This window comes from Flavobacterium caseinilyticum (assembly GCF_004349085.1).
Taxonomy (GTDB): domain Bacteria; phylum Bacteroidota; class Bacteroidia; order Flavobacteriales; family Flavobacteriaceae; genus Flavobacterium; species Flavobacterium caseinilyticum.
In genome coordinates, this window is record NZ_SMFM01000003.1 from 1 (window position 1) to 57,671 (window position 57,671).

The following is a 57,671-nucleotide window of genomic DNA, read 5'->3' on the forward strand; positions in this document are numbered from 1 at the left end:
CTGTGAAAGGTAGATTGCATACGCGTTACGCACCCGTGCGCCGGTCTCTAATTCCGAAGAACTATACCCCTCGACTTGCATGTGTTAAGCCTGCCGCTAGCGTTCATCCTGAGCCAGGATCAAACTCTTCATCGTATATTGTTTGCTCGATTGCTCAAGCTATTGTTATTCGACTAAATTCTAGTGGTTTTTTCAAATCTCTCGATTCTATTACTCTTATTCTTTTGTTCTAAGATCTCTCTTAAAACGGCTGTCAATTCAATATGTCTAGGAACGTGTTCTTATCTTTTTTTCCCTTCGTTTGAGTCACATTGTGTCTCTCTGGAAGCGGGTGCAAAAGTACAACTTTCTTTTTAACTGGCAAGAAATTTTTGAAGTTTTTTTTGAAATAATTTCTATCTCGTTTTCTCCTCGTTTTCTTATCAATCTATCAAGGAACTTTGCTTGTTTTGCGGGGTGCAAATGTAACATCCGTTTTCTAATCTCACAAGCTTTTTTTAATCTTTTTTAGAAAATAAATTTTCTGTTTGATTCGTTTTGCTTGCCAGTATTTGAAAGAACGTCTGCGTTGTTGCGGGTGCAAAACTACACCGTTTATTGGGTTATTCAAGCTTTTTTAATACTTTTTTTTGATGTTTTATTAAAGTAAACTTTAACTCGCTGAAACCGTGAATTTTGAAAGTATTTTTTTTTTGCTTCCCTCCCGGCACTTCGAGGATCTCCTAAGGAAAAGATGACTTTATGGATAAAGTCCGGGCTTTTCAGGCTTACACGCGAGCTTGTCAAATCTCTTTATATTTTTTAGAGCTACAGAAATTCAGGCATGTTGCTCTTTTATCTGCTCTTCGCTTCGCTTTTCTGCTTCTGATGCTGATTTCATTACCTTATTTAAGTTCTAGGTTGAACTATTCAATGGTTTTGTCTTATACATTATGTAATACCAAATGGTCCTGTTCCTATTTACTCCTATATATACGGTGTGATACTAAATGTTTAAACAGCTAAAATTCTTAATTTACTCGGGTTCGCGTTAGGGATAGCAGCGGAAAGCCCACAGTCCTGCCTTTTGCGGGGCGAGGACTTGTAGCGAATAGCCCGACCGTTTATAATAAAGAGAGGCTATTACCTTTTGGGATAATAGCCTCTTTTTATTATAAACGGTAACGCCCAGATGAAAATCTAATCGAAACGTATGGCTTTGACTGGGGAAATTTTAGTTATTATATAGGAAGGAATTAATAATACTAGGAAACAAACGGTCACAGTGAGCAGGTTTAATAGAAGTATGTATCCCCAGTTTAGATACACCGGCGCTTGATTGACGTAATAGTTCTCTGGTGGAAGTTTAATTATACCAAATTGTTGTTGAATTAATAATAATGAGATACCGATCAGGTTTCCCCAGAAAAGCCCTCTTACTATAAGATAAAAGGCGTTGTAAAGAAATATTTTTCGGACTAACCAATTATTCGCTCCTAATGCTTTTAGGATTCCTATCATTTGTGTTCGCTCAAGAATCAAGACTAGTAAAGCTACGACCATGTTGATTGTGGCAACAAGAATCATAACAACTAATATAACGATGATGTTGAAATCGAATAATTGAAGCCATTCGAATATGTAGCTGTACTTCTCGATTATAGTTTTACTATCCAATGTTGATGCCGTTTGTGCATAGACTTGTTCTCCGGTAGATTCGATTGTATTAAAGTCATCAACAAAAACCTCAAAAGCGCCTATTTGATCCGGAGCCCATTTATTGATACGTTGCATGTGACGAATGTCACCTATTATATATGTAGCGTCGAATTCTTGAAAACCAGAATTGAAAATCCCAACAACATCAAAATTCCGCAGGTTATACCCTTTCTCTTTCATGAAGAAAGTATTGAATGCATCACCTACTTTCAAATTCAACCTGTTTGCAATAAACTGAGAAATCACAACTTCTTCGTTCAAATCACCTTTATTATTTGGAATTCTACCTTCAACAATGTATTCCTTTATATTGTTCCACTTATAATCAGTACCCACACCTTTGAAGATAATTCCTTCGAAAGCGGTTTCGGTTCTAATGATTCCAGCTTTACTGGCGATGGCCTGAATATGCTCCACTCCAGAAACTGATGTAAACTTTGGATAAAAATCCTGTTTTTTAGAAATTGGCACCAAGGTGACTTCGGATTGATTGTTGTCGTAATTCGAAATAATGATATGTCCATTGAACGCCGAAACTTTCTCGCGGATTTTTTGCTGCAGTCCAATTCCCGTTGCTACTGAAACAATCATCATAATCATACCAATAGCAATTGCCGAAATAGCGATTTTTATAATTGGCGCAGAAATGCTACTTTTATAATCTTTAGCAGTAATGAGACGTTTGGCGATGAAATATTCTAGATTCAATTTGATTGTGTTTCTAATTTGGATTTGCTACGCCAGTTTGCGTTGCTAAAGCCAAAAATACGGCTAAAACACGAATTACACTAATTGACATTAATTTTATTTGAACCTCTATATGACTCCATTTCTTAAAATATCACTTCAGTTTATATTTTTCACCATTATTTCAACATCCTGTTCTGCGAGGAAAACAGCTGTTCAAAAAAATGTAAAATCAGTTTTAGAAAAAACTGATGACAGTCTAAAAATAGAAATAAAAACTGGAGCTGATAATTATAGCGCCTACTTACCATTATTAAAGGATAAGAAAATTGGAATTGCAACCAATCAAACCGGTATTCTCTCTAATAAAATTCATCTAGTCGATTTTCTTTTAGAAAAAAACATAACCATCCAGAAAATCTTTGCGCCTGAACACGGTTTTCGTGGCACGGCTGATGCGGGAGAACATGTAGTTGACGGAAAAGATTCTAAAACCGGGCTTTCTATTATTTCTCTTTATGGCGACAATAAAAAACCAAAATCAGAGCAACTCGCAGGGATCGACATCATGGTTTTTGATTTGCAAGACGTAGGCGCACGATTTTACACGTATATCTCTTCGTTACATTATATAACGGAAGCTTGTGCCGAAAATAACATTCCACTTTTAATTCTTGACCGACCAAATCCTAACGGAAGTATTATCGACGGTCCAATTCTTGAAAAGGAACACAGCAGTTTTGTGGGAATGCATCCAATTCCTTTGCTTCATGGAATGACAATTGGCGAATATGCAAAAATGATTAATGGTGAGAAATGGCTAAAAAATAAAGTTTCATGTCAATTGACCGTAATTCCCTGTATAAATTACAATCGAAAAATGGATTACAGTTTACCCGTAAAGCCTTCGCCAAATCTTCCGAACGAACAATCAGTGAATCTTTATGCGAGTTTATGCCTGTTTGAAGGTACGAATGTAAGTGTGGGGCGAGGAACGGAAAAACAGTTTCAAATTTATGGCTCTCCTTATTTACCGAAAAGTAGCTTTAGTTTTACTCCAAAACCAAATTTTGGCGCACAAAACCCTGTTTACAATGGTATCGAATGTTACGGAGAAGATTTATCAACGGCTACAAAAGTAAATCGACTGGAATTAAAATGGTTGATTAAAGCCTACCATGCAACAAAGGACCAATCAAAATTCTTCAATACTTTTTTTACAAAGCTTGCAGGAACAAAAAAATTACAACTACAAATAGAAACTGGAATTTCGGAAACAGAAATAAGAGAAAGCTGGAATAAAGGCTTGGTTGAATTTAAAGAAATGAGATCGAAATATTTGATATATTAATGCTTATCCCAGCCGTCTCATGAGGAGAGGGAGACGAGATGAAATATTTTAAAGAGGCAATTTCTTTTTCATTTCCTCTACAATGTTAAAAGCAGCGGGACAGATTGCAACGTTTTTCAATGTTAATTCCGTTATTTGTTGAAACTTTTTTCTGTCCGTATGCGGAAATTCTCTGCACGCTTTTGGGCGAACATCATAAATCATACATGCATTTTCATTATCCAGAAAAGTACACGGCACACTTTGCAACACATAATCCCTGTCTTCGTCAATGTGAAGATATTGCTCAATAAACTGTTGTGGTTTTTGACGCAAATATTTTGAAACACGTTCAATATCGGCATCAGTGAATAATGGTCCGGTAGTTTTACAGCAATTCGCACACTTTAAACAATCCATTTTCTTAAATTCGGCGTCGTGTAAATCCTGCATCACGTAATCTAAATTCTTTGGCGTCTTCTTTTTCAGCTTATCGAAATACTTTTTATTTTCGATATGCCTATCTTTGGCTTCTTTAGGAAGATTGTTTAAAATATTGTTCATTAGTCGGTTTGTTTTTTCGGTTATTCGATAAAACATCTGGCGAAATTACTTAAAACAAATTAACAAATTACCAAATTAACACATCAACTATAATGAAAGACCTTTTTGGCAGAGCCATACTTGATTTTCAGACCAATAATTCACCCGAAGATTTAATCACTGAAACTACGATTTCAGAAGAAGATGAAATGAGTGTTGCCTACTTGTTTCGCTCATATGCCGAAATGCCGCAACTGGAGCAAAAAGCGTTACAACTCGCCAAAGGAAAAATTCTGGATGTAGGATGTGGCGCAGGAAGCCACAGCTTGTCTTTACAAAACCAACGCGATTTAGATGTCACTTCTATCGACATTTCTCCAAATGCTATTCAAGCGTGTACGCTTCGCGGGCTTTTAAAAGCAAAGGTCCAGGATGTGATGACTTTAGAAAATGAAAAATACGATACCATTTTATTATTAATGAATGGTGCAGGAATGTGCGGCAAACTAAAAAATATACCAAAATTTCTTTTAAAACTAAAATCATTATTAAATCCTGGCGGACAAATTCTACTGGACAGTTCTGATATCATTTATATGTTTGATGATGATGAAGACGGCGGAAAGTGGATTCCTTCGCAAAATGAATATTATGGCGAAACCGTTTTTAAGATCTCTTACAAAGGCGAAAAGGAAAAACCATTTGAGTGGATGTTCATTGATTATAACACTTTGCAAAATGCAGCTTTAGATAATGGATTTAAATGTGAACTGCTTCTAGAAGGAGAACACTTTGATTATTTGGCAAAGCTGTCTATTTAACACCCAGAAGGAAGTGCTGCTTCTTATAATAAAAGATAAACCTCAAATAGCAATTGCTTTTTGAGGTTTTTAAGTTTTAAGGGATATTTAAATATTTATGGGTTTGTAAAGAGACACGCCATTTTGGATTGTTCATTACATAATCTACAATTAGCGGTGTCATTTCTTCTTTTTTACTCCATTCTGGTTGAAGGAATAAAATTGCATTTGGATTTACCTTTTCAGCTTGTTCTTCGGCAAAAATGAAATCATGCTTATTATAAATGATTACTTTCAACTCATGTGCATTGTCATAAACGGTTTCCGTTGGAAGCTTATTTTTCTTTGGAGACAAACAAATCCAATCCCAAGTTCCCGTAAGCGGATATGCTCCAGAAGTTTCAATATGTACTTTTCTATTATTTTCTTTAAGCTTTTGTGTGAGCAAACTCATGTCCCACATCAATGGCTCACCGCCAGTAATCACAACTGTTTCTGAATACTTAGTCGCATTGGTAACAATCTGTTCAATTCCTGTAGGCGGATGTAATTCAGCATTCCAACTCTCTTTAACATCGCACCAGTGACAACCTACATCACATCCGCCAATTCTAATAAAATATGCTGCCGTTCCAGTATGAAATCCTTCTCCTTGAATAGTGTAAAACTCTTCCATCAGTGGAAGCATCGCGCCTTTATTAACTTCTAACTGTACTTCTTTTGATAACATTCTTTAATTTTAAAGTGCAAAGATAGTTAATTTGAAAAGGAGATAAATTGAAAACAGTTACTAATGTGCTAAACTTTTACAGAATTGAATTGCTGACAAGTACATTCTTTTATAAGCTCAAAAAATAAATTGCAGATAATTAAATATAAATATTCAAATGTAAAAACAAAAAAAAACCGATAGCCATAAGGATATCGGTTTTTATTAGTGAAAAAATGTATTATTTTAGAATTTTAATAGACTCAGCAGCGTAACTATTAGCTGGATCTAATGCTAGTGTTTTTTTGAAATACTCAATAGCTTTAAGCTTGTCAGTATTAGCAAAACTTGCCGCCATATTATTGTAAGATTCAATAATTTTAGCTTTTACTGCAGGTTTTGCAGCTTCCTCAGCTCCTAATTCCATAGTTTTTGCAACATACGCTTCATAGTTCTGAACCATCGCATCATCTTTTTCAAGTAATCTATTAGTTCTTGCTTTGTATAAATATGCCTCTAAATAAGTAGGCGAAGCCACTAATACTTTATCAAATGCAGCATCTGCTTTTTGTAAAGCTATAGCGTCAACCTTTGCTCCTTTTTCTTTATTAACATTTGCATAATAATTTGCTAAACCGTAATATACATTATCATCAAGAAAACTTGTAGATTCTGGTGTATTTGCACCAAATTCAAACATAACAGCAGATTCGGTGTATAATTTCTGAGTAAATAATTGTTTCCCAACTTCGCTCAACTCTTGTACTGCCAAAGGCTCCATGTCAATTGCCTTTTTGATATCAACCAAACCTGAACTGAAAGCAACTGGATCAATTGATAAACCATCAGCACTTGTTCCTTTTTTGATTTTTGTCAATCCTAAATATAAATAATCTAATGCAATCGGTTTATTCGCTGGAGCATTAATAAAACTTTCCAATGATTTAATCGCAACATCCACATTTCCATTTTTGTAAGCAGCGTAACCTAAATAACGGTATATTCGAGGATTAACTTTATCCAATTCTATCATTTTGTTCGCTTCAGCTTCGAGAGCCACATAATCTTCCATTAAAATAAGAAAATCAGCACGACGCATTCTAGAATTAATAGAATAGTCCGTTAATGACATGTATTTATCATAATATCCCATTGCAATTTTATAATTTGCTGCAGCTTGCGACGGTTTATTACGTGCTATCTTATAATAGGTTTCAGCTAATTCTCTATATACTGGACCATAATTAGGATTTATAGCAATTACTTCGTTGTAAGCTTTTGAAGCTTCATCATACGATTTAGCACCTTTCAACAAAACACCTAGTTGCATTTTAGCCCTCAATAAAGAACTATCTAATTGAAAAGCACTTCTATACGCTACATACGCTTCATTTTGTTTTCCATCACCATAATAAGCGTCTCCCAATGCAAGTTGTAATTGCGCATCCTGAGAATTATTAATTGCTGCTCGAGTTAGTATTGCGATAGCGCTTTTATAATCCGGCTTATTTGCATTCATATATGCTCTAGCGATGTAAACAAATTCTTGCACATCTTTCTTCTTCATGTCTTTTGATGCCAATGCAAACTTAGCTTGTGCGCCAGTAACATCATTTTTATCTAAGTCCATTTGACCTAAACCAATGTAATTCAGTTTTGCTCCATCAGAAGCGCTTAATCCTTCTTGAAAATAAATCTTTGCAGAATCTTCCACACTTTGATTAAGATATACATTTCCCAGAGTAAAATAAGCAGTACCATTTGAAGGTTTTGCTTTTATAATTGATTTTAAAATGGTTTTAGCACTTTCAAACTGTTCTGCATCGATTGCTTTTCTAGCTTGATTAATATCCTGTGCTTGGGCTGTAAAAGCAGAAGCCATTATGGCAACGCTAAAAGTTGTAAGTTTATTCATTTTCATCGTAGTTAATTTATTTTTCATTATTTTTTATCCCGGTAATAATAAATTTCCTTCCAGGAATGCGTATTGGTAGAAGCCCCGATTTTAATATTATTCTTTGTCCAATATCTCCAGCAACAAATGAAGCAAACCCCATTCCTAATCCTGAAAATCCTTGACAATTTACTATATACAAATCGCGTGCCAAAGGGTATTTCTTTTCAGCAATATCATTTTGAGAAGGGAGATAATAAGAGTCGCCTGTTAGCCCTTTGACATGCAAAACATTTAGATCTTTTACATATTTTTGCATATCCGGTGAAGCTTGAGATAGCCAATTAACTCCTACAACGCCGATCAATCCATCATTTTGAGAAACATGTTTTATAACTTCCTCATTTGTTTTAAACGAAAAAATACCTTTATTTCGAACTGCTGTAATGCCAGCCAAATCATTCAAATAACGTAATGTACTGGAATTTAAATTGTCAAAAACAAGACCTTTAATTGATGGGACATCCTTGCCTTGCATGAAATCAACAACATCTTTCAAAGCTACCAACGTATCATTGTTTCTTTTATTAGATACAAAAGCTATAGCGTCAGTTGCGAAAGGAGTTATCTTAGGTGTTATCTTTCTTTGCTTAAAAACATTGAGTTCTTCTTCGGTTAAATTTCTAGATAATATGGCTACTCCTCCTTTAGCATTAAAAAGTGAATTAATCGTCTCCGACTCTGATTTTGATATTAGCGTAATTTTTGCATCATATTTACTTTCAAAAACTGCCACCTGGTCATCAATGATTGGTTTTAAAGTTTCATCTACGTAAATAGAAATAGCTCCTTTTAAAATAGTTTCTTCTTCCTTATCATCTTTCTTTTCATTACAAGAAAAAACTAGTAATACTGAAATTAATAGTAACAAAGCTGGTAGTTTAGACGTAATTTTCATAATTTAATAGTAATTATCATTTATAATTCTAAAGAATCGAAAGGATGCATATACAATCAAAATGACCCCAAAAGCAACTCTATAGATCTGTCCCATTTCCAAAGGGAAATTCTTCATAAATATTATAAAAAGACCTAAAACAAAATATAATAAAAAAAAGAAAATTCCTAAAACAAGAAGAAATCGCTCTCTAAGCGATTTCTTCTTAATATTGTTAAGTACGTTCTTCAACATTAGTCAGCTGATTGAATAGTAATTGGTAAAGAATAAAGAACCCTTACTGGTTTACCGTTTTGTATTCCTGGTGACCATCTTGGTGACTTTTTCAAAACACGTATAGCTTCTTTTCCTGTACCATAACCAATATCTCTAATCACTTTAATATCGGTCAAAGAACCATCTTTTTCAACAACAAAAGTAACGTAAACTTTACCTTTTAATCCTTCTTCTTCAGGAGTTTGGTAGTTGCTACCAACAAACTTGTAAAATTTATCGATTCCCCCTGGAAAATCAGGTTTTACCTCAATACCCGCAGTGTTATATATCTGGTTATCAACCTCTTCAACAACTGCTGCCTTTCCAGTACCAACTGGCTCAACTGTTAAAACAGCATCTGGATCTCCTTTTATGGTTTCGGCACCTACCTTCTTGTCTTTAATTTCAACAATTTTTGGTGGCTCTTCGGTCACTTCCTCAGCTTTGGCAACAACCGGCTTCACAAACTTAACTTGATCCACTTTTGGCGGCGGAGGTGGTGGTGGCGGCACATTCAATTTTGGCTTTTCTTCCTTTGGAGGTAATTTTATGGCAGTGATCTTGATATCCCTATCAACCTCTTGCTCCTCACCTTCAGGCAATAAGTTTATGATAAGCGGAGCGGCCACAGCAAGACTAAAAAATACACCACCAATTATAAGTGCTTTAATAGTAGTTTTTCTGTTTGACTGTCTTAATTCATAAGCTCCATAAACCTTATTACGCCCCTCGAATACGATATCAAGCCATTGGTTTTTTAATATGTCTAATTTCATTTTTCTTAATTATTAGGTTATTAGGAAACAAGATTATTACTGCTTTCCTTCTAACAATTTTTGTTCTTCAGGAGAATATTCAGGAACGATGGCGTAATTACCAAAATCTCCTACCCCAACAATTGCCATTTCATCAAGTATGTCAACTAAATTCTTGTAATTAGATTTTTTACTAGGCTTGATGATTACAATTAAACCATTCTTAGGCTTTCCTAATGCTGCAGAATAAGCTAAAACTGATTTTTGTCTAGACAAAAGTTCTTTACGTATACCATCTTTCCCGAAAGCAATATCTTTCGGACCTGCAATTGGCGCATTTAACAATCCGACATAATAAACCAACTTATCATCTTTACCTAACATAATTGTCATAGTACGATTCTCGTCAACTTTCATGTCAACATTGTCCTTGTTTGGGTCTTTATCTGGCAACGCCAAACTCATCGATTGAGGTTTAGACAAAGTGGTAGTCAACATAAAAAATGTAATCAATAAAAAAGCTAAATCAACCATAGCAGTCAAATCTACCTTAGCATTTGATTTTTTACTTCTTACTTTCCCACCTTTTTTGCCTCCACCGTCACCGGTATTTAATTCAGCCATTTTAGTGTATTTTTTTTATTAAAAATCTTTTCCTCTCAAACCAGTAACCAAACTAAAGCTATTGATTTTTTGCTCTTGTAAAACATCCATCACTTTTTTAATAGCTGGATACTCTTCTTTTGCATCTCCTTTAATAGCGACTTGCAATTCCTTGTCATTGATTTCTATATTCGCTATACGCGCATTATAGATCCACTCTTTTAATTGATTGTCAAGCGAATCAATTGGAATACCAGGCTGACCTGCTTTACTCCTATCAGCTGCTTTCATATCAATGATTTGTTTCAAATTAAGAAGTGGCACACCAAAATCATCCATCATTGAAAAAGTTGCCTTATCACTATCTGAAAAATTCACATTGTATTTCTCACCCATTAACTCTAACGTTCTCATACGAACTTCTCTGCCTTTCAAATCAAAAAACACTTTTCCTTTACCCACAGTTAAAGTAGCTAAATCCGTTTCAGGTAATTTAGTCTGAACTGTTGATGTAGGTGTATCTACAGGAAGTGCTTCCGGTATCTTGGCTGTTGAAGTCATTACAAAGAAAGTAAGCAAAAGGAATGCGACATCACACATAGCGGTCATATCTGTAGAGCCCGGATTTTTATTTATTTTTATTTTAGCCATTCTTTTTGTTTTTTATTTGATAATAACATCAACAAGATTACTGCTTCAAACTCCCTCTAAATCTTCTGTAAGAGTTCACAATTGAAACCGCAGCCTCATCGATTGAGTATGTCAAATCATCTATTTTAGAAGTAAAGAAATTATAAGAGATAATTGCTACTGCTGAAGTTCCAATACCAGTTGCAGTATTAATCAATGCTTCAGAAATACCAGCTGCAAGTGCCGCTTGATCAGGAGTACCAGCCGCTGCTAATGCACCAAACGCTTTAATCATACCCGCTACTGTTCCTAATAATCCAACAAGAGTTCCTAAAGATACTAATGAAGAGATGATAGTCATGTTTTTTTGCAACATTGGCATTTCTAGTGAAGTTGCCTCTTCAATTTCTTTGTGAATAGTCTCTGCTGCTTCCTCACTATTAAATCCTTCTTTTTTCACTGCTTGGTATTTTACCAATGCAGATTTAATTGCATTTGCAACAGATCCTTGTTGTTTGTCACATGAAACGATAGCTTCATCAATTTCTCCTGCTTTGATGCTCGCTTGTATCTTAGCCATAAACACATCTAACTTAGTCTTTCCAGCTGCTTTAGAGATTACAAAATATCTTTCAATTGAAAAAACAAGAACCATTAACAACATTCCTAGTAATACGGGAACAACTGCTCCACCATGATAAACTTGACCTAATGTGTTTATCGGAGTCCCTGTTTCAATGTTACCTCCCTCAAAGTTTGCAGGATTCCCCATCACGAATTTCCAAATCACCACACCAACACCAATACAGGCAGCAATAATCAATCCTGAAACCATTCCTCCTCCGTTTGCTGTTTTTTCTTTTTTAACGTTTGCCATTTTTTTTTTAATTTTAATAGTTTTAAATAAATTATCTTAGTTATATTAAACTTGTAGTGGAGCAAATTTATATTTTTAGTTCAAATAAAAAAACTTTTTTTTATTTAATTATTATTAAATTAATTTTAAAAACATATTTATGATTGAATGGCTTGCATTTCTGTAAGTTTACATAAAAGAAAACACTGTTTTACACAAAATACCATATTTTTTTAAGAATAATTAACACAATATATCAATAACAAGCTAATTAGCCAGAAAATGGTTATTTTGTCATATTAACAATTAATAAGCAGGAAAACTGCAATATCCATTACAATTACCCATTAGAGAAAAAAAATAATATCTTGCATATGTTTTAAATACAACTTGATTATGAGCAAAAAAGAAGATTTCGCGAAACATATTACTGAAGGATACTCTAGTAAAGGAGAAAGTATTACTTTGGGCGGAGCCATTTTAGACGGAGAAGCCTTGCTAGATGCTCATGTAAAAATCCCATTAAAAACCTTGAACCGTCATGGTTTGATCGCCGGAGCTACCGGAACCGGGAAAACAAAAACCATTCAAGTTCTTTCTGAACAATTATCAAGTTTTGGCATTCCAGTCTTAATGATGGATATTAAAGGTGATTTTAGCGGCATCGCAAAAGAAGGTGAGGAAAAACCATTTATAACGGAACGCCACGCTAAAATCAACATCCCTTACTCCACAGCTAGTTTTCCCGTTGAAATCTTAACTTTGTCTGAACAAAACGGAGTACGTCTTCGTGCAACAATATCAGAGTTTGGACCTGTATTATTCTCCAGAATTCTAAATTTAAACGATACTCAATCCGGAGTAATTTCTGTTATTTTTAAATATTGTGATGACAATAAAATGCCTTTGTTGGATTTAAAGGACATCAAAAAAGTAATCAATTACATTACCGAAGAAGGAAAAGACGAAATTGAAGAACATTATGGAAAAATTTCCACATCTACTACTGGAACTATTCTCAGAAAAATAATTGAACTCGAACAACAAGGAGCTGATTTGTTTTTTGGAGAAATGTCTTTTGATGTAGAGGATTTAATGCGCATCGATGAGAACGGAAAAGGCTATATCAACATTCTGCGACTTACTGACATTCAAGACAAACCTAAGTTATTCTCGACCTTTATGTTGAGTTTATTAGCTGAAATTTACCAGCAAATGCCCGAAAAAGGAGATTCTGACCAACCAGAATTGGTAATCTTTATTGACGAAGCTCATCTAATTTTCAACGAAGCAAGTAAAACCTTATTAGAACAAATTGAAACCATTGTAAAATTAATTCGCTCGAAGGGTATCGGGATTTATTTCATCACACAAAACCCGATGGATATTCCAAGTGGCGTATTGGCACAATTAGGTTTAAAAATACAACATGCTTTAAGAGCTTTTACAGCCAATGACCGAAAAGCCATTAAACAAACCGCTGATAATTACCCAACGTCCGATTATTACAAAACGGATGAAATCCTGACCAGCCTTGGAATTGGAGAAGCTCTCGTTACTGCATTAAACGAAAAAGGGATTCCTACGCCACTTGCAGCAACAATGATGCGTGCCCCGATGAGCAGAATGGATATATTGACGGAAAGCGAAATTCAGGAAATCAACAATAAATCAAAACTCGTAAAAAAATACAGTGAACTGATTGATCGCGAAAGCGCTTACGAGATGCTAAATAAAAAAATCACCAATATTGAGGAAGAAGCTGCAGAAAAAGTACAGCAAAAAGCACCAGAAAAAAAACAAAGTAGTGATCCTAGTACCGCAAGCGTAGTAGGGAAATCAGTTTTAAAAGTACTTACAAGCGCCACGTTCATCAGAGGCGCTTTTGGTGTATTATCAAAAATGTTTAAAAAATAAAATCAGTTATGAAAAAATATTTTATTCAAAATAGTCCCTTCGTTGTTCCCACTACCGATGGTAAATTAATCGAAGAACATCACGGAAAGGCTTCAACAAATAATGCGGAAATCTCCATCGCTCATATGGTTGCACCACCTAAATGGAGTGAACCATTTCAAACTCCTGAATTTGAAGAGTACACCTATATAATTAAAGGTAAAAAGCAATTTATCATTGACGATGAAACTATCGTACTGGAAGCAGGGCAATCCATACAAATCGAGAAGAATACACGGGTTCAATATTCCAATCCTTTTGACGAACCTTGTGAATATATTGCGATTTGCAAACCAGCTTTCGATTTTACCAAAGTACATCGCGAGGAATAAGCAACAATACACGGAAAACATTATTGATATATAAAGCTAGCAACTTCTGAATAATTATCCCAAAAGCTCTAGGATTTTATTTTCAACAGCTTCTGAATCCCATATTTCAGTAATGTTTTCCATTTTCAAGACTTCTTCCATGATGGCGTTTTGATAATCTCCTATCGCTAAAGCTTCTGCATACGGACGGTCACTAAAAGTAACGCGACTGTATAAAGGAATCCATTTTTCAGGATGCTTATCTGAGAATGATTTTTCAATTTTCTTTTGCAAAAGGAAATTTTCATCAGCTGTCTTGGAACTCATTTCCAAAAAATTACGATACGAAAGTTCCGCAATCGCATCCGCATTTGGTTTACGTGATTTTTGGTATTCCGAGAAAATCGATTTCCAATCGTCACCATATTTTTCCATCATTTCATAAAGCACCGAAATATCTTCAAAACCAGCATTCATTCCTTGTCCATAAAAAGGAACAATTGCATGACTGGCATCTCCAATAAGTGCGATTTTATCCTCATAAGTCCACGGATAACATTTCATTGTTACTAATGTACTTGTTGGATTCTTAAAGAAATCTTCCGCAAGTTTTGGAATTACATCAATAGTATCCGGTAAGTTTTTTTCGAAAAAAGCCTCCACTAATTTTATGTCATTTAAGGATGCAAAAGAATTTTCTCCTTCAAAAGGCATAAACAAAGTACAGGTAAAACTTCCGTCTAAATTAGGCAACGCAATCAACATGTATTCACCGCGAGGCCAAATGTGAAATGAATTTTTATCTAATTTATGTGTTCCGTCAGCATTTGCAGGAATATTTAACTCCTTGTAACCAATAGGCAAAAATTCTTGTGAGTAGTCAAACATGCTTTGGCGTTGCATGCGGTGACGAATCCTTGAAAAAGCACCGTCAGCACCAAAAACCATATCGTATTTTTTATCTTCCCAAGCACCACGTTCTGTTTCACCAATATGAAGGGTTGCATCATCAAGTGAAACATCCCATATTTTTTGTTCAAAAAAGAATTCTGCTCCGGCAGCTTCCGCCAAATCAATCATTTTCCTATTCAAAATCCCTCTGGATATCGAGTAAATAGATTCACCTTCCTGACCGTAGTTTTGAAAATTGAATTTATCGACTAGGTGAATCGCACGCTTTTCCATAGGAATCGCAATTTTACGAACCTCGTTTCCTATTCCTACTCCATCCAAAGCTTTCCATCCGCGATTAGACATCGCTAAATTAATGGAACGACCAGAAAATTGTATTTTTCGAATATCAGGACTTCTATCGTAAACATGAACCGTATGACCTGCTTTACGAAGATAAATAGCCAATAAAGATCCAACTAATCCTGAACCTACAACCGCTATTTTTATGGGAGTTTGCATTATTTTTTTATAAAAAGTTAAGCAAAATTACTGATTTATTATTTTAGGCTCTTTAAAAAGAATCATTTTTTACGGGGAATAAAAACCAATTTTGTTGAAGTTCTAACAATCTCCTCTTTATTGAGCATCATTCTTCTGAATTTACCGGCATTATATAACTCTGCCTGATCGCTATAATGAGCACTCAACGGATTACCGGATTGTCCCGTAGGCAATATACTCCAGCTATTTTCTATGTCCGAAAAATCAATAATTCTTCTGGTTGACGGACCTCCTTTTACGACGTAATTCCCATCATCCGTAAAATCAAAAAACAGATTATTAATTACTTCCGTAGAACCAGAAACTTCAAAAGGACCAACATTAAAGATACTTCTTAAAGCCGCTACTTTCCCCAACGGATGCTGATGTTCTAAAGTGTGTACTTTATTCCAAGTCCAATCCGAAACTGTATTTCCCAATTGGTTTTCTAGAGCTGCAACGGATTCTTTGAATGATTTTGAGACAATTTGACTTCTTGTTTCTTTCTCATTTTTGGTATTGATGTTATCCCACCAAAGCGATTTTTCATTCGTGATTTGTTTCGCTATAATTTGCTTCATGATGTGCGTTCCTAAAAACATTTTGAAATTTTCAGCACCAAGCTCATCTTCAAAAGTATTTTTTAGATAATTAAAAATCCATTTATTATAAATAGTAGGAGCTACATCGCTCAGATTATTAGAACCTTTCCAATCTTTTAAAATACTAATAACTTGTTTTTCATTTTCCGAAAGGGATGCCTGATCTACATTTGATATTAAATTCTTCACCACTTTTGGAGCCACGGAAGAAGTATTATCAAAAATCATTTTCCCAACCGAAGCTATATCCCAATCTGATTTTGGATTCAATAATTGCGTGATTCTTTTGGCACGATCTTCTGGAAGATAATAACCCGGATACAAAAATCCGTCAATTGCTTCTGGTTGATTATTAGCAGAATACACGTAATTCCATCGGGGATTCACCGCCGAAGGATTTTTGGAGAAATCCAGAAATTGGTCAATATCATCCTCCCCACTAGCACCATCGAGAATAAAATTCGGATTCACTCCTTCTTTATGCTTGTATAATTTTCCAGTTGCCCACCAAGCTACATTTCCCTTGGCATCGCCATACATTACATTTAACCCTGGTGCTGCAATTAGTGAAACTCCTTTCTGAAAATCTGATTTATTTTTAGCATGTGAAAGCGCATATACTGCATCAAGAATTTGAATGGGTTGCTGTGTATAAATCCAAGACATCGAAACAGGTTTGTCTTGCTGTAAACCATCTATCAAATCGTTCATTACAGGACCGTGGCGCGTCACTTTTACGTTCAAAACTACATCTGCTGAATCTTTTACTTTGATTGTTTTTTTTCGAATTTCATATGCACTTAAGCCAGTTGGTGTCTTATATTCATTGGCATTAGCCGGATTATTCTGCTCTTGGTACAAATCAATATCATCATTTTCAAACATGGTCAAACCATACGCATAATCTCTGTTGTGTCCCAATAACGGATACGGAGTCCCTGCTAAATAACAGCCATACAATTCGAAATCCGGAGTAACAATGTGCGCTTCATACCAAGTTCCAGGTTGTGAAAAACCAATATGAGGATCATTGGCAAAAATAACTTTTCCGTTTTTCGTTTTCTTTGGAGCAATAACCCAACTGTTACTTCCTATAAAAGGCGAAATTGGGGACTGATCCAAAAGCGACGCTACTGATTTTGAAATAGCAGCGTATTCTTGTGGCCTATCTTTGGCATTCTTAATTTTTGTAGTATTGAAGGAACCGTCAATTCCAAAATCCTTCAAATATTCCATTCCATATTTGTTTCGAATATCGGTCAACAACGGATCTGATTTTTGAGCCATTGCAAAACTAAAAGACATGTATCCAAAAATATTATAAACATCTTTAATCGTGAATTTCTCTTTTTTGACGCCCACCAAACTGAACTCTATCGGTGTAGTCCCTTCATCCATGTATTGATTAATGCCTTCCAAATAAGCCATCGTCAATTGGTAACTGGGACTGTTTTTATCCAAACCAGCAATCGCTTTGGCAGAAGCTTCTTCGATTCCCAATCCAGCAAAGAATTTATCGTTTTTCAATGCCACTGAACCAAAAATCTCCGACAATCTTCCCGGGGCAATACGACGCATCAATTCCATTTGCCACAATCTGTCTTGCGCATGCACATATCCCAAGGCCACCATGGCATCTTTTGAAGTAGTCGCATAAATATGAGGAACACCAAATTCATCAAAATAAACGGTGGTTTCATTCTTAATGTTTTTCAAGCGTAACTTGCCATCGTATTTTGGTTTCAAATAATAACCATAAACAAGCATCGTTACCGCTAAAACAACTACTAACGAAAGCAAAACAAGAAGGACTTTTCTAAGTATTTTCATCTTTGGATAAATTGAAAAACAAATATATAGGATTTGGAAGTTATTTAAAACTATTTGTTCCAATGTGTTTATTTGACACCGTAACAAAAAAATGATTGATGAATTTAAAATATTTTGTTTAATTAATTTTATATTTAATTAAACAAAAGTATATTTGTTTCAAATATGACTAAATATGAAACACATTTCAAGAGACGATATTTCTCAAATGGAAAAAATCGAAAGATTAAATTTAATCAATTCCTGCACTGGTTATAAATCGGCTAACTTGCTTGCCACAAAATCCGTTGACGGAAATTCTAATGTTGCTATTTTTAGCAGTGTAACGCATCTGGGAAGCAATCCTGCCATGATTGGATTCATAATGCGTCCAACAACTGTTCCCAGAGACACGTACAAAAACATCAAAGACACCGGATATTTCACAGTAAACCACATTACTGTTGATATGATTGAAGATGCGCACCATACCTCTGCAAATTATGAACTGGGGATTTCCGAATTTGACAAAACCAATCTGGAAGAAGAGTATAAAAACAACATTGAAATTCCATTTGTAAAAGGAAGTCCGGTGCAGTTGTATTGCAAATACGTAAATGAGTATTACATCAAGGAAAATGATACGATTCATGTAATTGCGTCAATCGAAAATTTATTTTTTGAAGAAGAATTAGAACATAAAGATGGCTGGTTACAAATTGACCGAGGCAATGTTGTGGCATTAAATGGTCTTGATGGGTATTGTTTACCCAAATTAGTGGATCGTTTTCAATATGCCCGAAAGGAAATTCCATCCACTTCCTTTTTTAAAAAATAACAAATGAAAAAACTGCGCTTAATCCTTGGCGATCAGCTCAATTCAAAGCATTCTTGGCTTCAGGAAAGTGATGACAACACGATATATGTCTTGGCCGAAATGCGTCAGGAAACGGATTATGTTAAACATCACATCCAAAAAGTAGTGGCCTTTTTTATGTCGATGAGGAATTTTTACACAGCGATAAAAGAAAATGGACATCAAGCAGTCTATTTTCAAATTACCGATGTGGAGAATCCACAAGATTTAGAAAAAATCATTGCCATTTGTATTGAAAAATATAATATTCAAAAATTCGAATACCTATTACCTGATGAATACCGACTGGACCAACAATTAAAAACGATTTGTTCCAATTTAAAAATCGAATCTGAAGCTTTTGACTCGGAACATTTCTATACCACGCGTCACGAAGTTTCTGATTTTTTTGAGGGAAAAAAGTTGTTGCTGATGGAAAATTTTTATCGCAGCATGCGCAAAAAACATCATGTTTTAATGGATGGAAGCACCCCGTTGGGCAACCAATGGAACTTTGATGCTGATAATCGAAAAAAATATAAAGGTGAAGTTCCTGTTCCGGAAGAAAAGAATTTTCATACCAATGTTTCTGAAATTGTTGCCCAAATCAAAGAAGCAGGAATTGTGACTTTTGGAAACATCAATCCAGATAATTTCAGTTGGCCTACTTCGCGTGAGCAATCGTTGGAAGTTTTAGATTATTTCTGTAAAAATCTGTTGAAGCATTTTGGAGATTACGAAGATGCCATGCACACCGATGAAAAATTTCTTTTTCACTCCCGCTTGTCTTTTGCTATGAATAGTAAAATGCTTTCGCCAAAAGAAGTAATCGAGACCGTTATTTCTTTCTATCATGCCAATGAAACAGATATAACTATCTCACAAGTCGAAGGATTCGTAAGACAAATTTTAGGTTGGCGCGAATACATACGAGGAATATATTGGAAAGAAATGCCCAATTATGCTCAAATGAATGTTTTAGAAAATACAAATAAGTTACCTGATTTCTTCTGGACCGGTAAAACAAAAATGAATTGCATGAGCCACGCCATTAATCAGAGCTTAGATGAAGCTTATACCCATCATATTCAGCGTCTCATGGTGATAGGGAATTTTGCGCTACTGACACAAATTCATCCTGATGAAGTAGACGCCTGGTATTTGGGCGTATACATTGATGCCATTGAATGGGTCGAAATGCCCAACACACGAGGCATGTCACAATATGCTGACGGCGGAATAATTGCCACCAAACCCTATGTTTCCTCTGGAAGTTACATTAACAAAATGAGTAATAATTGTGCCAAATGCCATTACAATGTAAAAGAAAAATTTGGTGATAAAGCCTGTCCTTTCAATACGCTTTATTGGAATTTCCTCGATGAGAAAAAAGAGTATTTCAAAGGAAATCAACGCATGGGAATGATGCTGAATTTATTAAAAAAAATTAATCCTGAAGAATTATATAAAATCAAAGTAAAAGCAAACGAAATTATTGACAGCATGGATTCGTATTAAACCAAAAAAAAGAGTGTTTGAATTCTATATGAATTCAAACACTCTTCAATACCTATAAAATAAATTTATTCTTTTTTACTTCCGTCTATTATTGCACCAGTTCCAGCACCAATTCCAGCACCTGCAACACCACCAATTATAGCTCCTTGCACTTTTTTCTTACTGATAATTGCTCCTGTTGCAGCTCCAACTCCGGCACCAATAACAGCTCCTTTAGCCGTACTACTCCACCCTTTCTTTTTTGTTGTAGTAGAACTTGTAGTTGTTGTGGTAGAACTTGGCGATTGGCGATTAACGACAACAATTTCTTTTTGAGTTGCTATTTTGGCTTCTTGAATTTTAGCCATTTCAATTTGCATTGAATCGATGACTTTTTGTTTTTCGAATTCAACATTCATTGAATCGGCAGTCGCTTCTTTAATGGAATCTACGCTGGCTTGTATTTCTTGCATTTCCATTTTTCCCTGGTTTTTACAAGAAAAAATAACTAGAGCTAATACTGTAATATATAAATATTTCATGGTTGTAAATTTTTAATTTATGATTTTACAAAGTAACATTTAAACCTTTAAATAAAGGTTTAAAATTTAAAGTATTTCTATCAAGAACTCTTTAACGTGCAATTGGCTACTGATTTCCTCTCTAAAATTCGAATCTTTTTCTACTACTTATCGAATACTATGCCAGAGCTACTCTAAAATTCCATTTTTTAGAATCTGACCAAAATTATACATATCTATAAAAGAGGTATATAATGGCACCGGCGCTAGACGAATAACATTAGGTTCACGCCAATCTGTGATGACACCATTTTTCATCAAATAATCGAACAAACTGCGTCCTTCTCCGTGAAGCAAAACTGATAATTGCGAAGCTCTTTCTGATGGACTTGACGGTGTAATGATTTCGAAAGTACTATCTACTTCTTTGTCTATTTCGTGCAGAATAAATTCCAAATAGGAAGTAATTGCATCTCTTTTTTGGATTAGTGCGTCCATTCCAATTTCATCAAACATGTGTACTGATGCTAAATAAGGCGCCAGAGAAAGTACCGGAAGATTACTAATTTGCCAACCATCAGCTCCATGAATAGGATCAAAAGTTTGTTCCATCTTGAAACGACGTTCTTTATTATGTCCCCACCAACCAGCAAATCTTGGAAGCTCTGAATTGTTGTGGTGTTTTTCGTGAATGAAACATCCTGAAGCATTTCCAGGACCTGAATTCATGTATTTATAACTGCACCATGCCGCAAAATCCACATTCCAATCGTGTAATTCCAATTTTACATTTCCTGCAGCATGCGCTAAATCCCATCCCACATAAGCTCCGGCTTTATGACCAGCTGCTGTTATGGTTTTCATATCAAAAACTTGTCCGGTGTAGTAATTCACTCCACCAATTAAAACCAAAGCCAACTCATCACCGACTTCTTCAATTTTAGCCAAAACATCTTCCAAGCGAATGTTGTGTTCACCTTCGCGACGCTTGATTTCCACAATTGCATCTTCTGGTTTTATCCCGAAGTTTCGGGAATGAAAATGAACCTGACTTTGAAACATGTATTGATCAGACGGAAATGCTTTTTCCTCGCAAATAATTTTATATCTAGTCTTTGTTGGTCGGTAAAAAGAAACCATCAATAAATGAAGATTTACTGTTAAGGTGTTCATCACCGTAACCTCACTTGGAAGTGCACCCACAATTTTACTCAAAGGATTTGCAAATCGTTCGTGGTAATCCCACCAAGGTTTTTCACTGTAAAAATGTCCTTCAACGGCGAGGTTTGCCCAGTCATTCATCACCTCATCTACATACGTTTTTGTTCGTTTTGGTTGTAATCCCAAAGAATTTCCAGTGAAATAAATCACCTTTTTTCCATTTACCTGCGGGAAAATAAACTCGTCTTGGTATTTATGTAATTGATCTTGTGAATCGAGATTTTTAGCAAATTCAAGGGTATTTTCGAATATCATGATTTGTATTTTGATTTGTAAAAGTAGTAAAAAATGACCGATAGATAAAAGACTTTTAGGTGATTGATAACTCCCAAAAGCGTTAAAATTCCGGATAAGAAAAAATAGTTCCCAATTTCTGTGCGGACTCATTATTATCAGATTAAAATAAGGTATAGTCCCTACGGGACAATTTTCATATTTCGAACTATCGTACTACCAACACATAACCTTTATAAGGTAAGCTCCGTTAGGAGCAAAATATTGGTAGCAAATAAAATAGGCACATCGCTAAAAATTGTCCCGTAGGGACTATGTATATTAGGTTTTATCAATTTAAAAAAAATTATCACACAACAATGATACGCAATTAATAATCAACTCATTATTTGACTATATTTGATTGAATTTAATATTTATTGCTATGCTTAAAAACAGTTTAAACGTTATTATAATTGCCGTTGCAGTGGTAATTTCTTCATATTTATTTTCGAATGCTTTTCAGAATCGAAATAAAAGTAACGATACGATAAGTGTTACTGGCTCGGGTAAGAAGGATTTCGTTTCGGATTTGATTGTTTGGAGCGGCTCATTTTCTAAAAAAAGCATGACTTTGAAAGAAGCTTACGCAGCGCTTGATGCTGACAGAGAAAAAATAAAAAGTTATTTATCAGGCAAAGGAATTGCACCCAATGAAATGGTTTTTTCAGCAGTGAATTTTAATAAGGATTTTGAAACTACCTTTAATGAAAACGGAACTACAAGACAGCAAATATTCACTGGATTTACTTTAACTCAAAGTGTAAGCATTCAATCTAAGGAAGTAAATAAAATTGAGGAATTATCAAGACAATCCAGTGAATTGATTAATTCCGGAGTAGAATTCTATTCAAATCCACCCGAATATTATTACACTAAACTGGCCGAGTTAAAAATAAAAATGATTGCCGAAGCTACCAAAGACGCGAGCATCAGAGCGAAAAGTATTGCTGAAAATGCTGATGCAAGTTTAGGAAATTTAAAAAAATCGGATATGGGAGTTTTTCAAATTACGGGTCAAAACTCATCGGAAGATTTTTCTTATGGCGGTTCATTTAATACGCAATCGAAAAACAAAACGGCTAATATCACGGTTCGACTGGTGTATCAAGTGAATTAGGAATACAAATTTTAATTCATCCCTGATTATTTTGTGTGAGGGATAGAAGCGGCATCCCACGCTTTTTAGCGTGGATACAGCGTATAGCCCGACCCGCTTCTTCAGCGGGACACACACCCTCAAAAAACAAAAAAACTCGCCATTGCTGACGAGATTTTAATATTTAGAATCTGAACTGAATTCAGATTAAATGATTAGCATTGCATCACCATAAGAATAGAATTTGTATTCTTTTTCGATAGCTTCTGCGTATGCTTTTTTCATTAAATCATGACCACAAAATGCGGAAACCATCATTAATAAAGTTGATTTTGGCGTGTGGAAATTAGTAATCATACACGTTGGAATCGTGAAATCATGAGGAGGAAAAACGAATTTGTTTGTCCACCCGTCAAACGGATTCAAGGTGTTTTGTGACGAAACTGAGCTTTCAACGGCACGCATAGAAGTAGTTCCTACGGTACAAATACGTTTCTTTTTAGCTTTGGCTTCATTCACAATATCACAGGCTTCCTGAGTAATTTTTAATTCCTCAGAATCCATTTTGTGTTTTGATAAATCTTCAACCTCAACAGGATTGAAAGTTCCCAAACCTACGTGAAGCGTAACTTCGGCAAATTTGATTCCTTTGATTTCCAGTTTTTTCAATAAGTGCTTCGAGAAGTGCAATCCTGCAGTTGGCGCCGCAACAGCTCCTTCTTCTTTAGCATAAATAGTTTGGTAACGTTCCGCATCTTCCGGAGTTACATCTCTAGAAATGTATTTTGGGATTGGAGTTTCTCCAAGTTCTGTTAATTTATTTCTGAATTCTTCATACGAACCATCGTAAAGGAAACGCAATGTTCTTCCACGAGAAGTGGTATTGTCGATAACCTCAGCCACTAATGAATCGTCATCTCCAAAATATAGTTTGTTACCAATTCTAATTTTACGTGCCGGATCAACTAAAACATCCCAAAGTCTTTGCTCAGAATTCAATTCTCTAAGTAAAAAAACTTCGATTCTAGCTCCCGTTTTTTCTTTATTTCCGTACAAACGAGCTGGAAAAACTTTCGTGTTGTTCAGAATTAAAACATCACCTTCGTCAAAATACTCGATAACATCTTTGAACATTTTATGCTCTATAGTTCCTTTCTTGCGATCAATAACCATTAGACGAGATTCGTCTCTGTTTTCAGCTGGATATTCGGCAAGAAGTTCTTTTGGCAAATCGAATTGAAAATGTGATAATTTCATTTGATATATTTATGAGTTATGAATTATAAGTTACGTCCTTCGTCTGCACTCAGGATGACAACTTTAATCCTAGTTTGCAAATATACGATTGTGAGATAGGCGTTGTCAAGTGTTTTGCTGTTTATTTTTCCTCACCCCAGCCCTCTCCAAAGAAGAGGGAGAAGGAAAACATCTTTTCGCCCAATGAATTGAGGGTATGTTACGAAATTTCGAAACCTAAACTTTTTAAATCATTCCAAAAATCAGGGTATGATTTAGAAACTACTTCCGCGTTTTCGATGATAATTGGCACTTTTATAGCTAATGGTGCAAATGCCATCGCCATACGGTGATCGTTATAAGTCGCAATTTTAACATTAGGATTGATTTGGTTTGAAGCCAGAAGCGTCAAACTATCATTGGTCACCGATATATTCGCTCCCAATTTTGTCAACTCAATTCTAAGTGCTTCAAGTCGGTCCGTTTCTTTAATTTTCAAGGTATGAAGTCCTGTCAGATGGCAACCAATTCCTAATCCAAGGCAAGTAACCACAATGGTTTGGGCGATATCTGGTGTATTATTCAATTCTAAGTTTAAAGTTTCCGGTTTAAAATCAGACTGTTTTACCAACGTCATTTTGTTTCCTTCAAAATGCGTTTCAACACCCATTTGTTTGTAGATTTCAACCAAAGCTGAATCACCTTGCAAACTGGTTTTTTTATAACTATTTAATGAAATAGTAGCATTTTCGGCCAAGGCAGCCAGACTAAAAAAGTATGAAGCAGAACTCCAGTCGGATTCTACGGTCATTACTTTTGATGCTACCTCTTGTTTTGGATAAACCGTAATTACATTTCCTTCGAAACTAGTTTTTATATCCAAATCATTCAACAAAGCCAATGTCATTTTGATATAAGGAACCGAAGTAATTTCACCTACTAAAGTGATTTCGATACCGTTTTCCAGTTTTGGCGCCACTAATAATAATGCCGATATGTATTGACTGCTTACATTGGCAGGAATATTCACTTTAGAAGCAATGATCTTCTGACCTTTGATTCGGATAGGCGGATAACCAACTTCTTTCTCGTAGGAGATTTTCGCACCCAATTGCTCCAAGGCTTCTACCAAAACTTTTATTGGACGCTCGGTCATTCGTTGAGAGCCAGTCAACACAACTTCGCGACCTTCGTTTACAGCAAAATACGCCGTTAAGAACCGCATTGCCGTTCCCGCATGATGAATATCTACAATTTCCTCGTTTCCTTTCAACGCTTTTTGCATGACTTCGCTGTCATCAGAATTAGAAGTATTAGCTAAAGTAATATTGGGGAACAACGCTTGTAATAATAATAATCGGTTGGTTTCGCTTTTTGAACCAGTAATATTTAATTGTGAATTATCAATTGTGAATTGTGAATTCGTACTTAATTTTAAATTCATGTAGCTAATTATGAGTTATGAATTATGAATTATGAGTGGTATAATTCAAGTTCGCAATTTACCAATCCGCATTTATAATTCATAATTTATACTTCACAAATTATTTGAGTTTTTCATTGTTTTTGTGACGGTCTTTGTCTCTAACGGATTTCAAATCCATCTTTTTATCGAAAGCGGCTTGTAAATCGATTCCGGTTTGGTTTGCCAAACACAATACCACAAAAACTACATCGGCTAATTCTTCGCCAAGGTCTTTATTTTTATCGCTTTCTTTTTCAGATTGTTCGCCATAACGGCGGGCAATGATTCGGGCTACTTCCCCTACTTCTTCGGTAAGTTGTGCCATATTAGTTAGTTCGTTAAAGTAACGAACACCGTGTTCTTTAATCCAAGTGTCAACGTCTAGTTGGGAATTTTTTAGGTTCATGGTTCTATTTTTTTAAGTACAATTTTCTCGTTTTGTTTATCAATAATTTTTTGAAAAAAACTTTTTAAATCATCATAATACTCTGCCGACAAAATTGATGCATTTATTTCTTTTGTAATAATAATTTGGATTTTATTGCCTTCTACCTGAGTATTAATTAAAAATAAAATCACATTGTCTTCGGTAGCTATCTTTATTGATTTCGGAATAGATTCAACTAAATAACCCTCAGGAATTTCTAGATTTATGTTGTATTTTTCCTGCTTTGGATACCCAAAATAAATAGGCATTTGCCTTTTCTCCTGAACAAATGGGTTTTTCTTTAACGTAAAAAATAATAGAGGATCAATAAACATTTTACCTCCTATAATTTCACAATGATTTTCTGAGGTAAAAGTAAAAGTTTCTATGACAGGTTTTGACAGATCAGTATCTCTATTTTCTACACTGTAGTCAGTAATCAGTATTCCTTCCAAATTATTTTCTAATTTTTCAAGATAATTTTCTTCATTTTGCCGGGCATTTTTTTCTCTAAAACTATATGCTTCGTAGGCCATTTTTTGAACTCTAAATTTACCTGTAATGTGTCCGAGATTGTTAAATTTTGTCATCAAAGTATAATTTACTTTAGATAGCATAGTTGGCACAAGATTAACCTCTTGAGAAGTTCCGTCTTGTTTAAGGAGTCGTCCGGTCCAGTTTAATACATTCAAAGGCAAAATATTCTGTGTCGTATATTTATGTGTTGCATCTAACAAAATTTGTTTTCCATCAAGATCAGCTGCTGCAATTACATAATTAAAAACTGTTCTATTGGGAAAAGCAGGAACACCATGTTCTACAGTACTTATCAAAACAGGATTGGCATTTATACCCGCTAACTTCAACATTGCTATTAAAATAAAATTTATTTCAGCAACATTTCCTGTTTTGTCCAGATAGGCCTGTTTTACTCCTTTTTCTGTAAAATAACCGTTTTCTTTATTCCAATTCATTTTGCTTTGAACAAATTTAAAAATGATATCCAACTTCTCTTCATTAGAAACAGCATTTTTAAGGATCATTTTAATATCTTGAATAAGATAAAGCTGTTCATTAATTTCCTTTCCGAAATTTTCATTTTCAAAAATAGTTTTTGCAACTCCTTCCCAAGTTATTGAATAATCTTTCACTGGTTGTTCAGGAAAACGTGTTCTCTCTAACTCATTTTGAATAGAAGATCTATAATTTCTGATATTATCAACATAATCTTCTTCTTTGATTGCCGGTATGTTTTCCGTTATATAACTACTATTGATCTGTTTATAACTTAAATTGGTAGTTCTTTTGTACTGATCTTCATAACTTTGAGAGCCATTGACGAATTTCGAGTCCGATTTAACTTTTACATATCCAGTCAAAACTGGCTTATAAATAAAAAATTCTGGTATCTCAGTTATGTATTCTGAATAATTTATCGGAATATCATATTGGTTATCATAAACAGGAAATTTTACAATATTTTCAGATTTTAATATATATTTAAACTCTATGACCGAACCTACTTTGACATTAGGCATTGCTATCGTTGCTAGATTCCAATATTCATTTACATTTTTCTTGAAACTTCCTTCGCCGTTTAGCTTTGTTTTCACTACTGTACCATCCTCTATATTATACGTTACTACATTTGAAAACTTTACAGATTCATCATTCATATCCTCGTACCCTACATAATGTGGGACTTCAAAATTTGCCCAACTCAAACCTTCTTTTTTGTATATTTTGATTCTATATGTATATTCATGATTAACTGTAAAACCTCTACTTAAATTATATTTAAAAATGGTTTTAGCTTTTTTAAACAAAACTGCGGCGACGGCTGTTGTATCCTCTGGATGAAATTTTTCTAAAAGCTCTTTGTTTGAAACTTTTCCTAGTTCAAAATTTTGTGAATTTGCTTCCGTAACAAACAGAACAGGAATTAACAATGCTGTAAGTTTGATAATTTTCATTTAACTACACTTTTTTTAGCACTATTTTTTCATTTTGCTTTTCAATCATTTTTTGATAAAATTCTTTTAACATTGGATAATAATCTGCAATAACGATTGGTACGTTTATTTGATGTGTTAGTACTAATTGAATCGAATTATCTGATGTATTTATCATAAATTTAAATCCTCCTAAATTATCTTCCATATTAAGAAGTACCGAAGTTGGCAAAGACTCCACTTTATACCCGTCAGGAATTTTAATTGTTATGTTGTATTTATCTAAAAAAGGAAATCCATAATCTACTGGATACGCTCTAATTTCTTGTTTGAAAGGATTTTGTGTCTCGGCAAAAAACAACATTGGATTTATATAAATCGATTCTCCAATAATCTCGCTAAAATTCGAACCTGAAAACGCAAAATTTTCTAAGATTGGCAACTTTAAGTCCTTTTCATTTGTTCTTGAATAGTCACTTATTTCAATTTTATCATTTTCATTCTCTAATTTCTCCAGATAAGTATCTTCTTTGATATTCTTAGTATTTCCCCTGAAAATAATAGCATTGTAATCTGTTCTTTGACGTTTCAGCATACCTGATACTTCCCCTTTAGCATCAATTTCATAATTCATAATCACTACGTCGTTAGAGGGAGCTTTAGGCATTAAATCGACTTCTATCGAAGTACCGTCTTTACGAATCAATCTTCCTACCCAATTCAAAGCTCTTAACGGCAAGATATTTGGAGTAGAAAATGGATCCGTAGCATCCAGTAAAACAAGACCATTAGGCGTTTCTACGGCAGCAATAACATAATTGAAAGCAGTTCGGTTTGGAAAAAATGCAATCCCGTTAGAACGGGTACTCACAAGAACAGGATTCGCAGTTAGGCCCACATGACGCAGCATCGCTGTAAGCATCAGATTAATTTCGGCCACATTACCTATTTTATCCTTGTACGCTTTTTTGACACCATCATCACAAGAATACCCATAATAATCATTCCATTTTACAGATTCTTTCACATGGTTAAAAATTGCCAAAATCTTTTCTTCAGCAGAAGAAAGCCCGGCAAGAACAACTTTTAAATCTTCCTCAAAGTACCCTGTTTTATTTAATTCAGGTCCAAAGTCCTCATAATCATAAATTGTTTTGGTAACGGATGGCCAATCGGTAGATAATGTCTGATATGGTTGATTTGGAAATTTTACAACTGAAAGTTCGTGAGAAACACTTGTAGTGTAATTTGCAATGTTATTCACATAAGCTTCCTCTTTCATTGCAGGAAGATTTTCTGCAATATAAACCGTTCTGGTTTCTACAAATTCTAACTTTTCTTGGGAAGTAGATGTATGCAAGTTATCTCCCGGCATTACCTTTGGTTTGTACGAATAACTTAAAGATTTACTACTTTTCTCCTTAGTTATGTTTGGAGAGACAAAGCCTTTTATGTTTGGATTGTAATCAAAATACTCTGGAATGAAAGTTTTAAACTCCGAATAATTTACCGGAATACTAGATTGAAAACTCCACTCTGTTAACTCGCTAAAACGGGATGAACGCACTACGTACTTGAATTCGACAACAGACCCAACTTTTACATTAGGAAGAGTGATTTTTTTTCGCCCCCAATATTTGTTGACTTTTTCATCAAACTCACCATCACTTTTTAGTTTTGTTTTCTCGACCTTACCATTTATCAAATTATACGTAACAACATCTGAAAAAGACAATGTTTCTTTCGAATTTGAGCCTATATAATAGCTGACCGCTTTGTTTGCCCATTCATACCCTTCCTTTTTATAAATTTTAATACGAGTTGTAACTTCTGTAATCATTTTGAAACCATCATCTTGAGTATATTCAAAACGAACTGCTCCTTTTTCGAAAAGAATAGCTGCTACGGCAGTTGAATCCATCGCATGATTTTTCTCTTGAAGTTCCTTAACTGAAACATTTCCTAATTTAAAATCTTGTGCATTGGCTTTAAAAAAATACAAAGTACAAAATAGAATAATAACGAGTTTGTTGCATTTCATGATTTATAGGTTTGGGGTTAGAATAATTTTGGCATTGTCATTTTTTGAAATTTGTTCTACAAAAAGACGGTATTCTTCATATTCTTCATTTGAATACAATCCTTTCTTTATAAATAAGGTTCGTTTGTAAACTACATTCGAACTGTCAATTTTTATAATCTCCGTTTTATAAGTCCCGAATTTACTACTCAATTCATAATTAGCAGGCAGATATTCAACAGAAAAACCAGTAGGAAGAATTACGTTGACATCATCTTCATCAAAAAAACCTCTTTGTATCTCTAAAGAATTCTTACGGTTTCTTATTCTTTTTACATAAGCGTTTGTTTTATTGAAAGCATTAACAGCAAATATCAATTTATTTGATGTAAAACTTCCGTATTTCACAGCTTCTACAGCTAAGTTTTCAGTTAAATTAATTTTATCTTTATCATTAGAAAATGACATTTTGTTGATTTTTAAATTATTGATATGCCCCCAATAATCCTTATAATGCGCTTCTTTTTCCGTTGGTTGTAAATTTTCAATAGACGCTTTTTGACTGTATTGTGAACCTCCTGAAACAATTGTTATTTTTCCCGAAAAATCTCCATTTGCTGTTAAAGTATACGAACCTTTACTAATTTGAGTATTTCCTTTATCTTCATATAATTTTGTTCGTACAATCTCTCCTCCCTCTGGTTTTATTACCAAAACTTTTCTGTCATCCGTAAAAATTCCTTGATAACCAAAAGGATCGTCTTGGCTGGTACATTCCAGCCAAGTATAATTATCGCCATTTGGAATTGATAAAATAACATGATTTCCTTGCATGGATACAAATTCAGACTGAATATTTAACTTTTTCCTGTCTCCATACAAAATAGTATAATAAGATGGCACATTTACCACATCCAGTAAGGCTTTAGTATAGTTAGTCAAGGCTTTGCAATCCCCATATCCCAAACGATCCACATCACTGGCAAGCATAGGTTTCCATCCGCCTATTCCGACTTGAATACTTATATACCGCACTTTTTGTTGCACGAAATTGTAAATTAATTTAGCTTTTTTGATGGGATCTTTTTCATCTCCGACGAGAGCCTTAACTTTCATTTTGGTTTCATCTGGCAAGTCAATCGTCCCCAATAAAATTTTATCAGAATACCATTGTCCAAACTCCTTCCAAGTCTTTGCATATCCGTCTACTCCTTCTAGATGAAACAACTCTAATCCCATCATCAATTTTGGAAAAATAGTATTAACAACAGGACTATAATCCTCTTGCTTTTGAGCCAGAATATTAGTGGCGGTGTAAGATAAATTTGTTGAAGTGTCTAAGGTTTTCTCAATATTGAAATTAGAAAAGTTAAACTCCATTTTTTTAAAACCTAAATTATCTGGGTACTTTACATTCAAAATACTTTTTTCGACGCTAACAAAATAGCTGTTTAATGGATACCACTCTGGAATAAAAGCGGTAGTTGAAGTTTCTATTTCACTATTAAATACTATAGTAAAAGGATATTGAATGGGTGTGTAATCTAAGTAAAGATATCTATTGTCAGAAAAAAGCGTACTACCTCCAACCGCACTTTGATCTTTGAAATCTTTACGCTTAAATTTTTTGATTTCTTTTCCAAAAGCATCATAAACTGTGGTTTCAATGTTCCGGATGGTAGTCCTTTTATCGTAGTTCTCTACTGCATCTATCGCATCCAAGCCTTTTTCGTTTAAAACTGTAACGACTCTTTTAGTAATCACATTCATATTTCTTTGAGAAGAAATAAGGATCTCTATTTGATTCAAACGAATAACAGCATTCGCATTCTCCTTTAAGCTATCAGAGATACTCAAAGAATTATATTCTGTCTTTTGAGCAAAAATAAGTGAGGTGAAAAACAAAAACAGGAAAGAAACATATTTGAAGTTCATAAAAATTCTTTTTATCAAAAATATAAGAATTTTTCGATTAAAGAAAACTTAATCTCTATTTTTACTGTCAATTATTATCGTTACTGGCCCATCATTTAACAAAAGTACTTTCATATCCGCACCAAATATGCCGGTTTGCACTTTTTTTTCCAATTCTTTTTCGAGCTGAAATACGAAACTTTCATACAAAGGAATGGCGATTTCTGGTTTTGAAGCTTTTATATAAGAAGGTCGATTTCCTTTTTTGGTAGCGGCGTGCAATGTAAATTGACTTACCACAATGATATCACCGTCGATATCTTTGACGGATAAATTCATCACGTCATTTTCATCCCCAAAAATGCGGATGTTGGCTATTTTTGCAGCTAACCATTTGCTATCTTCTTGATTATCTACATCTTCAATACCAACTAAAACCAATAATCCTTTTTGAATATCAGCTACGATTTTAGCATCGATCGTTACGGAGGCTTGAGAAACTCTTTGAATTACAACTTTCAAAATGATGGTGAATTATGAATGATAAATTATGAATGGTGCATATTCATAATTATTTTTTTAAATTGTTTTTAGTTGAAATAATAATTGAAGCTAAAATTTTATTAATCTCAACTATATCGGAGTTTAAAGACTGGAATTGGGATTGGTTCAAATATTCAGATTGAAACAATAATTCTAACCAATAATCACTTTCATTAGCTTCTTTTTGAGCTATTGCAAGCTTATGAATAAAATCCAGTTTACTTTCTGCGTGTTCTGACTCTCTTACCAATGCACCAATTGAAGTACCGCTGCGTAATAATTGTTTACTTAAAACAAATTACTTCTTTTCTGTACTTAAAAATTGATATAATTTTACAATTCGTAAAGCAAAATCAAATGATTTTATTTTTATTGTATTACCTGCCATAATTCATAATTTACCATTCACAATTCAGAACTACTCCCTCGTTTTATCACTGATTATTCTATCCTCATTATGAATATCCGTACGGTAATTTTCATCATCACCTTCCAGAATTTTAAGGTAACTTCTATAACGAGACCAAGCGATTTCATCTTTTTCCAAAGCAGCTTTGATGGCGCAATGCGGTTCTTCCTTATGTAAACAATTATTGAATTTACATTGCTCTTTCAATTTGAAAAATTCAGGGAAATAGCCACTAATTTCTTCTTTTTCCATGTCGACAATTCCAAAACCTTTGATGCCAGGCGTATCGATAATTCTGGCATCAAATGACAAATCATACATCTCAGCAAAAGTTGTCGTGTGTTGTCCTTGTTTGCTTGCTTCAGAAATCGTTTTTGTTTTTAAATGCAATGACGGTTCCATGGCATTTACCAAAGTTGATTTCCCCACACCGGAATGCCCAGAGAACATGCTCACTTTGCCAATCATCATTGCTTTCAATTCCTCTATTCCTTTCATTTCAGTAGAAGAAACGCGCAAGCATTTATATCCTATTTCCTGATACACATGTTGCATATACAACTGTTCATCTAGAGTAGCATCATCAAACGTATCGATTTTGTTAAAAACAAGAACGGTTTCAATTCCATACGCTTCGGCTGTAACCAGAAAACGATCTATAAAATTAAAAGTCGTTGGCGGATTATTAATGGTAACTAATAAGAAAACCCTATCAATATTAGAAGCAATAATGTGCATCTGATGCGATAAGTTCACTGATTTCCGTACGATATAATTCTTCCTGTCGTGAATTTTATGAATGGTTCCCGTAACAGTATCGGATGATTCTTCGAGTTCATAATCCACAACATCGCCTACAGCAATAGGATTGGTACTTTTGATTCCTTTAATTCGGAATTTCCCCTTCATACGGCATTCGATAAAATCACCTTGTTCAGATTTTACGGTGTACCAACTTCCTGTAGATTTGTATACGAGTCCTGTCATTTAGGATTATTTGATTGAAGATTAACGATTTTAGATTTCTGATTTAAAATCTAAGACTTTGCAAAGATAATTCTTTGTTTTAGGTTTAAAGTTTAAAGTTTAAAGTTTTTCACTTTGAACAACTTTACATACAATTAAAAATAAAAAATCCCCACAACTTTTTTTTCAAAAAGCGGCGGGAATTTTTATAAAAATCTAAATAAGCGACTCATGAAATCAAAAATCAGAAATCGTTAATCCTCAATCTTAAATCATTTTATGCATTCAACACTTTGTCTTGATGACTGATACTTTCTTGGTGAATTGCTTTGAACATTCTTAGAACAAACTCTTCGGAAAGGCCTTTTTTCTCTCCATCCAAAATCATTTTTCCAAGGATTTCATTCCAACGATTGTTCTGCAATACAGCAACATTCGCTTCTTTTTTCACCTGTCCTATTTCATCGGCTACTTTCATTCTCTTCCCGAGCAGCTCTAACAAAGTGGCATCCAAAACATCAATATTTGCTCTTAATTTTTTCATTTTATGAGTAAACTCATCCGAAACATCATCTAACTTTCTAACTTTTAAATCAATAAAAATTTGTTTCAACGCATCAGGAGTCACTTGTTGTGCAGCATCACTCCAAGCATTATCAGGATCAGTATGTGTTTCGATAATCATACCATCATAATTCAAATCCAACGCTTCCTGCGTTACTTCAAGAATCATTTTACGATCTCCAGTAATATGAGACGGGTCAATAATTAAAGGTAAATCAGGGAATTTATTTTGCAATTCAATAGCAATTTGCCATTCTGGAATGTTTCTGTATTTTGTTTTTTCGTAAGTAGAAAACCCTCTGTGAATAACACCCAATTTTTCAATTCCAGCATTGTACAAACGCTCTACACCGCCTAACCACAATGATAAATCTGGATTTACCGGGTTCTTTACTAATACAATTTTCTTGGTTCCTGCTAAAGCATCTGCAATTTCCTGCACCGCAAAAGGATTTACGGTCGTTCTGGCTCCTATCCACAATACATCAATATCATATTCCAAAGCTAATTTTACGTGAGCCGCATTTGCCACTTCCGTTCCCATTAGCAATCCGGTTTGTTCTTTAGCTTTTTTCAACCATTTTAATCCAATTTCTCCAACACCTTCAAATCCTCCCGGACGCGTTCTTGGTTTCCAGATTCCTGCTCTAAAAATACTTACATCTGAATCTTTCAATTCATGTGCAATTTTTAATACTTGTTCTTCTGTTTCAGCACTACAAGGTCCTGCTATTACTAATGGATGAGTTAAATTGAATTCATTCAACCAATTTCTCATTTCTTTCTTGTTTTCCATCTTTTCTAATTTTTCCCCACCCCAGCCCTCCCCAAAGGGAAGGGAGCTGTAAATGGATGATTGTTGTTAATTATTTATTTTATTGTTTTTAGTTGTTTTACTACTTTCCCTTCGAGGGTTCGGGAGCTGTCATTCCGTTTAATATTTCCTTTATTTTATTGACACTTTGCATTTCATTGTAAATCGCATCGTAATCTTCCTTTTCTAATAATTCTTTAAACTTTGACAAATTCGAAATGTATTCATCCAATGTTTTTACAACCTGTTTCCTGTTTTGTTTAAAAATTGGCGTCCACATTGCCGGAGAACTTTTGGCCAAACGAACCGTACTTTCAAAACCAGAACCTGCCATATCAAAAATATCCTGTTCGTCTTTCTCTTTATTAATTACCGTTTTTCCAAGCATAAACGCACTGATATGTGACAAATGCGAAACGTAAGCAATGTGTTTGTCATGTGATTTCGGATCCATATAACGAATTCTCATTCCCATTGCTTTAAACAAATCCAACGCTTTTTCCTGTAATTTGAAAGTTGTTTTTTCTACCTCACAAATAATATTGGTTTTCCCTTGAAACAATCCTTTTATCGCTGCCGAAGGTCCCGAAAACTCCGTCCCTGCAATAGGATGCGTGGCTATAAAATTTCGCCTTTTAGGATGATTAGCAACCGCTTCACAAATTGGCATTTTAGTAGAACCCACTTCAAAAACTATACTATTATCGCCAATAACATCTAATACTTTTGGCAAAACTAGCAATGCAACATCCACAGGAACCGAAACAATTACAAAGTCTGCATCCACTAAATCTTCAAATGTGGCACCAGCATCAACAACACCTAAAGCTATGGCTTCCGCTAAATGACTTTCATTAGTATCAATCCCATAAATTTTGGCTTCCGGATGCAGCGTTTTAATGTCCAATGCCATCGAACCGCCTATCAATCCTATTCCTATTACGTAAACATTAGTCATAAAGTCTTAAAGTTGTAAAGTCGAAAGTCACCAAAACCTCCAAACTCGTAATTCATAATTTTTAATTTGTTATTCTCAGAATTGCTTCCTGTACTTTTTCTTCTTTAACACACAACGCAAACCGAATATATCCTTCGCCATTACTTCCAAAAATGGTTCCTGGGGTAATAAAAATCGATTTGTCATATAAAATTTCATCAATGAATTTCTCAGCGGATGTTATTCCGTCCGGCAATTTTGCCCAAACAAATAATCCAACACCTTCTTTATACACTTTACAACCTAATTTTTCGGCCAGTTGTTCCGTAAGAATTCTGCGTTTTTGGTAAATAGCATTCATCGATTCAAACCAAGTCTTGTCACTTTTCAAAGCTTCAATTGCTCCTTTTTGAATCCCGTAAAACATACCGCTGTCCATGTTGCTTTTTACTTTTAGAACTGCATCGATACAGGCTGCATTTCCCAGAAGCATTCCAACTCTCCAGCCCGCCATGTTAAAAGTTTTGCTCAAAGAATTCAATTCTAAAGCCACATCTTTTGCGCCTTCCACTTGCAACAAACTCATTGGATTGTCATTCAAAACAAAACTGTACGGATTGTCATTAACTAATAAAATGTTATTTTTTTTGGCGAAAGCCACTAATCTTGAAAACAACTCCAAACTTCCTCTTGCTCCTGTTGGCATGTGCGGATAACCAATCCACATTATTTTCACTTTAGATAAATCCAGTTTTTCCAAAGCCTCAAAATCCGGTTCCCAGTTATTATTTTCTTTTAAGTCATAGTAAACTGGAACTGCTCCCACTAAATTCGTCACCGAAGTATACGTTGGATATCCTGGATTTGGAATCAACACCTGATCTCCTTCATTCAAAAAAGCCAGTGAAATATGCATTATTCCCTCTTTAGATCCCATCAAAGGCAAGATTTCGTTAGCGGGATTCAACGCAACTTCGTAATTATTTTTGTAAAAATCAGCCATGCCTTGACGTAATTCTGGCAATCCTTGATAACTCTGGTATTGATGCGCATTTTCATCTTGCATTGCCAGAACTATTGCGTCAATTACTGCTTGTGACGGTTGTAAATCCGGACTTCCAATTCCCATATTAATAATTGGTTTCCCTTCAGAAGCCAGTTGTCTTACTTCTCTCAATTTTGATGAGAAATAGTATTCTTCAATTATATCGAGACGTTTCGCTGTGGTAATCATTCTTCTATTTTAAATTTCATGTAAATCGACCTTAATCTAATTCCCCCTTCGGGGGTTAGCGGGCTTTATAATTTTGTGTTTTTATATTCGCCTAACACTTTGAAATACTCCGCCATGATGGTCAATAATGACTTTGCCTTTGCATAATCTTCGTATTTTTCGAAAGTAACATCCACAAAAAAGGAATATTTCCAAGGTGTTTCTATTTTTGGTAACGACTGAATTTTGGTTAAATTCAATTTGCAATCGCTCATCACATTCAAAACTGCCGCTAAACTTCCACGTTTGTGGTCCAATTCAAATTTGATGGACGCTCTGTTGATTTCGTTTTCCGGGACAAATGAATTTTCCTTTTTGATAATCACAAAACGCGTCATGTTATTTTTAATCGTTTGAATTTCTGGAGCCAAAATCTCTAAATCATACATTTCTGAAGCGGTTTTACCGGCGATTGCAGCAATTCCTTTCAACTGTTTTTCCTGAATTCTTCGCGCCGTTTCAGCGGTATCTTTATCTTCAACTAATTTTATGTTTGGGTATTTTTTCAGGAATTCCATACATTGTAAAATAGCCATGGGATGCGAATGCACTTCCAGAATATCCTCCATTTTTTGACCTTTTAAAGCCATTAGATTCTGATGAATTCTTAAATAATGTTCTCCTATTATGTGGAGATTATTTTTATCAATCAATGAGTAATTCGGAATAATTGGACCCGCAATAGAATTCTCTATCGCCATAACTGCCTGATCTGATTTCCCGGAAAGCAGGTTATCTACTAATTCTTCAAAGGATAAACATTCATCAACAATAACTGCCTGCCTGAAATATTCTTGCGCCACCTGATGGTGAAAAGAACCTGTTATCCCTTGTATTCCAATTATTTCATTCATTTTCCAACTTTTTAAGCAAAAAAAAATCCCGATTTTCATCGGGATTGTATATTTATAGTATCAATTTAATTTTATAATCAAATAACCATACAACAATCCCTTTCTACTTTCCAGAAGAAATAATAAGAATTGCTAAAATAAAATCGGTTACTCAACATCTTGTTGTTTTTTTGTATTAATTACTCTGCGAATGTATACATAATTTCCAGCTAACCCAAAAAAAAGGGCGCTTTTATTGAACAAAAAGGAGATTCGCTAAAAAACTGGTTATTAATTATGTAATAATTAAAAAAAGGCTTTTAAAATATTTTTTAGTTAGTCCGAATTTGAAATTTTAGAGAAACCAAACATTCTTTCTCCAAACATTCATCTTTAAAATCATACCTAAATTAGGCTACTAATTTATCAGTAAGCCATTTTTTTCCTTCCGAAATTCGGGTTACCAGCATCGCAGAAACCAAATCACCATTGGCGTTCAGCAATGTCGCCATTGGATCGACAAGAGTTCCCACAATCATTGCCGCCGGAAGCGCTTGTTCCATTGGAAATCCATAAACGGTAATCGCCAATATTTCTCCTATGTAACCTCCGTTTGGAATTCCGCCTTCGACTACCGAAACAATTATCGTAATTCCCAAAGCCATTAATATAGTATTAGGATCGGTTAAATCTTTTCCAAACATGGCGAAAATAACCGCAATTTTTATAATCGACGACATACTCGAACCATCTTTATGTAAAGGCGCACCCAGCGGAATGACAACATTTCTGATGTGAGCCGGAATATTCATTTTTTCGGCACCTTCTAGATTGGCAGGAATTGTTGCAATGCTGCTGCAGGTTCCCAATGCCGTTAATGAAGGCGTAATATTATTTTTCCAAAACACTTTAAATCCTAATTTTCCTCCAGCGATAAATGCATACAAACTAAAAAACACGACAAAGTAAAAAGCGCAAACTGCATAATAAAGTCCCAAAGGTTTTGCATATGCACCAAATAATTGCGGCCCAAAAATCCCAACCTGATATGCAAAATAAGCACCCAAACCTATTGGAGCCGTTTTCATAATAATGTGTAACAATTGCTTCATTACTTCATTACCTGAATTCAAGAACCGACTGAAATCTTTCCCTTTTTCACCCGATTGCAAACTGGCAAATCCTAATAAAAACGAAAATATGATGAGCGCCAACATGCTTTTTCGAGAAAGTAGCTCATAAAAATCCCCCGCTGTGAGTAATTGAGTAAGTTGTGAGCCTGTATTTGCACTTTGTACACTTTCAAAAGGTATTTTTGAAAGAATAATATCTTGCTGAATGGGAAACAACAAAACAGCAACTAGCATCAAAATAGCCGAAATCAACACGGTGCTGAAAAACACTCCTATAACAATTACAAATAATTTTCCCAGTTTCTCTGTTTTTTCTAAATTGGCAATCGAAGATGCAATCGTAAAAAACACCAATGGGATAATTGCTGTAAACAATAAATTCAGAAATATATCACCCAAAGGTTTTATCACCTCTACTCCTTTTCCAAAAACTAAACCCAATATACTTCCTGCCAGAATTCCGCCCAGAAGCAATAAAATACTTTTGTAGTTTTTTAAGAAACTCCCTGATTGTGTATTTTTCGAATTCATATTTATATTGTTTAGGTAAATATATAAATCTAAAATAGAATTCAAACCCGCTTTGTTAACTTTGACAAAAGACTTTTTAGCTATTGAATACGAAAAACAATAAATCAATACTTTTTCTGTTTACTTTTGCAACAAATAAAATTCCATGTCAATAGAAGTTACTAATATATCAAAAAGTTACGGTGCCCAAAAAGCATTGGATAACATTTCATTTTCCATTAAAAAAGGAGAAATCGTTGGTTTTTTAGGTCCAAATGGAGCCGGAAAATCAACTTTAATGAAAATATTGACAACCTACATCAATGCCGATGAAGGCTCCGCATTAGTAAATGGAAACGATGTAAATACTCAGCAAAAAGCAGTTCAGCTTTCTATTGGTTATCTTCCGGAACACAATCCGTTGTATTTGGATTTGTATGTAAGAGAATATTTGGCTTTCAATGCCGATGTTTACAAAGTAGCTAAATCCCGAATCGAAGAAGTAATTCAATTGACCGGTTTAAGTACCGAAAGTCATAAAAAAATAGGGCAATTATCCAAAGGATATCGCCAGCGCGTAGGTCTTGCCAACGCTTTATTGCACAATCCAGATGTTTTGATTCTTGATGAACCAACTACCGGTTTAGACCCGAATCAATTAATGGAAATTCGTAATGTGATTAAAAACGTGGGAAAAGACAAAACTGTTTTCCTTTCCACACACATTATGCAGGAAGTCGAAGCAATTTGTGATCGCGTGATCATCATCAATAACGGGAAAATTGTTACCGATAAAAAACTGGATAACTTAATTTCCGAAGATAAAGAACAAGTTATTGAAGTAGAATTTGATTATAAAATAGAGGAACAATTAATTGCTAAAATCGAAAATCTTGTTTCTTATAGAAATACGCACGATATGATTTGGGAATTGACTTTCAAAGCGGATAAAGACATGCGCCCTGCAGTTTTTGATTTTGCTAATGCCAATGGTTTGAAAACACTTCAACTGAATCAGAAAAATAAAAACTTGGAGGCAGTATTTAGAGAGATAACTAAATAGTGAGTTGGCAGTGTTCAGTTAGTAGTGTTCAGTCTAATTTTCGAATGAAAAACAAACTCTTTTAAAATACAAAACCCTTATTTTTTTCCTAACCTCCTTGGTCGGAATGACAATATTATTAAAATTAAAAAAGCTTCCAGCCTTTAAAAGGCTGGAAGCTTTTAATAAAATAATATGAATTTCTAAAAAACCTTACCAGCTATTTGTCGGATATTTTCTGATTTTCCCATAGAATAATAGTGCAAAACGGGAACGCCGGCAGCTTTCAGTTCTAACGATTGTTGAATCGCCCATTCGATTCCTACTTGTCTGATATCTGCATTATTTTTGCATTGATCAACAGCATTAATTAAATCCTCGGGTAAGTCGATTCGGAAAATTTGTGGTAAAACCTGTAAATGTCTTTGTACTGCGATTGGTTTAATACCCGGAATAATAGGAACGGTAATTCCCATCTCTCGGGCTTTGGCAACAAACTCAAAGTATTTCGCATTGTCAAAAAACATTTGTGTCACCACATAATCAGCTCCTGCATCCACTTTTTCTTTCAGTCTTTTCAAATCTGAAATTAAAGATGGAGATTCCAAATGTTTCTCCGGATATCCCGCAACTCCAATACAAAAATTGGCTTTGTTATCAACATCCATCACGTCATGCAAGTATTTTCCGCAATTCAATTGGTTAATTTGCTTGACCAAATCAACCGCAAAATCATTCCCTCCTAATTTAGGAACAAAAGATTGCTCGTCTTTCATCGCATCGCCACGCAAAGCCATCACATTATCAATTCCAAGATAATGACAATCGACCAATAAATATTCGGTTTCCTCTTTGGTAAAACCACCGCAAAGTACATGAGGAACTGTATCCACATTATATTTATGCTTGATTGAAGCGCAAATTCCAAGAGTTCCAGGACGCATTCTGGTCAGTTTTTTTTCCAATAAACCATTACCCTTATCGACATAAATAAATTCTTCGCGAGAAGTGGTTACGTCTATAAATGGCGGTTTGAACTCCATCAACGGATCAATATTATCGTATAATTCCTGAATGCTTTTCCCTTTTTGAGGCGGAATAATTTCGAAGGAGAATAACGTTTCTCCTTTTGCTGCTTCTATATGCTGTGTTACTTTCATTTTCTTTAGTTTGAAGTTTAAGGTTTAAGGTTTAAGGTTCTCTCGAACAACTTTAAACTTTAAACTTTAAACAAAATTTCAACTTTAAACTATTTCTAATCCGCAATATTCGGGTTCAACCATTTCGTAGCTACTTCGGTCGAAACGCTTCTTCTTTTGGCGTAATCAATAACTTGATCTTCTTTTATTTTTCCAAGTCCAAAATACTTACTTTCCGGATTCCCAAAATAATATCCTGAAACTGATGAAGCGGGCCACATCGCCATGCTTTCGGTTAAAGTCACTCCAATTTCTTGTTCTACATTTAGTAATTTCCAAATCGTAGGTTTTTCTAAATGATCTGGACAAGCCGGATAACCTGGTGCAGGACGAATTCCTTTATAAACCTCATCAATCATAGCTTCGGTAGTTAAATTTTCATCCAAAGCGTAACCCCAAATTTCTTTACGGATTTTTTCATGTAAATACTCCGCAAAAGCTTCAGCAAAACGATCTGCCAATGCTTTGACCATGATCGAATTGTAATCGTCTAAATCTCTTTCGAATTCTGCTGCCCATTCATCCACACCAAAACCGGTCGTGACACAAAACGCTCCCATATAATCGGTTTTACCGCTGTCTTTTGGAGCAATAAAATCAGACAATGCGATATTTGGAGCCCCTTTTGTCTTTTGTGATTGCTGACGCAAAGTCAAAAAGGTTTGTAATGGCTTTCCGTTTTCGTCACTTAATTCGATGTCATCATCATTGACCTGATTCGCAGGGAAAATTCCGTAAATTCCTCGAGCGGTTAGTTTCTTTTCTCTCAAAATAACGTCCAACATTTCTTTGGCATCCGCAAAAAGAGATGTGGCTTGTTCGCCCACAATTTCATCTGTTAAAATAGCCGGATATTTTCCGAACAATTCCCATGTTCTAAAAAAGGGTGTCCAGTCAATGTAGGGAACCAAAACATCCAAATCAACTTCGATAGTTCGCTCTCCAATTATATTTGGTTTTACTGGAGTAAAATTATCCCAATCCAACTGCAATTTATTTTTGCGCGCTTGCTCAATAGTCAAGAAATTTTTGTCGCGTGAACGATTCAAAAATGTTTCTCTAAACAAATCATATTCCTCTCGTATCGTTTTTGCGTAAAGCTTTTTGTCACTATTCAATAAACTTCCAGCAACTGTTACCGCTCTCGAAGCATCATTTACGTGAATAACTGTTTCTCTATATTGAGGTGCAATTTTCACGGCAGTATGCGCACGCGAAGTGGTTGCTCCACCAATCATAATTGGAATATTTAATCCTCTTTTATCTAATTCTTTTGCGAGATAGACCATTTCATCGAGTGACGGTGTGATTAATCCGCTTAAACCAATAATATCAACATTGTGTTCAATAGCAGCTGCAATAATTTTTTCAGGAGGGACCATTACACCTAAATCTACAATCTCATAATTATTACATGCCAAAACTACCGAAACGATATTTTTTCCAATATCATGCACATCGCCTTTTACGGTTGCCATTAATATTTTTCCATTCCCCCTTTTGTCGCCGGCTTGTTTACTGGCTTCAATGTAGGGCAATAAATAAGCTACCGCTTTCTTCATAACACGCGCTGATTTCACCACTTGTGGCAAAAACATTTTACCTGAACCAAATAAATCTCCTACGACATTCATTCCTGCCATTAAGTTGATTTCGATTACTTCGATTGGTTTTGTTGCTGCCTGTCTGGCTTCTTCAACATCGATTTCTATAAATTCATCGACTCCTTTTACTAACGAATGCGTCAATCGTTCCTGAATAGTTTCTGAACGCCATTCCTGAACTGCTTTTTCATTACTCTTTACGTCTCCCTTTACATTTTCTGCAAAGTCCAACAAACGTTCCGTTGCATCATCGCGTCTGTTTAGAATTACATCCTCAACATGTTCTAAAAGATCTTTTGGAATTTCGTCGTAGATAGAAAGCATTTCAGGATTCACGATTCCCATTGTCATACCATGCTGAATCGCATGATATAAAAATACCGAGTGCATCGCTTCACGAACCGTGTCATTTCCTCGAAACGAAAACGAAACATTACTCACTCCACCGCTAATATGCGCATGAGGAAGATTTTCTCTAACCCACTTAGTTCCTCTAAAGAAATCCAATGCATTCAAACGATGTTCTTCCATTCCTGTTGCTACTGGAAAAACATTTAAATCGAAAATAATATCCTGCGGGGGAAAACCCACTTTATTTACCATGATGTCATACGACCGTTGGCAAATTTCTATTCGGCGTTCATAATTATCAGCTTGTCCAACCTCATCAAAAGCCATAATAATGACCGCAGCTCCGTAGCGCTTAATCAATTTAGCGTGATGGATAAATTGTTTTTCCCCTTCTTTTAACGAAATAGAATTCACAACACTCTTTCCTTGAACCACTTTTAAACCAGCTTCGATGATATCCCATTTTGAGCTGTCAATCATAATTGGAACTCTGGAAATATCCGGTTCAGCAGCAATTAAATTCAGGAATTTCGTCATTGCATATTCGCCATCAAGCATTCCTTCATCCATATTAATATCGATGATTTGCGCGCCACCTTCCACTTGTTCTTTTGCAATGCTAAGTGCTTCTTCGTATTTTTCTTCCTTGATTAATCGAAGGAATTTTCTAGAACCGGTAACATTCGTTCGTTCACCAATATTCACAAAAACGCTTTCCGGAGTAATGATCAAAGGCTCTAATCCTGATAATACAAGGTTTCTTCTATTTTCTGCTTGTGCCATTTTTTATTGTATTTGATCCTTCACGATTTCAGCAAACGTTCAGGTTTCGTATATCTTATTATTATTTTGGGCGTGACCCAAAAGGGTCGGGCTATTCGTTCCCGCTCTTTTTTTCGGCTAAAAAGCCTTAAAAAAGGAGCTTCACTGCTATCCCTCACGCGGGTCGTTTATTTCAAATCAGCATTTCAAGCTGTAACCTTAGTTTGTCATTCCGACGAAGGAGGAATCTCATTATGTGATTACTTCGTCTGTTCACTCCGTTCGAGTCCTCATTCGTCGGAATGACAAAATCACACTCAATATTTATATTTTCTAGACACGGATTGTAAATCCGTGCTATCTAAATTCTTTTTCTGGGCGCGGATTGCAAATCCGCACTATCTAAATCTATATATAAACATACCTACAAGGTTTAAGAAACCTTGCAGGAAATTTAATTACATTGTTGCGGTGGAAACTCTCGGTTTGTAATCTTTGGCGATATCCGCAATCAACTTTATATGTTCTGGCGTTGTTCCACAACAACCGCCTATAATATTGACTAAATTATCGTCCAGATATTCTTTGATAAAGGCTTGCATTTGTTCCGGTGTTTCATCATACTCTCCAAACGCATTTGGTAATCCTGCATTAGGATGTGCCGACACGTTGAATGAAGTATTCTGTGACAACGTTTGCAAATAAGGCTTGAGTAAATCAGCTCCCAAAGCACAATTGAAACCTACGCTCAACAATGGAATATGAGAAACCGAAACCAAAAAAGCTTCTACCGTTTGACCTGAAAGCGTTCTTCCTGAAGCATCGGTAATTGTTCCGGAAACCATGATAGGAATATCGATATTACGTTCGTCTTTGACTTCTTCGATGGCAAAAAGTGCTGCTTTGGCATTTAACGTGTCAAAAATAGTTTCTACTAAAAGCAAATCACTTCCTCCGTCTATCAACGCTTCTACTTGTTGTTTGTAGGCAATTCGTAAATCATCGAAAGTTACCGCTCTGTAACCCGGATCATTTACATCTGGTGACATGCTCGCTGTTCTGTTTGTTGGTCCTATTGAACCGGCAACAAAACGAGGTTTGTCTGGATTTTTAGCGGTAAATTCATCGGCTACTTCACGGGCAATTCTTGCTGACTCATAGTTAAGTTCGTACACCAAATCTTCAAGATGGTAATCAGTCATTCCGATGGTGGTTCCTGAGAATGTATTGGTTTCAACAATATCGGCTCCTGCTTCAAAATAAGCGGCGTGAACGGCACGAATCGCTTGAGGTTGCGTGAGTGACAATAAATCGTTGTTCCCTTTCAAAGAATGCGGAAAATCTTTGAAACGTTCGCCTCGAAAATCTTCTTCAGAAAAATTGTAGCGTTGCAACATGGTTCCCATAGCTCCATCGAGTACGAGTATGTTTTTTTTAATGGCTTCTTGAATGCTCCCCCTAACCCCCGAAGGGGGAACTCCTAAACTATCTTTTATATCTTGTGACATATTCTTATTTTTTAAATATAAAATTGATTGGTTTGAATAATTGCAAAAAATTACAATTAATCACCCTTTAGCCCCGATTGTAGCGATATCCTTTTTTTCTGGTCCCAAAGGTTCGGGACAGAAAAAAAGATATAGCGGAAAGCGGGAACAGTATTGGCAAAAAAAACGCCAATTGTTCGCTCCTGATACTGAAATTAATTCAGCAGGCTAAAAATATATGTTGTCAAGAAAAGGTTTGAGAAATACTAAGTGAGTATTCGTGTGTTATCTATCTTAGATACTGAAAATGTTCAGTATAAAGTAGAATGTAGCACCTTCTTTAAAGATAAAGGGTTGCTAAGGTTTCATTGGGTCTTTCCCTCCGCCTTTCGTGATAACTTTCAATAAATATAGGAACAGTGCAAAGTAAAGACAAAGCGCTAATACTTGCAAGTATTAGCGCTTAATTTTTTAACTAGTTTGGGCTAAGTTGTTAAACTATTGCTTTCACCACGGCTTTTGGAGCTTCTTTACGAGTTCCGTCAAATCCGTCAACACCGGAAACTGTGGTGTATTTCAATACATATTTTTTACCTGGATTGATGATTTGGTAAGCTGCCTGACACATTAAAGTGGCTTCATGGAATCCACAAAGAATCAACTTTAATTTTCCCGGATAGGTATTTACATCACCAATGGCAAAAATTCCCGGAATATTGGTTTGATAATCCAAAGCGTTATTTACTTTGATAGCATTTTTTTCAATGTCTAATCCCCAATCTCCGATAGGACCTAACTTTGGTGTTAATCCAAAAAGCGGAATAAAATAATCCGTTTCAATAGTTCGGTGTGCGCCATTTTCCTCGACAACAACTCCTTCTAAATGTTCAGCACCTTTCAAGCCAACAACTTCTCCAGGCGTAATCATTTTTATTTTACCGGAATTTTTCAATTCTTGTACTTTTTCAACAGAATCTAAAGCACCTCTGAATTCGTTTCTACGGTGAATCAAAGTCACTTCAGAAGCTACATTCGACAAGAAAATACTCCAGTCTAAAGCTGAATCTCCTCCTCCAGCGATTACTACTTTTTTGTCTCTGAATTTCTCCGGATTTTTGATAAAATATTTAATTCCTTTATCTTCGTAAAATTCGATGTCTTCAATCAATGGTTTTCTTGGTTCAAAACTTCCCAATCCACCTGCAATTGCTACTACAGGAGCATGGAATTTTTTTCCTTTATTAGAAGTCACAATAAAAGTTCCGTCTTCTTGTTTTTCGATTGTTTCAGCACGTTCACCAAGAGTAAATCCTGGTTCAAATTGCTTGATTTGTTCCATTAGATTATCTACTAAATCTCCCGCTAATACTTCAGGAAATCCTGGAATATCATAAATAGGTTTTTTAGGATATAATTCAGATAATTGTCCGCCCGCTTGTGGCAAAGCATCCAGAATATGACATTTTAATTTTAACAATCCTGCTTCAAAAACTGCAAATAAACCCGTAGGTCCCGCTCCTATTATAAGTATGTCTGTTTTAATCATTTTTTATTCTTTTATTCCTCCCCCCAACCCCCTCGAAAGGAGGGGGAGACTGGGTAGAGTTTCTTTTGTTATACTTGTTCTTACTTATTATTATTTTCACAAATGAACGAATGATTCTTTCAAAAATAAATGATAAATATCATTCGTTATTTTGTGATGCTTTTATTCTTTATTTTTTAATGCTTCGGTGATTTCGTTCATTTTTTGAACTTTTTCTTCGAAATTCCCTTTTAGTGTTTTGCGATATTCATTTAAGTTTTCGACCATTTTATTAATATCGTCCGGGATTATTTCTTCAAAAAACTCCCGTAATCTTTTGGCAGTTGTTGGTGATTTACCGTTTGTGGAAATCGCAATCTTCACATTTCCTTTGGTTACAATTCCGCCTAAATAATAATCACATAGTGGCGGTGTGTCTGCAATATTGCAAATCAAATATCTTTTTCTGGATAAATCATAAATCCTTTTATTCACTTTCAAATCATCGGTGCAGGCAATAACCATGTGACGTTTGCGAAGCATCCATCGATTGAATTTTCTATAAGTCAATTGTACCGAAGGATGTTTTGCAGCGAGGCTTTCCAATTCTGGTAAAAACCTTGGTGCCACCACCTCAACATTAGCGTTTGGACTCGATTTCAACATGAAAGATAACTTTTCTAAACCCACATTTCCGCCACCCACAATAAGTACGTTGAGGTTGTGTAATTTTAAAAAAATAGGATATAATTCGTTCCTTTCCAATGCTACTTTATTTCTTTTGATATGAATTCTTCGTAAAATCCTTTCAATTTATTACTTTCTTTTACTACTTCTCCAATGACAATTATGGCAGGTGAACTTAATTTATGCTCCGTCACAACTTGTTGAATTGTATTAATTGTTCCAACACCAATTTTCTCCTGAGCAGTAGTTCCGTTTTGAATAATCGCAACTGGAGTTTCGCCTTTAGATTCTTTTTGGAACAAATCAATAATCTGAGACAGTTTGCTCATCCCCATCAAAATCACAACTGTTGCCGATGATTGCGCTGCTAAAGCCACATCATTTGACAATTTTCTGTCAGACGTTGTACCCGTAATTACCCAAAAACTTTCCGAAACACCTCTTTTGGTCAATGAAATCCCTTGATAAGCGGGAACGGCAATCGACGATGAAATTCCAGGCACTACAAATGTAGGTATCCCAAAACTTTCTACAAAGTCTATTTCCTCACCCCCACGACCAAAAATAAATGGATCACCACCTTTTAACCGAACCACATGTCCGTAGGTAAGCGCATTATCTACAATTAATTGGTTGATTTGGTCTTGCGTGTATTCATGACAGCCTTTTCTTTTTCCAACGAATATTTTAATTGCTTTTTTAGGAGCATAACTTAAAATTTCTTCGTTTGCCAAAGCGTCATACAAAACCACATTGGCCTCAGCCAGTGCCTTTGCCCCTTTGATTGTCAGTAAATCCGGATCACCTGGACCCGCACCCACTAGCGTTACTATTGGTTGTATCTTTTTAAGCATCGGCTAAGTCTTTTTCTCTGTACGATTCAATTGCTTCAAAAAAGGCACTTGCATCTTGAATGTAATTTTGTGCAAATTCAGCAGAAGGTTCATTCTGATTGATTTGGTATACTAAATCTCTTAATGTTGACTTCAATTGAATGATGTTTGTTGCTATGAAAACCGTATCAAACAAATCGATAATTCCAGCTTGGTGATTTGTTTTTTGGTTTTCAGCCAATAATAATGCTTTGGCTCCATTTACAAATCCTGCGTATGCCAAATAAATTGCATCAGCCCATTTTGTATCGTCAAAAGCTTCTTGTGCGAAAGTTAATTTGTCTTTAGCTTCCAATAATAAGGTAGCCACTAAATCAATAACAACACCAGCGCATTCTCCTACTCCAACTGCTTTTACGTAGTTATCAGCATTGCCCCAATCTACAAAATCAGCTTCGGTAAGATTAGTCAAATCAGCTAATGGTTTCAAAAATTCATAGAAATATTTTTCCCCTTTGGCATCATAATAATTCAAAAATGATTGTCCGTTTCCGTTTGCTTCAAAATCATTTAAGATGAAACGTAATGCATCAGGTCCTCTTCTACTTGGAATTTTGATTACTTTATCAGAAAATCTTCCGTTTCCATTTCCTAAATTTCCTCCGCCTAATAACACTTGAAGTGCTGGCGCCACTAATTTCCCTGAATTGATTGACATTCCTTGGAAACCAATTTCGGCCATATTGTGTTGTCCACAAGCATTCATACAACCACTAATTTTAATTGTGATTTCCTGATTGTTGCTGTATTGAGGATATTCTGTTTCTAAAACTCTTTCCAGTTCTACTGCGATTCCGGTGCTGCTTGCAATTCCTAAATTACACGTATCTGTTCCCGGACAAGCCGTAATATCCGAAATGGTATTGTAACCCTGAGCCACAAAATCTAACTTGGCTAATTCTTGATAGAAAAAAGGTAAATTCTCTTCTTTTACGTGACGAATTAATATGTCTTGTCTCAATGTAAAACGCAATTCATTCGCCGCATAATTTTTAATTAATTCTGCCAAAGCTCTCGCTTTATCTGTATAAAAATCGCCTAATAAAACTTTGATTCCAATAGCTACATAACCCGCTTGTTTTTGCGCAATTACATTTGATTTTTTCCAAGCTTCGAAAGCTGCTGTATCTTCGATTACTACTTTTGGAGCTTCTAATAAAGGTGCTGGAATTTCAGCATCAAAAGCTGTTGTATCTATTTCAACTGTTTGGTTAGACAACGCTTTTTTCTCTTCATCAACCAATTTCAAAAATTTATCTCTACCAATATCTTTGATTAGGAATTTCATACGCGCTTTCAAACGTTTCGCTCTTTCGCCATAGCGATCAAAAATTCTCAAAACACCTTCGGTTGTTGGTATAATTTGGTTTACGGGAATAAACTCTGACAATAATTCGGCGTGATGCGGCTGAGAACCTAATCCTCCACCTAACATTACTTTAAATCCTCTTTCGCCATTTACAATTCTTGGAATAAATCCTAAATCATGTAAATAACTCAAGGCCGTATCTTTATCCGAAGAAGAAAATGAAATTTTGAATTTACGTCCCATTTCCTGACAAACTGGATTTCTCAAGAAAAACTGAAACATAGCGTGCGCATAAGGCGACACATCAAAAAGTTCTTCAGTATCAATTCCTGCTGTTTCGCTGGCCGTAATATTTCTTACCGTGTTTCCACAAGCTTCACGAAGTGTAACATCATCTTTTTCCAGTTCAGCCCAAAGTTGTGGTGTTCTGTCCAAACTTACATAGTGAATCTGGATATCCTGACGCGTTGTAATGTGCAAACGTCCGGTTGAATATTCATCAGAAACTTTAGTAATACGAGTCAGTTGTTCGCTGGTCACTTTACCAAAAGGCAATTTGATACGAATCATTTGAACGCCTTCTTGACGTTGACCATAAACTCCTCTCGCCAAACGAAGGCTGCGGAAACGCTCATCATCAATTTTTCCATCACGGAATAAAGCAATTTTTCTTTCTAAATCGATAATGTCTTTTTGGACAATCGGGTCTTCTATTTCGGTTCTAAAACTTTCCATCTGTGTGTTGTTTTTGGCAAAAGTTAAATTTAGTTTATAAATCCAACTCCAGCAGTTGTGTTGGTTGCAGCATCAATTAAAATAAAAGCGCCGTTTGATTTGTTGTCATTGTAGGCATCAAAATACAAAGCTTTGCTCAATTTAATATTTACTTCGCCTATTTCATTTATAGCCAATTGAGTCGCTGGTGTAACTCCAGAATAATCTGTAGCGATTACGTTTTTCACGCTTTCAATTTTTGCCAAAACCCTGTTGGTATTGTGTTGTACCAAATATTTAGCCCCTGGAACTAACTTTTTGCTGTCCATCCAACAAATCGTTGTATTGATGTCTTTTTCAATTTTAGGCAACTCATTCGATTTTACAATCATGTCTCCTCTTGTCACATTGATATCATTTTCCAGTTCCAAAGTAATCGAAGAACCTGCAGTCGCTTCATCAAATTGCTGATCAAAAAAGTGAATATTAGTCACTTTAGACTCTGTCAATGAAGGAAGAACCGTTACTGCATCGCCAACTTTGATATTGTTCCCGTATAATTTTCCGGCGTATCCTCTAAAATCATGATACTCTTCCGTTTTTGGTCGGATAACTGTTTGAACCGGGAAACGTACTTTTCCTGTTTCAAAAACATCTTCTGGCTCTAACGCTTCTAAATGTTCCAAAACCGTTTGTCCAGTGTACCAGGGCATATTCTCTGATTTATCAGCAACATTTCCTCCATTGATAGCACTCAAAGGAATATAACTTACGTTTTGCTCTTTGAATGAACTTTTGCTGTTCAGCGCTTGAAAATCAGCTTTGATTTTGTTGTAAACTTCTTCAGAATAATCAACCAAATCCATTTTGTTTACCGCAACAATCACCTCTTTTACTCTCAATAAATTATTGATAAAAAAGTGACGGTACGTTTGCTCAATAACTCCTTTACGAGCATCAATCAAAATGATAGAAACTTGTGAAGTCGAAGCGCCCGTAACCATGTTACGTGTATATTCTACGTGACCCGGAGTATCGGCAATAATGTAACTTTTCTTTGCTGTCGAAAAATAAATATGCGCCACATCAATTGTAATTCCTTGTTCTCTCTCAGCAACCAAACCATCGGTAGCCAAAGAAAAATCTAAATAATCGTATCCTTTTTGCTTGCTGCTTTTTTCTATTGCTTCAATCTTATCTGTAGTCAATGATTTTGTATCGTATAATAACCTCCCGATTAAGGTACTCTTTCCATCATCTACACTTCCTGCTGTTGCTATTTTTAAAACTTCCATCTGAATTTTGTTTAAAGTTTAAAAGTTTAAGGTTTCCTAAATACCTTCTACAAACTTCTAAATTTGATTTTTTTATTTTAAATGTTGAATTTTAAATTTTAAATGTCTCAGAACAATTCATAATTCATAATTCATAACTTATAATTATTTTCTAAAAATACCCTTGTTGTTTTCTTTTCTCCATCGCGGCTTCAGATCGTTTGTCATCAATTCTGGCTCCTCTTTCTGAAATAGTCGAAGATCTGATTTCGCCTACAACTTCCTGAATGGTTGCTGCGTAAGAATCAACAGCTGCAGTACAACTCATATCGCCAACGGTTCTAAAACGAACAATTCTTTCTTCAATTTCTTCATCTTCTTCTTGGTATACAAAAGGAGAATGTGACCAAATCATACCGTCTCTCAAGAATACTTTACGTTTGTGTGAAAAATAAATCGATGGAATTTCTATTTGCTCTTGCTCAATATAACTCCAAACATCAAGCTCTGTCCAGTTCGAAATTGGGAAAACACGAACGTTTTGACCATTTTCAATTTTTCCGTTTAAAATATCGAATAATTCAGGACGTTGGTTTTTCTCATCCCATTGACCAAAATCATCACGAACAGAGAAAATACGTTCTTTAGCTCTTGCTTTTTCTTCATCGCGACGCGCACCACCAATACAAGCATCAAATTTAAATTCTTCGATTGCATCCAAAAGTGTAGTTGTTTGCAAACTGTTTCTGCTGGAGTATTTACCTGATTCTTCTACTACCTTACCTTCGTCAATAGCATCCTGAACATTACGAACGATTAGTTCTAATCCTAATTCAGCAACCAATTTATCTCTGAAAGCAATAGTTTCTGGAAAGTTATGTCCTGTATCAACATGCAACAATGGAAAAGGGATTTTAGCAGGGAAAAATGCTTTTTGTGCTAAACGCACCAATGTAATCGAATCTTTCCCACCAGAAAAAAGTAAAACCGGCTTGTCAAATTGAGAAATTACTTCTCTAAATATGTATATCGCTTCGCTTTCTAATGCGTTTGTTTTTAATATGGTACTCATTATTATTAGTTTAAAAGTTTAAAGTTTAAAGTTTAAGGTTGTTGAAACCTCATCTAAAATCTCTTAACTATTATTATTTTTTCTTTTCTCTTTATTCTAACCTCTGTTATCTATTTCTGGTGTAAACCGCATTCCTTGTGACTAGATTCCCACCACCATCTGCCTGCTCGGATATCTTCTCCAGGGACAATTGCTCTGGTACAAGGTGCGCAACCTATACTAACGAAACCTTGTTTGTGTAATGCATTTTGTGGTACATTGTTATCGTCTAAATATTCCTGAACCTCTTCTAATGTCCATTTTAACAATGGATTAAATTTTATTATATCGAATTTTTCATCGTATTCAAAAAGGTCTAAATCATTTCTGTTTTCGGATTGCTCTGCTCTTAAACCGGTAATCCAAATCGAATTTCCTTTCAAAGCTTTAGTCAACGGTGCTACTTTTCGAATGAAACAACATTCTTTTCTATTCTCCACTGATTCATAAAAACTATTTGGGCCTTTTTGATTTAATAACTCTTCAACCGCACTTGTTTCCGGGAAATAAGTTTTAATATCGATTTGATATTTTTTCAAGGTCTTATGAAAAACATCATACGTCTCTTGAAACAATCTTCCCGTATCCAAAGTAAAAATGGTAATTGGTAAATTATTTTTTCCAATTAAAGCCGTAATTACTTGATCTTCCTGGCCAAAAGAAGTAGAAAAAACTACTTTGCCTTTAAATTCATCAGCCAAAAAAGTCAAAGTTTCTTCAATTGAAAAATCCTTTGTTTTTTCTAATAAAGTATTTGTTATCGCGATGCTCATAATTTCGTTTCTCTTTATAATAATTTAAACAGCGTTTTTAAACTCAAAATAATAATTAAAACGCCTACCAAAATCATCATAGGCTTTCTCTTTATTCTATTGACTAAAATTGCGGCAATTGGAGCAGCAATCACACCACCCAAAATCAACCCTATAATCACTTGCCATCCTTGTATTCCTCCAAAAAGCATGAAAGTTACACCACTTGCAAAAGCTACAGCAAACTCCGCTGCATTTACAGAACCGATAGTATATCTTGGATTTCTGCCGTTCCCAAGTAAAGTTGAAGTCACTATTGGCCCCCATCCACCACCGCCAACAGCATCCATAAAACCTCCAAAAGAAGCTAAAACCCCTAATTTTTTAGTTTTCTTTTTAATGATATTTTTCTGCATTGCTTTTCTGATAATTATAATTGCCAGCGCAATCATATAAACTGCTATATAAGGCTTTATCGCATCTCCATCAATCACATCCGAGAGTAAATAAGCCCCTGCAATAGATCCTAAAACACCCGGAATCAACAAATGTCTTACTAATTTTTTATTGATATTCCCAAAACGATGATGAGAAATCGCAGAAGCTCCTGTCGTAAACATTTCAGCAACATGAACACCTGTACTGCTGATTGCCGGAGGAATTCCATACGCCAATAAAAATGAAGTAGAAGTTGCTCCATACCCCATTCCTAAGGTTCCATCTACTAATTGCGCAAAAACACCGATACAGAAAAAGATTAAAAATTCCTGATTAAATCCCGCTATAAAACCATCCCAAGAAAATTCAGTATGATGATTATATACCAATGTAGAAATTAATCCTACCAATAAAACAACGGGAATAACAACCCATAAGCGTTCTTTAAAGGTCGTTTCCGATTTTTCATTGATAGTAATGGTTTTCAATTCTTTGCTCATGCTTAAAAATTCAACTGTTTTAATACTAAAATACATTACCCCATCGGAATAGTAGATTATTGTGCAAAAATAAAACTTTTAAGTTAACTACAAAATTTATTTTGTGATTTATTCTTTAAAATGCAATGTCTGCCAAGGTGTTACTTTCTAAAATTTTCAGGGTATTATCGCGCACTTCAATCATCAGTTTACGAACCGCGCAAGTAGCTTCATTAGAACAGTCCAAACAAGGCTCATAAAAATTATGGCTGGCACAAGGAAGTAATGCAATTGGCCCTTCAAGAATGCGATACACATGGGCCATATTAATGTCTTTGGGATCTTTTATCAAATAATAGCCACCGCCTTTTCCTTTTTTAGCACCCAAAAAACCGGAATGGCGCAGTAATAATAAAATACTTTCTAAAAACTTGATGGAAATAGTCTCGCTCTTGGCTATCTCCGCTATTTGAACAGGAGAATTATCTTTTTGGCGTGCCAAAAAAGTAAGTGCTTTTATTCCGTATTTTGTTTTTTTAGACAGCATAATTGACGTTTGATTGAAGATTAACGATTGCTAATTTTTGATAGTTTAAAAATCAGAACAATCATACCCTTTTTACAACAACAAAAATATACTTTTTGAATGAAAGATGGTGAAAGGAGATTAACGATTGTTATTAGATTGGAAATCTGCTCCCGAAACTTCGAAACAAAATCGTTAATCCCAAATCAAAAATCATCAAGACAAAGCCTGCTCCAAATCAGCAATTACATCTTTTACGGTTTCCAATCCTACTGAAACACGCACTAAACCATCGGTAATACTAACTGCCAAACGTTCATCAACAGATAATTTACTGTGCGTTGTTGATGCTGGATGCGTAACAATTGTTCTGGTATCTCCTAAATTTGGTGATAAAGAACACAGTCTTATTTTATCCAAAAAGTTTCTTCCGGCTTCAAGACCACCTTTGATTTCAAAAGCTACAATGTTTCCGCCCAACTTCATTTGCTTTTGAGCAATTTCATATTGCGGATGCGATTTCAAGAATGGATATTTCACCTTATTAACATTAGGATGCTGCTCTAAAAACTCCGCTACTTTCAAGGCATTTTCGCAATGTCTGTCTAAACGAATCGCTAATGTTTCAAGGCTTTTTGACAACACCCAAGCATTAAAAGGTGATAAAGAAGGTCCTGTAAGTCGGGAAAACAAATAGATTTTCTGAATCAAATCTGCTTCACCAACTGTTATTCCGCCTAAAACTCTCCCTTGCCCGTCCATTAATTTTGTCGCAGAATGCACCACTAAATGTGCACCCCATTTTATAGGTTGTTGCAAGTAAGGCGTTGCAAAGCAGTTGTCAATGACCAAAATCAAATTGTGTTTTTTGGCAATTGCTCCTAAAAGTTCCAAATCGATAATATCAACAGCTGGATTGGTAGGTGATTCTGCAAAAAGAATCTTAGTATCAGCAGTAATCAAACCTTCAATGGTTTCCGGCTTGTTAATATCAAAATACGAAGTTTCAATATTCCATTTTGGAAAATAATTAATAAATAAAGAATGTGTGGCTCCAAAAACACTACTAGAAGAAACGATATGATCTCCAGATTTCAATAAAGCTGCCAAGGTTGAATATACCGCAGCCATTCCGGATGCAAAGGCAAAACCAGCTGCAGCACCTTCCATAGCACAAACTTTATCAACAAATTCGTTGGTGTTTGGGTTACTATAACGGCTGTAA

General features: G+C 35.1%; 47 protein-coding genes, 1 rRNA gene, 1 pseudogene and 1 riboswitch (1 of these 50 running past the window's edge). Of the genes and pseudogenes, 8 read left to right on the forward strand and 41 right to left on the reverse strand.

Annotation, left to right across the window (positions count from 1 at the left end):
* Both E0F89_RS08450 and E0F89_RS08455 read right to left on the reverse strand, forming a co-directional pair.
* Positions 1–135 (reverse strand): 16S ribosomal RNA (locus tag E0F89_RS08450); the annotation flags it as partial.
* A gap of 1,044 nt (positions 136–1,179) precedes the next feature.
* Positions 1,180–2,406, reverse strand: coding sequence for an ABC transporter permease (locus E0F89_RS08455; protein ID WP_131909375.1), 1,227 nt, complete (start codon positions 2,404–2,406; stop codon positions 1,180–1,182).
* A 112-nt stretch (positions 2,407–2,518) separates the two neighbouring features.
* Here E0F89_RS08455 and E0F89_RS08460 point away from each other — a divergent pair, with 112 nt between their 5' ends.
* Entirely contained in the window at positions 2,519–3,736 is a 1,218-nt protein-coding gene (locus E0F89_RS08460) for an exo-beta-N-acetylmuramidase NamZ family protein (protein ID WP_131909376.1), read from the forward strand.
* A 48-nt stretch (positions 3,737–3,784) separates the two neighbouring features.
* Here the strand turns inward: E0F89_RS08460 and E0F89_RS08465 are convergent, their stop codons facing one another.
* On the reverse strand, positions 3,785–4,279 hold the full coding sequence (locus tag E0F89_RS08465) for a YkgJ family cysteine cluster protein (RefSeq protein WP_131909377.1): 495 nt from the start codon (positions 4,277–4,279) through the stop codon (positions 3,785–3,787).
* A 92-nt stretch (positions 4,280–4,371) separates the two neighbouring features.
* On the opposite strand from E0F89_RS08465, the gene E0F89_RS08470 reads away from it, so the two are divergent.
* Positions 4,372–5,079, forward strand: a complete 708-nt coding sequence (locus tag E0F89_RS08470; protein ID WP_131909378.1) for a class I SAM-dependent methyltransferase — start codon at positions 4,372–4,374, stop codon at positions 5,077–5,079.
* 76 nt (positions 5,080–5,155) lie between these two features.
* Here E0F89_RS08470 and E0F89_RS08475 read toward each other — a convergent pair whose 3' ends face one another.
* From E0F89_RS08475 to E0F89_RS08510, 7 genes are all read right to left on the reverse strand, one after another.
* Positions 5,156–5,788, reverse strand: a complete 633-nt coding sequence (locus tag E0F89_RS08475; protein WP_131909379.1) for a 7-carboxy-7-deazaguanine synthase QueE — start codon at positions 5,786–5,788, stop codon at positions 5,156–5,158.
* Positions 5,789–6,008: 220 nt separating this feature from the next.
* On the reverse strand, positions 6,009–7,709 hold the full coding sequence (locus E0F89_RS08480; protein WP_317126091.1) for a tetratricopeptide repeat protein: 1,701 nt from the start codon (positions 7,707–7,709) through the stop codon (positions 6,009–6,011).
* Complete coding sequence (locus tag E0F89_RS08485) at positions 7,699–8,619, reverse strand: PstS family phosphate ABC transporter substrate-binding protein (protein ID WP_131909380.1); 921 nt, start codon at positions 8,617–8,619, stop codon at positions 7,699–7,701. Before E0F89_RS08485 ends, E0F89_RS08480 begins: the two co-directional genes overlap by 11 nt.
* Before the next feature lie 233 nt (positions 8,620–8,852).
* The gene (locus E0F89_RS08495; protein WP_131909382.1) at positions 8,853–9,650 is read right to left on the reverse strand and encodes an energy transducer TonB; all 798 of its coding nucleotides are present in this window, start codon (positions 9,648–9,650) and stop codon (positions 8,853–8,855) included.
* A gap of 36 nt (positions 9,651–9,686) precedes the next feature.
* Positions 9,687–10,253 (reverse strand): ExbD/TolR family protein, encoded by a 567-nt coding sequence (locus tag E0F89_RS08500; RefSeq protein ID WP_131909383.1) that lies wholly within the window; start codon positions 10,251–10,253, stop codon positions 9,687–9,689.
* Positions 10,254–10,271: 18 nt separating this feature from the next.
* Entirely contained in the window at positions 10,272–10,883 is a 612-nt protein-coding gene (locus E0F89_RS08505; RefSeq protein WP_131909384.1) for an ExbD/TolR family protein, read from the reverse strand.
* A 37-nt stretch (positions 10,884–10,920) separates the two neighbouring features.
* Positions 10,921–11,739: a MotA/TolQ/ExbB proton channel family protein gene (locus tag E0F89_RS08510; RefSeq protein ID WP_131909385.1), complete on the reverse strand. Its 819-nt coding sequence runs from the start codon at positions 11,737–11,739 to the stop codon at positions 10,921–10,923.
* A gap of 375 nt (positions 11,740–12,114) precedes the next feature.
* On the opposite strand from E0F89_RS08510, the gene E0F89_RS08515 reads away from it, so the two are divergent.
* Together E0F89_RS08515 and E0F89_RS08520 are read left to right on the forward strand one after the other, a co-directional pair.
* A complete protein-coding gene (locus E0F89_RS08515; RefSeq protein ID WP_131909386.1) occupies positions 12,115–13,635 on the forward strand; it encodes a helicase HerA-like domain-containing protein in 1,521 nt (506 codons plus the stop codon).
* Positions 13,636–13,643: 8 nt separating this feature from the next.
* Positions 13,644–14,006, forward strand: a complete 363-nt coding sequence (locus E0F89_RS08520) for a cupin domain-containing protein (RefSeq protein ID WP_131909387.1) — start codon at positions 13,644–13,646, stop codon at positions 14,004–14,006.
* 54 nt (positions 14,007–14,060) lie between these two features.
* Here the strand turns inward: E0F89_RS08520 and E0F89_RS08525 are convergent, their stop codons facing one another.
* Complete coding sequence (locus E0F89_RS08525) at positions 14,061–15,398, reverse strand: FAD-dependent oxidoreductase (RefSeq protein ID WP_131909388.1); 1,338 nt, start codon at positions 15,396–15,398, stop codon at positions 14,061–14,063.
* Between the two features lie 62 nt (positions 15,399–15,460).
* A complete protein-coding gene (locus E0F89_RS08530) occupies positions 15,461–17,851 on the reverse strand; it encodes a penicillin acylase family protein (protein WP_131909389.1) in 2,391 nt (796 codons plus the stop codon).
* Between the two features lie 175 nt (positions 17,852–18,026).
* Between E0F89_RS08530 and E0F89_RS08535 the strand changes: the two genes are divergently transcribed.
* Together E0F89_RS08535 and E0F89_RS08540 are read left to right on the forward strand one after the other, a co-directional pair.
* The gene (locus E0F89_RS08535; RefSeq protein ID WP_131909390.1) at positions 18,027–18,668 is read left to right on the forward strand and encodes a flavin reductase family protein; all 642 of its coding nucleotides are present in this window, start codon (positions 18,027–18,029) and stop codon (positions 18,666–18,668) included.
* A 3-nt stretch (positions 18,669–18,671) separates the two neighbouring features.
* Positions 18,672–20,204 (forward strand): cryptochrome/photolyase family protein, encoded by a 1,533-nt coding sequence (locus E0F89_RS08540; protein ID WP_131909391.1) that lies wholly within the window; start codon positions 18,672–18,674, stop codon positions 20,202–20,204.
* A 65-nt stretch (positions 20,205–20,269) separates the two neighbouring features.
* Here E0F89_RS08540 and E0F89_RS08545 read toward each other — a convergent pair whose 3' ends face one another.
* Positions 20,270–20,662 carry a glycine zipper family protein gene (locus E0F89_RS08545; RefSeq protein ID WP_317126093.1) on the reverse strand — a complete coding sequence of 131 codons (393 nt, stop codon included), beginning with the start codon at positions 20,660–20,662 and terminating at the stop codon, positions 20,270–20,272.
* Positions 20,663–20,893: 231 nt separating this feature from the next.
* Positions 20,894–22,180, reverse strand: coding sequence for a kynureninase (gene kynU / locus E0F89_RS08550; RefSeq protein ID WP_131909393.1), 1,287 nt, complete (start codon positions 22,178–22,180; stop codon positions 20,894–20,896).
* 403 nt (positions 22,181–22,583) lie between these two features.
* On the opposite strand from kynU, the gene E0F89_RS08555 reads away from it, so the two are divergent.
* A complete protein-coding gene (locus E0F89_RS08555) occupies positions 22,584–23,318 on the forward strand; it encodes an SIMPL domain-containing protein (RefSeq protein ID WP_131909394.1) in 735 nt (244 codons plus the stop codon).
* 186 nt (positions 23,319–23,504) lie between these two features.
* On the opposite strand, the gene queA is transcribed toward E0F89_RS08555, so the two are convergent.
* The 14 genes and pseudogenes from queA to E0F89_RS08625 form a co-directional block, all read right to left on the reverse strand.
* On the reverse strand, positions 23,505–24,554 hold the full coding sequence (gene queA, locus E0F89_RS08560) for a tRNA preQ1(34) S-adenosylmethionine ribosyltransferase-isomerase QueA (RefSeq protein ID WP_131909395.1): 1,050 nt from the start codon (positions 24,552–24,554) through the stop codon (positions 23,505–23,507).
* Between the two features lie 199 nt (positions 24,555–24,753).
* Positions 24,754–25,977, reverse strand: a complete 1,224-nt coding sequence (gene aroA / locus E0F89_RS08565) for a 3-phosphoshikimate 1-carboxyvinyltransferase (protein ID WP_131909396.1) — start codon at positions 25,975–25,977, stop codon at positions 24,754–24,756.
* 100 nt (positions 25,978–26,077) lie between these two features.
* Complete coding sequence (locus E0F89_RS08570) at positions 26,078–26,404, reverse strand: nucleotide pyrophosphohydrolase (protein ID WP_039110839.1); 327 nt, start codon at positions 26,402–26,404, stop codon at positions 26,078–26,080.
* The gene (locus tag E0F89_RS08575) at positions 26,401–28,398 is read right to left on the reverse strand and encodes a DUF3857 domain-containing protein (protein WP_131909397.1); all 1,998 of its coding nucleotides are present in this window, start codon (positions 28,396–28,398) and stop codon (positions 26,401–26,403) included. Before E0F89_RS08575 ends, E0F89_RS08570 begins: the two co-directional genes overlap by 4 nt.
* Positions 28,399–28,402: 4 nt before the next feature.
* Complete coding sequence (locus E0F89_RS08580) at positions 28,403–30,418, reverse strand: DUF3857 domain-containing protein (protein ID WP_131909398.1); 2,016 nt, start codon at positions 30,416–30,418, stop codon at positions 28,403–28,405.
* A 3-nt stretch (positions 30,419–30,421) separates the two neighbouring features.
* On the reverse strand, positions 30,422–32,332 hold the full coding sequence (locus E0F89_RS08585; RefSeq protein WP_131909399.1) for a DUF3857 domain-containing protein: 1,911 nt from the start codon (positions 32,330–32,332) through the stop codon (positions 30,422–30,424).
* A 48-nt stretch (positions 32,333–32,380) separates the two neighbouring features.
* Positions 32,381–32,833 (reverse strand): D-aminoacyl-tRNA deacylase, encoded by a 453-nt coding sequence (gene dtd / locus E0F89_RS08590; protein WP_131909400.1) that lies wholly within the window; start codon positions 32,831–32,833, stop codon positions 32,381–32,383.
* Positions 32,834–32,882: 49 nt separating this feature from the next.
* Positions 32,883–33,242: pseudogene (locus tag E0F89_RS08595) on the reverse strand (four helix bundle protein).
* 30 nt (positions 33,243–33,272) lie between these two features.
* The gene (rsgA, locus tag E0F89_RS08600; protein WP_131909401.1) at positions 33,273–34,250 is read right to left on the reverse strand and encodes a ribosome small subunit-dependent GTPase A; all 978 of its coding nucleotides are present in this window, start codon (positions 34,248–34,250) and stop codon (positions 33,273–33,275) included.
* 256 nt (positions 34,251–34,506) lie between these two features.
* Positions 34,507–35,589, reverse strand: coding sequence for a bifunctional 3-deoxy-7-phosphoheptulonate synthase/chorismate mutase type II (locus tag E0F89_RS08605; RefSeq protein WP_131909402.1), 1,083 nt, complete (start codon positions 35,587–35,589; stop codon positions 34,507–34,509).
* A 100-nt stretch (positions 35,590–35,689) separates the two neighbouring features.
* Entirely contained in the window at positions 35,690–36,565 is an 876-nt protein-coding gene (locus tag E0F89_RS08610; protein ID WP_131909403.1) for a prephenate dehydrogenase, read from the reverse strand.
* A gap of 61 nt (positions 36,566–36,626) precedes the next feature.
* Positions 36,627–37,778, reverse strand: coding sequence for an aminotransferase class I/II-fold pyridoxal phosphate-dependent enzyme (locus tag E0F89_RS08615; RefSeq protein ID WP_131909404.1), 1,152 nt, complete (start codon positions 37,776–37,778; stop codon positions 36,627–36,629).
* A gap of 65 nt (positions 37,779–37,843) precedes the next feature.
* Positions 37,844–38,671, reverse strand: coding sequence for a prephenate dehydratase (locus E0F89_RS08620; protein ID WP_131909405.1), 828 nt, complete (start codon positions 38,669–38,671; stop codon positions 37,844–37,846).
* Between the two features lie 389 nt (positions 38,672–39,060).
* On the reverse strand, positions 39,061–40,314 hold the full coding sequence (locus tag E0F89_RS08625; RefSeq protein WP_131909406.1) for a dicarboxylate/amino acid:cation symporter: 1,254 nt from the start codon (positions 40,312–40,314) through the stop codon (positions 39,061–39,063).
* Between the two features lie 145 nt (positions 40,315–40,459).
* Between E0F89_RS08625 and gldA the strand changes: the two genes are divergently transcribed.
* Entirely contained in the window at positions 40,460–41,356 is an 897-nt protein-coding gene (gldA, locus tag E0F89_RS08630) for a gliding motility-associated ABC transporter ATP-binding subunit GldA (RefSeq protein ID WP_131909407.1), read from the forward strand.
* A 182-nt stretch (positions 41,357–41,538) separates the two neighbouring features.
* Here gldA and metF read toward each other — a convergent pair whose 3' ends face one another.
* From metF to E0F89_RS08695, 13 genes are all read right to left on the reverse strand, one after another.
* On the reverse strand, positions 41,539–42,495 hold the full coding sequence (metF, locus tag E0F89_RS08635) for a methylenetetrahydrofolate reductase [NAD(P)H] (protein ID WP_131909408.1): 957 nt from the start codon (positions 42,493–42,495) through the stop codon (positions 41,539–41,541).
* Positions 42,496–42,590: 95 nt separating this feature from the next.
* The gene (metH, locus tag E0F89_RS08640) at positions 42,591–45,272 is read right to left on the reverse strand and encodes a methionine synthase (protein WP_131909409.1); all 2,682 of its coding nucleotides are present in this window, start codon (positions 45,270–45,272) and stop codon (positions 42,591–42,593) included.
* A 437-nt stretch (positions 45,273–45,709) separates the two neighbouring features.
* Positions 45,710–46,759, reverse strand: coding sequence for a homocysteine S-methyltransferase family protein (locus E0F89_RS08645; RefSeq protein ID WP_131909410.1), 1,050 nt, complete (start codon positions 46,757–46,759; stop codon positions 45,710–45,712).
* A gap of 261 nt (positions 46,760–47,020) precedes the next feature.
* Positions 47,021–47,139: riboswitch (SAM riboswitch) on the reverse strand.
* Between the two features lie 92 nt (positions 47,140–47,231).
* The gene (locus E0F89_RS08650; RefSeq protein WP_131909411.1) at positions 47,232–48,284 is read right to left on the reverse strand and encodes an NAD(P)/FAD-dependent oxidoreductase; all 1,053 of its coding nucleotides are present in this window, start codon (positions 48,282–48,284) and stop codon (positions 47,232–47,234) included.
* A 162-nt stretch (positions 48,285–48,446) separates the two neighbouring features.
* On the reverse strand, positions 48,447–49,028 hold the full coding sequence (locus E0F89_RS08655; protein WP_131909412.1) for a precorrin-2 dehydrogenase/sirohydrochlorin ferrochelatase family protein: 582 nt from the start codon (positions 49,026–49,028) through the stop codon (positions 48,447–48,449).
* 2 nt (positions 49,029–49,030) lie between these two features.
* The gene (gene cobA, locus E0F89_RS08660) at positions 49,031–49,804 is read right to left on the reverse strand and encodes a uroporphyrinogen-III C-methyltransferase (protein WP_131909413.1); all 774 of its coding nucleotides are present in this window, start codon (positions 49,802–49,804) and stop codon (positions 49,031–49,033) included.
* Entirely contained in the window at positions 49,797–51,887 is a 2,091-nt protein-coding gene (locus tag E0F89_RS08665; RefSeq protein ID WP_131909414.1) for a nitrite/sulfite reductase, read from the reverse strand. Before E0F89_RS08665 ends, cobA begins: the two co-directional genes overlap by 8 nt.
* A gap of 29 nt (positions 51,888–51,916) precedes the next feature.
* Positions 51,917–53,161, reverse strand: a complete 1,245-nt coding sequence (locus tag E0F89_RS08670) for a sulfate adenylyltransferase subunit 1 (protein ID WP_131909415.1) — start codon at positions 53,159–53,161, stop codon at positions 51,917–51,919.
* Between the two features lie 151 nt (positions 53,162–53,312).
* The gene (cysD, locus tag E0F89_RS08675; RefSeq protein WP_113637736.1) at positions 53,313–54,212 is read right to left on the reverse strand and encodes a sulfate adenylyltransferase subunit CysD; all 900 of its coding nucleotides are present in this window, start codon (positions 54,210–54,212) and stop codon (positions 53,313–53,315) included.
* Between the two features lie 110 nt (positions 54,213–54,322).
* Positions 54,323–55,024, reverse strand: a complete 702-nt coding sequence (locus tag E0F89_RS08680) for a phosphoadenylyl-sulfate reductase (RefSeq protein ID WP_131909416.1) — start codon at positions 55,022–55,024, stop codon at positions 54,323–54,325.
* Between the two features lie 14 nt (positions 55,025–55,038).
* Positions 55,039–55,941, reverse strand: a complete 903-nt coding sequence (locus E0F89_RS08685; RefSeq protein ID WP_131909417.1) for a sulfite exporter TauE/SafE family protein — start codon at positions 55,939–55,941, stop codon at positions 55,039–55,041.
* Positions 55,942–56,056: 115 nt separating this feature from the next.
* On the reverse strand, positions 56,057–56,467 hold the full coding sequence (locus tag E0F89_RS08690; protein WP_091173234.1) for an RrF2 family transcriptional regulator: 411 nt from the start codon (positions 56,465–56,467) through the stop codon (positions 56,057–56,059).
* A 195-nt stretch (positions 56,468–56,662) separates the two neighbouring features.
* Positions 56,663–57,671, reverse strand: the 3' portion of a protein-coding gene (locus tag E0F89_RS08695; RefSeq protein ID WP_131909418.1) for a trans-sulfuration enzyme family protein. The gene runs 164 nt beyond the window's last position; the window shows 1,009 of its 1,173 coding nt (coding positions 165–1,173); its start codon lies off the right edge, out of view; it ends in the stop codon at positions 56,663–56,665.

What these genes read in the sequence shown, in the direction of transcription:
- E0F89_RS08575 (WP_131909397.1), bottom strand. Translation starts at nt 28,398, where the DNA reads ATGAAAATTATCAAACTTACAGCATTGTTAATTCCTGTTCTGTTTGTT.
- E0F89_RS08515 (WP_131909386.1), top strand. Translation starts at nt 12,115, where the DNA reads ATGAGCAAAAAAGAAGATTTCGCGAAACATATTACTGAAGGATACTCT.
- kynU (WP_131909393.1), bottom strand. Translation starts at nt 22,180, where the DNA reads ATGATATTCGAAAATACCCTTGAATTTGCTAAAAATCTCGATTCACAA.
- E0F89_RS08615 (WP_131909404.1), bottom strand. Translation starts at nt 37,778, where the DNA reads ATGATTACCACAGCGAAACGTCTCGATATAATTGAAGAATACTATTTC.
- cysD (WP_113637736.1), bottom strand. Translation starts at nt 54,212, where the DNA reads ATGAGTACCATATTAAAAACAAACGCATTAGAAAGCGAAGCGATATAC.
- gldA (WP_131909407.1), top strand. Translation starts at nt 40,460, where the DNA reads ATGTCAATAGAAGTTACTAATATATCAAAAAGTTACGGTGCCCAAAAA.
- metF (WP_131909408.1), bottom strand. Translation starts at nt 42,495, where the DNA reads ATGAAAGTAACACAGCATATAGAAGCAGCAAAAGGAGAAACGTTATTC.
- E0F89_RS08505 (WP_131909384.1), bottom strand. Translation starts at nt 10,883, where the DNA reads ATGGCTAAAATAAAAATAAATAAAAATCCGGGCTCTACAGATATGACC.
- E0F89_RS08690 (WP_091173234.1), bottom strand. Translation starts at nt 56,467, where the DNA reads ATGCTGTCTAAAAAAACAAAATACGGAATAAAAGCACTTACTTTTTTG.
- queA (WP_131909395.1), bottom strand. Translation starts at nt 24,554, where the DNA reads ATGAAATTATCACATTTTCAATTCGATTTGCCAAAAGAACTTCTTGCC.
- E0F89_RS08495 (WP_131909382.1), bottom strand. Translation starts at nt 9,650, where the DNA reads ATGAAATTAGACATATTAAAAAACCAATGGCTTGATATCGTATTCGAG.
- E0F89_RS08665 (WP_131909414.1), bottom strand. Translation starts at nt 51,887, where the DNA reads ATGGAAAGTTTTAGAACCGAAATAGAAGACCCGATTGTCCAAAAAGAC.
- E0F89_RS08570 (WP_039110839.1), bottom strand. Translation starts at nt 26,404, where the DNA reads ATGAACCTAAAAAATTCCCAACTAGACGTTGACACTTGGATTAAAGAA.
- E0F89_RS08645 (WP_131909410.1), bottom strand. Translation starts at nt 46,759, where the DNA reads ATGTCACAAGATATAAAAGATAGTTTAGGAGTTCCCCCTTCGGGGGTT.
- metH (WP_131909409.1), bottom strand. Translation starts at nt 45,272, where the DNA reads ATGGCACAAGCAGAAAATAGAAGAAACCTTGTATTATCAGGATTAGAG.
- E0F89_RS08680 (WP_131909416.1), bottom strand. Translation starts at nt 55,024, where the DNA reads ATGAGCATCGCGATAACAAATACTTTATTAGAAAAAACAAAGGATTTT.
- E0F89_RS08470 (WP_131909378.1), top strand. Translation starts at nt 4,372, where the DNA reads ATGAAAGACCTTTTTGGCAGAGCCATACTTGATTTTCAGACCAATAAT.
- E0F89_RS08510 (WP_131909385.1), bottom strand. Translation starts at nt 11,739, where the DNA reads ATGGCAAACGTTAAAAAAGAAAAAACAGCAAACGGAGGAGGAATGGTT.
- E0F89_RS08525 (WP_131909388.1), bottom strand. Translation starts at nt 15,398, where the DNA reads ATGCAAACTCCCATAAAAATAGCGGTTGTAGGTTCAGGATTAGTTGGA.
- E0F89_RS08605 (WP_131909402.1), bottom strand. Translation starts at nt 35,589, where the DNA reads ATGGAAAACAAGAAAGAAATGAGAAATTGGTTGAATGAATTCAATTTA.
- E0F89_RS08465 (WP_131909377.1), bottom strand. Translation starts at nt 4,279, where the DNA reads ATGAACAATATTTTAAACAATCTTCCTAAAGAAGCCAAAGATAGGCAT.
- E0F89_RS08535 (WP_131909390.1), top strand. Translation starts at nt 18,027, where the DNA reads ATGAAACACATTTCAAGAGACGATATTTCTCAAATGGAAAAAATCGAA.
- E0F89_RS08625 (WP_131909406.1), bottom strand. Translation starts at nt 40,314, where the DNA reads ATGAATTCGAAAAATACACAATCAGGGAGTTTCTTAAAAAACTACAAA.
- E0F89_RS08555 (WP_131909394.1), top strand. Translation starts at nt 22,584, where the DNA reads ATGCTTAAAAACAGTTTAAACGTTATTATAATTGCCGTTGCAGTGGTA.
- E0F89_RS08520 (WP_131909387.1), top strand. Translation starts at nt 13,644, where the DNA reads ATGAAAAAATATTTTATTCAAAATAGTCCCTTCGTTGTTCCCACTACC.
- E0F89_RS08540 (WP_131909391.1), top strand. Translation starts at nt 18,672, where the DNA reads ATGAAAAAACTGCGCTTAATCCTTGGCGATCAGCTCAATTCAAAGCAT.
- E0F89_RS08460 (WP_131909376.1), top strand. Translation starts at nt 2,519, where the DNA reads ATGACTCCATTTCTTAAAATATCACTTCAGTTTATATTTTTCACCATT.
- E0F89_RS08580 (WP_131909398.1), bottom strand. Translation starts at nt 30,418, where the DNA reads ATGAAATGCAACAAACTCGTTATTATTCTATTTTGTACTTTGTATTTT.
- rsgA (WP_131909401.1), bottom strand. Translation starts at nt 34,250, where the DNA reads ATGACAGGACTCGTATACAAATCTACAGGAAGTTGGTACACCGTAAAA.
- E0F89_RS08610 (WP_131909403.1), bottom strand. Translation starts at nt 36,565, where the DNA reads ATGACTAATGTTTACGTAATAGGAATAGGATTGATAGGCGGTTCGATG.
- E0F89_RS08685 (WP_131909417.1), bottom strand. Translation starts at nt 55,941, where the DNA reads ATGAGCAAAGAATTGAAAACCATTACTATCAATGAAAAATCGGAAACG.
- E0F89_RS08545 (WP_317126093.1), bottom strand. Translation starts at nt 20,662, where the DNA reads ATGGAAATGCAAGAAATACAAGCCAGCGTAGATTCCATTAAAGAAGCG.
- E0F89_RS08650 (WP_131909411.1), bottom strand. Translation starts at nt 48,284, where the DNA reads ATGATTAAAACAGACATACTTATAATAGGAGCGGGACCTACGGGTTTA.
- E0F89_RS08500 (WP_131909383.1), bottom strand. Translation starts at nt 10,253, where the DNA reads ATGGCTGAATTAAATACCGGTGACGGTGGAGGCAAAAAAGGTGGGAAA.
- E0F89_RS08530 (WP_131909389.1), bottom strand. Translation starts at nt 17,851, where the DNA reads ATGAAAATACTTAGAAAAGTCCTTCTTGTTTTGCTTTCGTTAGTAGTT.
- E0F89_RS08485 (WP_131909380.1), bottom strand. Translation starts at nt 8,619, where the DNA reads ATGAAAATTACGTCTAAACTACCAGCTTTGTTACTATTAATTTCAGTA.
- E0F89_RS08620 (WP_131909405.1), bottom strand. Translation starts at nt 38,671, where the DNA reads ATGAATGAAATAATTGGAATACAAGGGATAACAGGTTCTTTTCACCAT.
- E0F89_RS08475 (WP_131909379.1), bottom strand. Translation starts at nt 5,788, where the DNA reads ATGTTATCAAAAGAAGTACAGTTAGAAGTTAATAAAGGCGCGATGCTT.
- E0F89_RS08670 (WP_131909415.1), bottom strand. Translation starts at nt 53,161, where the DNA reads ATGGAAGTTTTAAAAATAGCAACAGCAGGAAGTGTAGATGATGGAAAG.
- aroA (WP_131909396.1), bottom strand. Translation starts at nt 25,977, where the DNA reads ATGAATTTAAAATTAAGTACGAATTCACAATTCACAATTGATAATTCA.
- E0F89_RS08585 (WP_131909399.1), bottom strand. Translation starts at nt 32,332, where the DNA reads ATGAACTTCAAATATGTTTCTTTCCTGTTTTTGTTTTTCACCTCACTT.
- cobA (WP_131909413.1), bottom strand. Translation starts at nt 49,804, where the DNA reads ATGCTTAAAAAGATACAACCAATAGTAACGCTAGTGGGTGCGGGTCCA.
- E0F89_RS08480 (WP_317126091.1), bottom strand. Translation starts at nt 7,709, where the DNA reads ATGAAAAATAAATTAACTACGATGAAAATGAATAAACTTACAACTTTT.